The sequence below is a fragment of the Sphingobacterium sp. BS-2 genome, assembly GCF_046161205.1.
Taxonomy (GTDB): domain Bacteria; phylum Bacteroidota; class Bacteroidia; order Sphingobacteriales; family Sphingobacteriaceae; genus Sphingobacterium; species Sphingobacterium mizutaii.
Map to the genome: position 1 here is coordinate 115,343 of NZ_JBIXGO010000010.1, position 57,671 is coordinate 173,013.

50 protein-coding genes and 1 other RNA gene (2 of these 51 running past the window's edge) are annotated in these 57,671 nt (G+C 39.4%); 18 read left to right on the forward strand and 33 right to left on the reverse strand.

Annotated elements, in window-relative coordinates; all coding sequences use genetic code 11:
* Positions 1-173 carry the start of a DUF4783 domain-containing protein gene (locus ACK2WI_RS03590; RefSeq protein ID WP_175486280.1) on the reverse strand. It extends 232 nt beyond the left edge of the window, so only the first 173 of its 405 coding nucleotides appear in the window; its start codon is at positions 171-173; its stop codon lies off the left edge, out of view.
* Between the two features lie 200 nt (positions 174-373).
* Here ACK2WI_RS03590 and gpmI point away from each other — a divergent pair, with 200 nt between their 5' ends.
* Both gpmI and ACK2WI_RS03600 read left to right on the forward strand, forming a co-directional pair.
* Positions 374-1,909, forward strand: a complete 1,536-nt coding sequence (gene gpmI / locus ACK2WI_RS03595; protein WP_313367396.1) for a 2,3-bisphosphoglycerate-independent phosphoglycerate mutase — start codon at positions 374-376, stop codon at positions 1,907-1,909.
* Between the two features lie 19 nt (positions 1,910-1,928).
* Entirely contained in the window at positions 1,929-2,453 is a 525-nt protein-coding gene (locus ACK2WI_RS03600) for a hypothetical protein (RefSeq protein WP_409149797.1), read from the forward strand.
* Between the two features lie 104 nt (positions 2,454-2,557).
* On the opposite strand, the gene ACK2WI_RS03605 is transcribed toward ACK2WI_RS03600, so the two are convergent.
* Entirely contained in the window at positions 2,558-3,091 is a 534-nt protein-coding gene (locus ACK2WI_RS03605; protein ID WP_409149798.1) for an adenine phosphoribosyltransferase, read from the reverse strand.
* A 5-nt stretch (positions 3,092-3,096) separates the two neighbouring features.
* Positions 3,097-4,002, reverse strand: a complete 906-nt coding sequence (locus ACK2WI_RS03610) for a ComEA family DNA-binding protein (protein ID WP_409149799.1) — start codon at positions 4,000-4,002, stop codon at positions 3,097-3,099.
* A 68-nt stretch (positions 4,003-4,070) separates the two neighbouring features.
* Here ACK2WI_RS03610 and ACK2WI_RS03615 point away from each other — a divergent pair, with 68 nt between their 5' ends.
* Positions 4,071-4,685 carry a polysaccharide deacetylase family protein gene (locus tag ACK2WI_RS03615; protein WP_409149800.1) on the forward strand — a complete coding sequence of 205 codons (615 nt, stop codon included), beginning with the start codon at positions 4,071-4,073 and terminating at the stop codon, positions 4,683-4,685.
* Here ACK2WI_RS03615 and ACK2WI_RS03620 read toward each other — a convergent pair.
* The 6 genes from ACK2WI_RS03620 to ACK2WI_RS03645 all read right to left on the reverse strand — a co-directional run bounded on the left by ACK2WI_RS03620 (position 4,674) and on the right by ACK2WI_RS03645 (position 13,333).
* Complete coding sequence (locus tag ACK2WI_RS03620) at positions 4,674-5,480, reverse strand: DUF4249 domain-containing protein (protein ID WP_409149801.1); 807 nt, start codon at positions 5,478-5,480, stop codon at positions 4,674-4,676. The genes ACK2WI_RS03615 and ACK2WI_RS03620 overlap by 12 nt on opposite strands.
* 1 nt (position 5,481) lies before the next feature.
* The gene (locus ACK2WI_RS03625; RefSeq protein WP_409149802.1) at positions 5,482-7,818 is read right to left on the reverse strand and encodes a TonB-dependent receptor; all 2,337 of its coding nucleotides are present in this window, start codon (positions 7,816-7,818) and stop codon (positions 5,482-5,484) included.
* 146 nt (positions 7,819-7,964) lie between these two features.
* Positions 7,965-8,774 carry an alpha/beta hydrolase gene (locus ACK2WI_RS03630; protein ID WP_409149803.1) on the reverse strand — a complete coding sequence of 270 codons (810 nt, stop codon included), beginning with the start codon at positions 8,772-8,774 and terminating at the stop codon, positions 7,965-7,967.
* A 5-nt stretch (positions 8,775-8,779) separates the two neighbouring features.
* On the reverse strand, positions 8,780-9,730 hold the full coding sequence (locus ACK2WI_RS03635; protein WP_409149804.1) for a hypothetical protein: 951 nt from the start codon (positions 9,728-9,730) through the stop codon (positions 8,780-8,782).
* Complete coding sequence (locus ACK2WI_RS03640; protein WP_409149805.1) at positions 9,717-10,361, reverse strand: hypothetical protein; 645 nt, start codon at positions 10,359-10,361, stop codon at positions 9,717-9,719. Before ACK2WI_RS03640 ends, ACK2WI_RS03635 begins: the two co-directional genes overlap by 14 nt.
* Before the next feature lie 47 nt (positions 10,362-10,408).
* Positions 10,409-13,333 (reverse strand): FAD-binding and (Fe-S)-binding domain-containing protein, encoded by a 2,925-nt coding sequence (locus ACK2WI_RS03645; RefSeq protein ID WP_409149806.1) that lies wholly within the window; start codon positions 13,331-13,333, stop codon positions 10,409-10,411.
* Between the two features lie 248 nt (positions 13,334-13,581).
* Between ACK2WI_RS03645 and ACK2WI_RS03650 the strand changes: the two genes are divergently transcribed.
* The 6 genes from ACK2WI_RS03650 to hisD all read left to right on the forward strand — a co-directional run bounded on the left by ACK2WI_RS03650 (position 13,582) and on the right by hisD (position 21,224).
* The gene (locus tag ACK2WI_RS03650) at positions 13,582-14,061 is read left to right on the forward strand and encodes an Lrp/AsnC family transcriptional regulator (protein WP_093095838.1); all 480 of its coding nucleotides are present in this window, start codon (positions 13,582-13,584) and stop codon (positions 14,059-14,061) included.
* Positions 14,062-14,069: 8 nt separating this feature from the next.
* A complete protein-coding gene (locus ACK2WI_RS03655) occupies positions 14,070-15,260 on the forward strand; it encodes an EamA family transporter (RefSeq protein WP_093095836.1) in 1,191 nt (396 codons plus the stop codon).
* Positions 15,261-15,714: 454 nt separating this feature from the next.
* On the forward strand, positions 15,715-18,294 hold the full coding sequence (locus ACK2WI_RS03660) for a DUF5686 family protein (RefSeq protein WP_409149807.1): 2,580 nt from the start codon (positions 15,715-15,717) through the stop codon (positions 18,292-18,294).
* Positions 18,295-18,533: 239 nt separating this feature from the next.
* Positions 18,534-18,830, forward strand: coding sequence for a hypothetical protein (locus ACK2WI_RS03665; RefSeq protein WP_093095829.1), 297 nt, complete (start codon positions 18,534-18,536; stop codon positions 18,828-18,830).
* A gap of 254 nt (positions 18,831-19,084) precedes the next feature.
* Positions 19,085-19,936 carry an ATP phosphoribosyltransferase gene (gene hisG / locus ACK2WI_RS03670; RefSeq protein ID WP_093095827.1) on the forward strand — a complete coding sequence of 284 codons (852 nt, stop codon included), beginning with the start codon at positions 19,085-19,087 and terminating at the stop codon, positions 19,934-19,936.
* A gap of 1 nt (position 19,937) precedes the next feature.
* Complete coding sequence (gene hisD, locus ACK2WI_RS03675; protein ID WP_409149808.1) at positions 19,938-21,224, forward strand: histidinol dehydrogenase; 1,287 nt, start codon at positions 19,938-19,940, stop codon at positions 21,222-21,224.
* Between the two features lie 60 nt (positions 21,225-21,284).
* Here hisD and ACK2WI_RS03680 read toward each other — a convergent pair whose 3' ends face one another.
* The gene (locus ACK2WI_RS03680; RefSeq protein WP_409149809.1) at positions 21,285-22,151 is read right to left on the reverse strand and encodes a hypothetical protein; all 867 of its coding nucleotides are present in this window, start codon (positions 22,149-22,151) and stop codon (positions 21,285-21,287) included.
* A 327-nt stretch (positions 22,152-22,478) separates the two neighbouring features.
* On the opposite strand from ACK2WI_RS03680, the gene ssrA reads away from it, so the two are divergent.
* Positions 22,479-22,847: a transfer-messenger RNA gene (gene ssrA / locus ACK2WI_RS03685) on the forward strand.
* Between the two features lie 304 nt (positions 22,848-23,151).
* On the opposite strand, the gene ACK2WI_RS03690 is transcribed toward ssrA, so the two are convergent.
* Complete coding sequence (locus ACK2WI_RS03690) at positions 23,152-23,991, reverse strand: tyrosine-type recombinase/integrase (RefSeq protein WP_409149810.1); 840 nt, start codon at positions 23,989-23,991, stop codon at positions 23,152-23,154.
* A gap of 235 nt (positions 23,992-24,226) precedes the next feature.
* Between ACK2WI_RS03690 and ACK2WI_RS03695 the strand changes: the two genes are divergently transcribed.
* The 8 genes from ACK2WI_RS03695 to ACK2WI_RS03730 all read left to right on the forward strand — a co-directional run bounded on the left by ACK2WI_RS03695 (position 24,227) and on the right by ACK2WI_RS03730 (position 36,958).
* Positions 24,227-25,396, forward strand: a complete 1,170-nt coding sequence (locus ACK2WI_RS03695) for an IS4 family transposase (protein WP_409149811.1) — start codon at positions 24,227-24,229, stop codon at positions 25,394-25,396.
* 169 nt (positions 25,397-25,565) lie between these two features.
* Entirely contained in the window at positions 25,566-26,537 is a 972-nt protein-coding gene (locus ACK2WI_RS03700; protein ID WP_409149812.1) for a DGQHR domain-containing protein, read from the forward strand.
* 1 nt (position 26,538) lies between these two features.
* A complete protein-coding gene (locus ACK2WI_RS03705) occupies positions 26,539-27,498 on the forward strand; it encodes a hypothetical protein (protein ID WP_409149813.1) in 960 nt (319 codons plus the stop codon).
* Between the two features lie 382 nt (positions 27,499-27,880).
* Positions 27,881-28,081 (forward strand): helix-turn-helix domain-containing protein, encoded by a 201-nt coding sequence (locus tag ACK2WI_RS03710; protein ID WP_024283876.1) that lies wholly within the window; start codon positions 27,881-27,883, stop codon positions 28,079-28,081.
* 3 nt (positions 28,082-28,084) lie between these two features.
* Positions 28,085-32,311 (forward strand): DUF6079 family protein, encoded by a 4,227-nt coding sequence (locus ACK2WI_RS03715; RefSeq protein WP_409149814.1) that lies wholly within the window; start codon positions 28,085-28,087, stop codon positions 32,309-32,311.
* An 8-nt stretch (positions 32,312-32,319) separates the two neighbouring features.
* Positions 32,320-34,809: a DNA methyltransferase gene (locus ACK2WI_RS03720; RefSeq protein ID WP_409149815.1), complete on the forward strand. Its 2,490-nt coding sequence runs from the start codon at positions 32,320-32,322 to the stop codon at positions 34,807-34,809.
* A 5-nt stretch (positions 34,810-34,814) separates the two neighbouring features.
* Complete coding sequence (locus ACK2WI_RS03725; protein WP_409149816.1) at positions 34,815-36,254, forward strand: PglZ domain-containing protein; 1,440 nt, start codon at positions 34,815-34,817, stop codon at positions 36,252-36,254.
* Positions 36,254-36,958 (forward strand): hypothetical protein, encoded by a 705-nt coding sequence (locus ACK2WI_RS03730; protein ID WP_409149817.1) that lies wholly within the window; start codon positions 36,254-36,256, stop codon positions 36,956-36,958. Before ACK2WI_RS03725 ends, ACK2WI_RS03730 begins: the two co-directional genes overlap by 1 nt.
* 183 nt (positions 36,959-37,141) lie before the next feature.
* On the opposite strand, the gene ACK2WI_RS03735 is transcribed toward ACK2WI_RS03730, so the two are convergent.
* From ACK2WI_RS03735 to ACK2WI_RS03840, 22 genes are all read right to left on the reverse strand, one after another.
* Positions 37,142-37,816: a hypothetical protein gene (locus ACK2WI_RS03735; protein ID WP_313513682.1), complete on the reverse strand. Its 675-nt coding sequence runs from the start codon at positions 37,814-37,816 to the stop codon at positions 37,142-37,144.
* Positions 37,817-37,820: 4 nt separating this feature from the next.
* Positions 37,821-38,732 carry a relaxase/mobilization nuclease domain-containing protein gene (locus ACK2WI_RS03740; RefSeq protein WP_409149818.1) on the reverse strand — a complete coding sequence of 304 codons (912 nt, stop codon included), beginning with the start codon at positions 38,730-38,732 and terminating at the stop codon, positions 37,821-37,823.
* On the reverse strand, positions 38,713-39,075 hold the full coding sequence (locus tag ACK2WI_RS03745) for a plasmid mobilization protein (protein WP_409149819.1): 363 nt from the start codon (positions 39,073-39,075) through the stop codon (positions 38,713-38,715). Before ACK2WI_RS03745 ends, ACK2WI_RS03740 begins: the two co-directional genes overlap by 20 nt.
* 70 nt (positions 39,076-39,145) lie before the next feature.
* The gene (locus ACK2WI_RS03750; protein ID WP_409149820.1) at positions 39,146-39,718 is read right to left on the reverse strand and encodes a toprim domain-containing protein; all 573 of its coding nucleotides are present in this window, start codon (positions 39,716-39,718) and stop codon (positions 39,146-39,148) included.
* A gap of 452 nt (positions 39,719-40,170) precedes the next feature.
* Positions 40,171-41,217, reverse strand: a complete 1,047-nt coding sequence (locus tag ACK2WI_RS03755; protein WP_409149821.1) for an AAA family ATPase — start codon at positions 41,215-41,217, stop codon at positions 40,171-40,173.
* Positions 41,214-41,525: a DUF3853 family protein gene (locus ACK2WI_RS03760; RefSeq protein WP_409149822.1), complete on the reverse strand. Its 312-nt coding sequence runs from the start codon at positions 41,523-41,525 to the stop codon at positions 41,214-41,216. The genes ACK2WI_RS03755 and ACK2WI_RS03760 overlap by 4 nt, the downstream gene beginning before the upstream one ends.
* A 225-nt stretch (positions 41,526-41,750) precedes the next feature.
* The gene (locus tag ACK2WI_RS03765) at positions 41,751-42,737 is read right to left on the reverse strand and encodes a hypothetical protein (RefSeq protein ID WP_409149823.1); all 987 of its coding nucleotides are present in this window, start codon (positions 42,735-42,737) and stop codon (positions 41,751-41,753) included.
* 5 nt (positions 42,738-42,742) lie between these two features.
* Positions 42,743-44,029, reverse strand: a complete 1,287-nt coding sequence (locus ACK2WI_RS03770) for a phage integrase SAM-like domain-containing protein (RefSeq protein ID WP_409149824.1) — start codon at positions 44,027-44,029, stop codon at positions 42,743-42,745.
* Between the two features lie 138 nt (positions 44,030-44,167).
* Complete coding sequence (locus ACK2WI_RS03775; protein ID WP_409149825.1) at positions 44,168-45,724, reverse strand: recombinase family protein; 1,557 nt, start codon at positions 45,722-45,724, stop codon at positions 44,168-44,170.
* A gap of 96 nt (positions 45,725-45,820) precedes the next feature.
* The gene (locus tag ACK2WI_RS03780) at positions 45,821-46,675 is read right to left on the reverse strand and encodes a nucleotidyl transferase AbiEii/AbiGii toxin family protein (protein WP_313258226.1); all 855 of its coding nucleotides are present in this window, start codon (positions 46,673-46,675) and stop codon (positions 45,821-45,823) included.
* Between the two features lie 2 nt (positions 46,676-46,677).
* A complete protein-coding gene (locus ACK2WI_RS03785; RefSeq protein ID WP_409149826.1) occupies positions 46,678-47,316 on the reverse strand; it encodes a hypothetical protein in 639 nt (212 codons plus the stop codon).
* A 57-nt stretch (positions 47,317-47,373) separates the two neighbouring features.
* Positions 47,374-47,565, reverse strand: a complete 192-nt coding sequence (locus ACK2WI_RS03790) for a hypothetical protein (protein ID WP_313258231.1) — start codon at positions 47,563-47,565, stop codon at positions 47,374-47,376.
* Between the two features lie 384 nt (positions 47,566-47,949).
* A complete protein-coding gene (locus ACK2WI_RS03795; RefSeq protein WP_409149827.1) occupies positions 47,950-48,738 on the reverse strand; it encodes a hypothetical protein in 789 nt (262 codons plus the stop codon).
* A gap of 11 nt (positions 48,739-48,749) precedes the next feature.
* Positions 48,750-49,556, reverse strand: coding sequence for a conjugative transposon protein TraN (gene traN / locus ACK2WI_RS03800; protein WP_313258235.1), 807 nt, complete (start codon positions 49,554-49,556; stop codon positions 48,750-48,752).
* Between the two features lie 35 nt (positions 49,557-49,591).
* Entirely contained in the window at positions 49,592-50,824 is a 1,233-nt protein-coding gene (gene traM / locus ACK2WI_RS03805; protein ID WP_409149828.1) for a conjugative transposon protein TraM, read from the reverse strand.
* Between the two features lie 383 nt (positions 50,825-51,207).
* Positions 51,208-51,831 carry a conjugative transposon protein TraK gene (traK, locus tag ACK2WI_RS03810; RefSeq protein WP_409149829.1) on the reverse strand — a complete coding sequence of 208 codons (624 nt, stop codon included), beginning with the start codon at positions 51,829-51,831 and terminating at the stop codon, positions 51,208-51,210.
* Positions 51,832-51,872: 41 nt separating this feature from the next.
* Positions 51,873-53,102, reverse strand: a complete 1,230-nt coding sequence (traJ, locus tag ACK2WI_RS03815; RefSeq protein ID WP_409149830.1) for a conjugative transposon protein TraJ — start codon at positions 53,100-53,102, stop codon at positions 51,873-51,875.
* 8 nt (positions 53,103-53,110) lie between these two features.
* Positions 53,111-53,746, reverse strand: coding sequence for a TerB family tellurite resistance protein (locus tag ACK2WI_RS03820; RefSeq protein ID WP_409149831.1), 636 nt, complete (start codon positions 53,744-53,746; stop codon positions 53,111-53,113).
* 5 nt (positions 53,747-53,751) lie between these two features.
* Positions 53,752-54,390 carry a hypothetical protein gene (locus ACK2WI_RS03825; RefSeq protein WP_409149832.1) on the reverse strand — a complete coding sequence of 213 codons (639 nt, stop codon included), beginning with the start codon at positions 54,388-54,390 and terminating at the stop codon, positions 53,752-53,754.
* Complete coding sequence (locus ACK2WI_RS03830) at positions 54,387-55,088, reverse strand: conjugal transfer protein TraI (RefSeq protein WP_409149833.1); 702 nt, start codon at positions 55,086-55,088, stop codon at positions 54,387-54,389. Before ACK2WI_RS03830 ends, ACK2WI_RS03825 begins: the two co-directional genes overlap by 4 nt.
* A 45-nt stretch (positions 55,089-55,133) precedes the next feature.
* A complete protein-coding gene (locus ACK2WI_RS03835; RefSeq protein ID WP_409149834.1) occupies positions 55,134-57,602 on the reverse strand; it encodes a TraG family conjugative transposon ATPase in 2,469 nt (822 codons plus the stop codon).
* Positions 57,603-57,646: 44 nt separating this feature from the next.
* Positions 57,647-57,671 carry the final stretch of a DUF4133 domain-containing protein gene (locus ACK2WI_RS03840; RefSeq protein ID WP_409149835.1) on the reverse strand. It continues 305 nt past the right edge of the window, so the window shows 25 of its 330 coding nt (coding positions 306-330); its start codon lies off the right edge, out of view; it ends in the stop codon at positions 57,647-57,649.

Sequence of the window (57,671 nt, forward strand, 5' to 3'; positions counted from 1 at the left end):
GAAAGAGAAACATTTTGCCCAAAAAAGTTTGCCACGTTCTTGGCGTTGTTCGCCTTTAGAGCACCTAAAAGCTCTAAAGCTACGTCAGATTGAAAACTAGTGAGCAATAGAAACGGCAAAAGCAGCATTGCAAGAGCAATCTGCCTTATTTTTTTCCAATAACCATTCCACATTCCTAACATAATTGACTTGGTGTCAAAAGCAGCTCATTATATTTCATAACAGCCACTAAACATTAAATTCATTTTCCGAGGAACAATAAGCGAAAATTATGCCAATCCTTGTTAAAAACACATATTCACTAATTTGTTGCAATACAAACTATACCCTGCCATTCCTTAACATTTTTATGAATTATGAGTATATTTGTGTAATGAGTTCTGAAAATAAAAAAGTAGCACTATTGATCCTGGATGGATTAGGCTACGGAAAAAATGATAATTCAAACGCTGTAATAGCCGCTAACACTCCTTTTTTAGACTATTTGCTTTCAACCTATCCTAACTCCAAACTTGAAGCATCTGGCGAAGCCGTAGGATTACCTGCTGGTCAAATGGGCAACTCTGAGGTTGGCCATATGAACCTAGGTGCTGGTAGAATTGTTTACCAAGAATTAGGTCGTATCAATAAAGCTGCCCAAGAAGGTGTCTTCAAAGTAGACCCGACTATACAAGGTGCTTTTGAATACGCTAAAACAAATAACAAAAAGGTACATTTCATTGGTTTGCTTTCTGATGGAGGTGTACACGCACATATTGAACATCTTAAAGCCTTGACGGATGCAGCGCAGGTTGCTAACCTTACAAATGATCAAGTGTTTATCCATGCCTTCTTGGATGGTCGTGATACTGACCCTAATGGGGGTGCTGGTTATATTACTGATTTAGAAAATCACTTGAAACATTCTGTAGGCACAATTGCTTCGGCAATTGGTAGATACTACGCCATGGACCGTGACAACCGTTGGGAAAGGGTAAAACAAGCTTATGACCTATTAACTAAGGGTATCGGTATCCCTTCCAATAACCTTGTCGCTTCGGTCGAACAATCCTATGGCGAAGGTGTAACGGATGAATTCCTAAAACCAATCGTAATGGTTGATGCCAATGGCCTTCCTAAAGCTACCATTCAAGAAGGTGATGTGGTTATCTGTTATAATTTCCGTACAGACCGTGGTCGTGAGATCACTGTTGCCCTTACGCAACAAGCATTTCCGGAATATGATATGCATCCATTGAAGTTGTACTATGTGACAATGACTTCGTATGATGATACGTTTAAAGATGTGAAAGTAATCTTCCAAAAAGATAACCTTACCCAGACTTTGGGTGAAACCTTATCCCTTCAACATAAATCACAGGTTAGGATTGCTGAAACTGAGAAATATCCTCACGTTACTTTCTTCTTTTCTGGTGGTCGTGAAAACGAATTCGAAGGTGAAAGAAGATTATTGATTCCTTCACCGAAAGTTGCTACCTATGATTTACAACCAGAGATGAGCGCAAATATCATTGCCGACTCTATCTGTAAGGATATGGAAGATAATGGTCCAGATTTCATCTGTTTAAACTTTGCAAACCCTGATATGGTTGGTCATACTGGAGTATTTGAAGCAGTTGTTAGAGCAGTGGAAACAGTGGATGCTTGCACCAAGCGTGTGGTTGAAACAGGAATAAACAATGGCTATTCCTTTATAATTTTGGCTGACCATGGTAACTCCGAGTTCATGATCAACGAGGATGGTTCAGTGAATACTGCCCATACGACCAATTTGGTTCCTTGTATCTTGATCGATAATCAATATAAAAACATTAAAGACGGTAAATTGGGTGATGTTGCTCCTACAGTATTGGCGCTGTTGAATTTACCTATCCCTACCGAAATGACAGGAGATGTCCTTGTATATTAATATAAAAAACATTCAAATCGTGGCAGCAGTGATCCTTACTGCTGCTTTTTATAGTTGCGGTAACAGCAGCCAAGGGAAAAAGCAACAGGCGGGTCAAGAGAAATATTTTGACATCCCTGCTTTTTTCCAAAAGGAAATAGACTCCTTAGCAGCGTTAAATCCTGAAATCAATAAAACGGTAAAAAAGGACGAGCAAGAAGAAACCAAAAAACTAAAGATCAAAGATTGGCAGGTAGAGCTATCCAGCTTTCAGGCTATTGACTTGAATAAACCAGCCTATGCCGGTTTTGTTAAAGTTGATGCGACAGATTCATTGATTCAATATAGTTTTACTAATCCGGAATTAGATTTGTCCTGCGTACGGATTAAAATGGACAAAGCTGGACAGCTTGAAATGATTTCCATTGAGAAGGAAGTTCGGAACACACTTTACAAAACCTCTGAATTTCTGGTTTATGAGAAGAATAATTTTTATTTGGTAGAAAAGAACCAGCAGGTAAAAGTAATGGGTGCAAATTATTACAAAGTCCAAGGCGAGTTTTAAAACCGTCCAAAAATATAAAGGCTCGAAACAATACTGTTTCGAGCCTTTTTTATTAATAAGCGTCGTCTAACTCAATAAACCACCTTTTAATAAGATTGTTTTAATTAATCTTCATAGTGGACTAATGAAATAATATTTTCACTGAATCGTGTCAACCTTCCAGCGCTTTGCAGGAAATCTAAGCTTATCACAAAGGAGTAACCTGTAATGACACCGCCAAGCTTTTCTACCAATTTACTCGCAGCCACAACCGTTCCTCCTGTCGCCAATAGATCATCATGCATCAATACCTTCGTTCCTTCTTGTATTGCATCTTCATGCATTTCTATGGTCGCTTGACCATATTCAAGTTTATAGGATTCGGAAATGGTATGGAATGGCAATTTCCCTTGCTTACGGATCGGCACAAATGGTTTGTTGAGTTCCTGTGCTAAAAGGAATCCGAATAAGAAACCTCTGCTCTCAATTCCGGCAATGACATCAATCTCTATTCCCTCCAGTTTTCTAACAAACTCCTTTACTGCCAATTTTACCAATTCAGGTTGTTGCAATAAGGGGGTAATGTCTTTGAATACTATCCCTGGTTGTGGAAAATCAGGAATATCACGAATATAGGCCTTCAGTTGTTCTTCAATCATCGATGTTATTTAAAATCCAAATAAAGTTCAATTTTACGGAAAAAATCTTCATCCAACGAAAGAACTTTCCTTAAATCGGCCATGGATTTAAATGCACCGTGCTGTTTCCTATAATTGATGATGGTCTGTGCTCTTTTGTACTTTACATAAGGGTGTTTACCTAAATCACTCTGATTGACATGATTGATCTCAAGCCTTTTGACCAAACTTGTATCGATGCTTAGATAAGGTAAAATGTTCTGAAATGTTTCTTCGGGCAAGCCATATACCTCTGCAATCTGCTCAACTTTTACAAAACCTCCTAAAGCTTCCCGAAAACGAACAATACGTCTTGAAAATGCTGGACCAATGCCATGCAATTCCATGAATGCTAAGCTATCTGAACTGTTGATTTCTACAACCCGATTCCTCTTTTTAGCAAATTCCTTTCTTTCAAAGTTAGGTTTTGCTGCAACGAAATCGCTTTTCTCCAGCTCGGCTATCTCCGCATAAGGAAGGATTTCTTGCAGTTTTTCCTCATGTAGCGAATATATTTTCTTTAGGTCCTCATTCTTGTAAAACCTTCCTCCCTTATTTCTATAATTGATGATTACCTGTGCCTGTTTGCTACTTAATCCCAGTCTTTGCCAACCTTCTTTGTCCAAGGTATTCGGATCAAACCTGAAGAGTTCAGTCTTAGGCTTTCCTCTATAAATTGGTTTATTAGCTGAATATGCCTTCACCTTTGAATCAGGGTCAGCAGTTTCAGTTACCGGAAAATGTTCTATTCTGATTTGGATTTCTTTTTTTGGGAAAAATAGCGGGAGGAATACATGGGCTAAAAAGAGCAGGAATAAGATACAGATCAAAAGCAACATACCCCTTTGCTCCTTTTGGGTCAGTTGAAAGTACTCGGCAAGCTTCCGCATCATCAAAAAACTTATGCTAATCCATTGTTAAAACTTTGATTAAATTTGTAAAAATATCTGATTGATACAATATGCATTTTGTCCGCCCTTTTTTTATCCTCAATTATGTGTATCCACAGGCGATTTGGAGAAAAGAAAAAGATAGAAATAATATATACTTAACATTTGATGACGGTCCTATTCCAGAAATCACACCCTGGATCTTGGATTGTTTAAAGGATAAAAACATCAAGGCTACCTTTTTCTGTGTCGGAGAAAATGTCCAGAAACATCCTGCTATTTTCCAAAGGATCCTTGATGAAGGACATGCCGTCGGAAACCACACCTTCAATCATCTGAAAGGCTGGGCCACCGAAGACGAAAAGTATCTGGATAATATTGCCAAATGCAATGCATTAACTAAAACAACCTTATTCCGCCCACCTTATGGCAGAGCCAAAAAATCCCAGATGAAGATCTTGTCCAAAGACTACAAAATCATCATGTGGGATGTATTAACGGGCGATTACGATCATAAGATCAGCCCAGAACAATGTTATAGAAACTGTGTTGACTACACTCGAAACGGCAGTATCATTGTCTTTCACGACAATATCAAGGCTATTGATAATGTGAAATATGCTTTACCGAAAAGCATTGATACCCTGTTGGAAAGAGGGTATCAATTTAAAACCTTATTCGTCTGAGGGTTTAGCGATATCAACGGTATAATCCCTTGCACTGCTTACGCTGAAATAACCCAATGCACCATTACTGATGTTGGATGTTGGGTTACCTGGAGAAGCACTTCCTGGATTAGTTGACATATATTCAGACCAATAATTATACGATTCTTTACTGATCACATACCTTCTAACTAACAATTGGTCGCCTGGCTTGATTTCATTGCCATATTCCCTACCCAATTGGTGAGTTACCTCATTGCCATTATTGTATTTATCCGAGAAAACAGCATTTGATTTAAAAGGTCCATCATTGATCTTGATGCTGTACCTATAGTAGTTATCCTCGCCTTCCGGATCATAGAACTTAAAGTTCAGGAAGTAATAGGTATTATTAAATATCGTCTCCTGATTGACACCAATGGATTCCACCTCGATATAAGGCAGCATCCTGGTGATAGATTTATATTCCTTGCCATCAACCGTAACGGTTAAAGTATAGGTTTCTCCTACTGAAATAGGCATATTGGAATTAGCGTACCTGCCCTCGCCGATGGAATTAAACCTAAAGGTCCTTCCATTGCCCAATTGAATGAACACAGATGCGTCCAAAATAGGCTCATAAGGTCTCGGCTCATCAAAATCAACCGTCCTCGTCACAAGAACTTCATGGCTACTCTCCTCATTGTTCATATCCCCAACAATCACGACCTGTGGATTGACCTTGTTAAGGTCCACATCAATCAACTCTTCACAACTACTAAATAAGAGTATACAGGAAAAAATGAACAAACTATATATCGATCTCTTTTGCATCATTTTAAAATTTAAAGTTCCAGGTTACTGAAGGAATAGCTCCAAACAAGGCTATTTTATAAGCTTCAGTGATATTAGCATTCTCTTTATTCTCTCTAAAATCAATTACATAAGCATTTTTACGGTTATAGGCATTGTAGACGCCAAATACCCAGCTAGAATGGAATTTCTTACGTTCATTCTTAGGCTCATAGGTTAACGACAGATCCAAACGATGATAATCAGGCATCCTATAACCATTACGTTCCTCATAGTAGAACATGGTCCTTCCATCGATTAGGTATTTACCACTTGGGAAGGTAATGGCATTCCCTGTATAATATACAAAGGTAGCTCCCAAGGTCCATTTCTTGGACATCTGGTAGATTCCCACCAAAGAAACATCATGCGTACGGTCTTGCCTTGCATTAAACCAAGTACCATCATTGATCTGGTCAAACTGCCTTTCACTCTTCGAAAGCGTGTAGCTAATCCAACCGTTCAATTTTCCTTTTTTCTTTCTCATCAGGAATTCTGCCCCGTAAGAACGACCTATACCATACAATAGCTCACCTTCCAGTTGTTTATTGGCCTGCAGGTCTGCGCCATTGCGGAAGTCAATTTGGTTGTCCATAAACTTGTAATAGGTTTCGATGGAAAACTCATAGGTATTATCCCTAAAATTACGGAAGTAGCCCAAAGCAGCTTGATCTGAAATTTGAGGCTTGACGTTCATGCTACTCACCATATATTGATCGGTTGGCAAACTCGCCGTGGTATTGGTCAACTGGTGCAGGTTCTGGGTCATCCTATTGAAGCTCGCTTTGATACTGTTGCTTGAATTGAAGGCATAAGAAAGTGACAGTCTTGGTTCAATATTGAAATAATGCTTCGCGATCCCTGATTCATAATAAGATTCAGAAGTCGCATCTCCCTCTTCATTAAATTCGTAGAAGGTACCAGGTCCCATCACCATGAAATCACTTAATCTAAGTCCATAGATCAAGGAAAGCTTCTCAAAAGGCTTCCAATCATGGGATATATAGGCCGAAGCCTCCACACCTTGTCTACTTTCGATCGTGATGCTATTGATATCCGATTCGTCGACTGCACTGATGCTGGCAGGACGGATTTCTTGACGCAATAGATTGACACCAAATCGGATGGTACTATTATCGTTGGAATAATAGGAGAAGTCTTGTTTCAGGTTTAAGTTCCTGATCTTCGAGGCAATCCTAAACTTTGAATCATCACTGTTTACATTAACGTGATAGGCAAAATCACTATAGATAAGGGAAGTATTGCTAAACAATTGCGGATTGATGATGGAGTTCCAACGTACTGTCGCCGTTGAATTACCCCAATCAAATGCAAATAGATCTGAATAGCCTAAATCGTCCTTTCCAAAGTAACCCGATAAGTAAATGGTATTCCGATCATTCAGTTTATAGTTGAATTTGGCGTTCAAGTCATAGAAATACAGTTTACTTCGCTTGGCCCTATCATCCGAAGAAAACTTCAAGAACAGATCCGCATAGGTACGGCGACCACTGATCATAAAGGAACTTTTATCCTTTACAATTGGTCCTTCAAGCTTCAATCTGGAGGCAATCAAACCGATCCCACCTTCGGCACTGAACTTCTTATTATTACCATCCAGCATGCTGATATCCATTACCGAAGATATACGGCCACCATATTGCGCCGGAATACCACCTTTGTACAGATTGGCATCCTTGATGGCATCAGAGTTGAAAGTAGAGAAAAAGCCCATTAAATGGGATGCATTATAAACGGTAGCCTCATCCAATAAGATTAAATTTTGGTCTCCGCCACCCCCACGCACATAGAAATTTGCACTACCTTCACCCCCGGAAGAAACACCAGGAAGTAATTGAATGCTTTTCAACACATCCTTTTCACCAAAAAGGACCGGTATATTCTTCAATTCCTCCATGCTGAACTTCAGGTTACCCATTTGCGCAGAAGTGACATGGTCGTCCTCCTTTTTGCCGGTAACAACGATTTCCTCGATAACACTCGAATTGGAAACCAATTCAAAATTATGACGCTTAGAGGCATTGACTTCAATTTGCTCTTCTTTAGTGGCATAACCTACATAGGAGATTTCGATCTCATGCTTTCCTTCCGGCAACGAGATAGAATAAAACCCATAGTTATTGGAATAAGTGCTTAAATTAAGCGCTCTTACTCGAATTACAGCCGCAATTAAATTTTCACCAGAATTGGCATCACGAACATAACCACTTAAGGTTAATTTTTCTTGGGCAGATGCAAAATCACATACAAAAACTAACAGCATTATGAGACTGATGCTCATGCATTGAGATAGCGATTTCATTCGCTTTAGGTTAAAAATCATGGTCAAAAGTAAAAAAGCCATTCTGAACAACAAAATGGCTTTTACAGGTTTATAATCTCGTATAAAGTCCAAATTTATTAATATTATTCAATGTAGCAAATAATTTATCCAAAATAGTCATAATCCTATGCTCTAGAAAAGAACTCTTGAAAGAATATTAGTTGATATTGAATTGATTTACCCCAATAATCCCAATTGTGAGCCCCTGGCATGCTTAAATATCGATGTGGGATATTTAAGTAGGCTAATTTTTCATGAAATTTATGATTTACCGCATAAAAAAAATCATCCGTGCCACAATCGATAAAAATTTCTAATGATTTTGGTTTAATCAAGTGTGTTAATTCCATCGCTGTATGGCTATCCCAAACTTGTGGATGTTGGTCGTACGCTCCTATCCTTTTCGCCATATCCCAATTATTAGGAAACGGACGGATGTCCAAACCACCAGCGGTGCTACCTACAGCTGCAAAAACATCTTGATGGCGGATTGCTAAATAAAGCGCTCCATGCCCGCCCATGCTCAACCCAGTGATGCCACGCTTCTTGCGGTCTTTGATGACCGGATATTTCCCATCAATATAATCCACCAATTCTTTGGCAACAAAAGTCTCGTATTTAAAATTTTGATCAATTTCTGAATCCCAATACCAACTACCAAAACCTCCATCCGGACAAACGATCAATATTCCATATTGGTCTGCCAAATCCTTGATTACAGGTGCCTTGTTTACCCAATCAGCATAATTTCCAGAGTAGCCATGTAAAAGATATAAGGTGGGCAGATCTTTCTTTTTTGACCCTTCCGGTTGAATAACAACCGTCTTGATCGATTTATTCATGCCCGCACTATGCACGGCAATGGTATCCACCTTGGCCGCTCGGACAAATCCCGAACTTAGGAACAAGAACAGTAAGGATATAATTATTCTCATAGGATTTAGTGTTTTGATATATGATAATAATAAAGATACGAGTCAAGGCCAAAAGGACGCTCACTTATTGTAAAAAACCCATCAGATTTTCGATCAAAAGTGATTGCCTCACCTTGTGGCTCCGGTTCATAGGGAATTGGCAAAGGTTGCTTCTTCAATGCTTCAAGCAAAGAATCATTTCTACCTATAGACCAATAAAATATGCTAGTTAAGTTTTTCATGATGACAGCATCCCTTTTAGGGGAAATATCTGCCGCTGTAATAAAAGTAAAAGGAAAACTAAATCTGGGATTGAGCAGATAAATCTGCTTCTTTTCCTTGAAGATATCCGCAGAATACAATGAAGACCTAAATTCTCTTTTCGATATCAAATAGAATTGCTTATCCAAAGGGTCAATAAAAACGGCCTCAGCATCTCTTGCTTTTCCTGGATATTTCAATTGCTTGATGGAAATGCTAGCCTTTGCAATCGAATCCTGCTTCACTCCCTTTTTCAAAACCGGTTCAGGAAAGACGTAAAGGGACAGATTGGACCGTTCCGCCAAATTATCACCAATATCCGCTAAAACTACATAAGATTGCCCCTCTAGTTCTACCCAGGCAATATCTTCGATATCTTTAGCTTCTACGCCCTCCAATTGAAAGCTGCACATAAGCCTAGCAGCCGAATCAATCAAATAAACTTTGGCCTCATCCCCACTATCATTATGTACCCAAAACATTCCCGGATTATTAATAGAAGCAATTATGCCGGATATCTCATCCAGTGCAGGATCGCTAACCTTTCCCTTGGATACACGTTCAGAATGAAGAACCTCTTGAGCAAGCAATTCATTGTAGCCCAGGACTAGAAAAAATAGACAAAATATTAACCTGATGTAGTGTAATTGCATAAAAAAGGACCAGCTTTTAACTGGTCCTCTAAAATACACTAAATAAATTTTATTTACCTTCAAATGCAGAAATTAATGCTGCTCGATTGGTTGAATCTTTTTCACCAAGTTCGAAGGATTGTTTGTAGGTATCAACATAACCAAAAATCTCAGCTTCCTTGCCAGAACTGTTATCAAAGAAATACTTAAAACTATAGGTTCCAGGCTTTGAAAGATCAACTTTCTCTTTGTTCGATGAAAATACCAAAGGAACCAAAGTGTTGGTAGTCATCTTACCATCTGTAGGCAAATTGAACAAAGTACCCAATGATTTCACGAAATTATCAGAAGGAGCTCCATTGGAGGTAATCCGCACTGATCCTTTCCTAAATCCTAATTCCTCATCTGGTTGCCCTTGCGCATTAATACCTGCATCAATGGTCTTCAGCACCTCCACTTTAAAGCCCACAGGCTCATTATTGTATTCTGCTTTTGCATCATAAACGATAGAAGAATCAGTCTGGCTAGGATTTGTTAAATCAAAGTACAGGTGCAGCAAACTCCCATCTGCTGTGTTGGTCATCGGTTTCAAAGCAGTAGAAGCCGTTGTCGCCGTGGAATCACCTGAACCACCCTCGGTTTTGTTTGAATTACCACATGAACCCATCCAAACCGCTGTAGAAACTAGCAAAGCTAAAGTTGTTATCTTTTTCATAATCTCTTTCGTTTATTTTTAATACAATAAATTACAAAATTTGTTTATTATTTCTTGATCAAAGCGTCATATATAATCTCAACTGGATGGAATGACTTACGCTGAAGCCCATCCTTGATCTGATGCCTACAACTTGTTCCGGCTGCTGCAATAAGGTATTCTTGGCCAGTTTTGCGCAATGTAGGATATAAAACCAGTTCAGCTACTTTTTGGGAAACCTCAAAATGCTCCTTCTCGTAGCCAAATGATCCAGCCATACCACAGCAACCTGAAGGTATAACTTCTACTTCATAATTCGAAGGGAAGGATAAAAACTCTTTGGTAGCATCCACCAATTTGAAAGCTTTCTGATAACAGTGACCATGTAGCTTGATCTTTTGAGGTTCTGCCGTGAATTGTTCAGGATGTATCCTACCCGCTTTCATTTCACGGACCAAAAACTCATCGATCATCAAGGCATTCTTCGCCAATATATTAGCTTGCTCACGTTTTGACTCATCCACTAAATCTGGATATTCATCGCGAAATGTAATAATTGCTGAAGGCTCAATACCCAATAATGGACTCTCCGAAGTGACTTCCTGCGAGGTTAAATCTACGTTCTGATTTGCCAATTCTTTTGCCTTCTTTACAAAACCTTTCGACAAATAAGTCCTACCACTTTCCTTTAGCTTAGGAACGATAACTTCATATCCCAGAGCAGTTAATAATTTATGGGCAGTGATCCCTACTTCGGTATCATTGTAATTTGTAAACTCATCACTAAATAGAAAAACCTTGCGTTTATTATTACTAAGAGGTTGTTTGGAAGCCCACTTACTAAATGTCGTTCCATGCACTTTTGGCAATGACCTCCCAGGAGCAAAACCCACTACTGATTTTATGATGCTAGAGGTAAAACCATTTGTTGCAAAGAAATTATAGATTGGAGCAACTAAAGAACCCAATTTTTGAGATTCCGTAAAATTGGCAATCAACTTCGCTCTAAACGGACTACCATTGGCATCATAATAATGCTGCAGGAATTCGGCCTTCATCTTCGCGATATCGACGCTAGACGGACATTCCGTTTTACAGCCCTTACAACTCAAGCAAAGATCCATTACCTCCTTGATCTCCTCATGATTGAATCGATTACTCTGGGTCGAGTTGGTCAGAAATTGACGCAACATATTCGCCCTTGCCCGGGTTGTATCTTTCTCGTCCCGAGTTGCCATAAAAGATGGACACATCGTACCACCGGTTATTTCTGTTTTCCTACAGTCCCCAGAACCCGAGCATTTCTCCGCCAAACGAAGGATGCTTTCATTCTTCGTAAAATCAAAATAGGTCTTGATTTGCTTCGCATCCGTAACATGGTCATAACGCAAATGGGTATCCATTGGAGGTGTATCGACTATCTTTTTTGCATTAAATATATTGTTTGGGTCAAATATGTTTTTTACCTCTAACAGAAGTTGATATACTTGATCACCTAAGACTTTACCAATAAACTCTCCTCGCAATCGACCATCACCATGCTCACCACTTAATGAACCATTATACTTCAAGACCAAATCCGTGGTTTTCTCTAAAATCCGGCGGAACTGCTTTTTCCCTTCAGCTGTCTTGAGGTTTATGAAGGGTTCGATATGCAGCTCACCTGCGCCGGCATGGGCATAATACGAAGCATGTACCTGCTCTTCCTTCAACAGCTCTTGTATATCGGATATATAGGCCGGCAGATCCTCAGGAGAAACGGCACAATCCTCAATAAGGTTGACCGGTTGAGAATCGCCAGGCAGGTTCCGGATCAATCCTAATCCGGCCTTTCTCACATCCCAAACCAGGTTGGTTTTTTCAACACCGGTAATCCAAGGATAGGCATAACCCAATCCCGCGGCTTTTAGTTCATGGACCAAGCGCTCGGCTTTATGCGTAATCTCTTCTTGGCTATTGCCCCTAAATTCAACGATCAATAAGGCTTCAGGATCACCCTCGATAAAAAATCGGTTGTATTGATAGGTCGGGTGACCAACCGTAAAGTCCAAAATATACTTATCGACCAATTCGGAAGCTTCAGGTTTATTGTTCAAAGCGATGACATTCCCGCGCATACATTCTACCATATCGTTGAAGTGAACACATAGAAGGCCAATTTCCTTTGCAGGAAGGGGCATCAACTTTATTTTTGCTTCCGTAATAATACCAATTGTCCCTTCCGATCCTGCCAATAGTCGACATAGATTGAATGGTTGGCTGGTATCTGATAACATATCCAAGGCATAACCTGTATTCCGACGGGTAATTTCAGACTTAGGATACCCCGCATGGATGGCATCTTGGTTTTCTTTATTGGTCAATAGAGCGTTCAGGTTTCTATAAATATCACCTTCACGAGATTTTAAGGACAGCTTTTCAAAGTAAGCAGCTTCATTCAGTTCTTTAAACTGCACTTCAGACTCATCATCCAATATCACATTAGCTTCCAATAGATTATGACGCGTATCTCCCCAAACGATTGAATGTAGACCGGATGAATTGTTTCCTATCATCCCGCCGATCATGGCCCTACTGGCTGTAGAAGTTTCCGGCCCAAACATCAACCCATATGGTTTCAAATAGGCATTCAGGTCATCCCGGATCACTCCCGGTTGAACCCTCGCCCATTGCTCTTCTTGATTGACTTCCAATATCTGATTGAAGAACCTAGAGATGTCGATCACAATCCCGGCACCCACCACTTGACCCGCCAATGATGTTCCGGCAGTACGTGGAATCAAGGTAACCTGGTTTTCATTTGCAAACCGAATTAAGGTCTTTAGATCTTCTATTTCTTGGGGAATACAGACTGCCAATGGTAACTCCTGATACACCGAAGCATCAGTAGAATAGGCTAAACGCATCGTCTGATGAGATGCTATATTTTCATCATAAAAGAAATCTCCCTTTAGGGATTCTGCTAAGGCAGCTAATTTTAACTGTACTGACACGATAAGATAGATTGAATAACAAAACTACACATTGTTTCACTAATTATAAGGATAAACATATATTTCCATATCTAGCTCGAATTGACTATATTCGTATAAACCTCAGCAACAATAATTTGAGAAAAAATTACAATTGCTTGCTCAAAAAAATCTTTCCTATCCTAATAAAGTCATAATTCACTGAATAAAATTCTTTTTTTACCTATTTTCTTTGAATTTAATTCGGCTTTACCGATATTTGCGCCATTATGGCGAAACTAGAAATTTCATTGGATCAAATTGATCTTCAGATTATCAGAATCATGCAGGACAATGCCCGCACGAATAATGCTGATATTGCTCGCGAACTAGGCATGGCCCCTTCAGCAATTTTGGAAAGGGTCAAAAAACTGGAACAGAAGGAGGTAATCCTACAATATAATGCCCGGATCAACCCTGCTGCTCTAGATCAAAAAATGCTTTCTTTCATCTTTATCAAAACCCAGGATATCATCGGTGTCCAGAAAGTAGGTTTACTTTTGGCCGAAATACCTGAAGTATTGGAAGTCCATGATATTGCTGGAGAAGATGGATACCTGATTAAAGTGAGAACCAATGACTCTGCAGGACTTGTTGACCTTATGCGCAACACCCTGAGCAAGATAGAAGGTATCATATCAACAAGAACTACTATCGTTCTAGAGACAGTAAAAGAAGATAATAAATTAGTAATTCCGTCAAAGGATTAATATAAAACATGGTAAAATCATCAAATCCATCAGGCAGCATCATCATCTTTGCCTACTTGGTGGTGTACATCGTTTGGGGATCTACCTTTTTCTTTATTGAGAAAGCCTTGCACGCTTTCCCTCCTTTTGTATTGGGGTCTATCAGATTCATCATTGCAGGATCACTGCTGATGTTTTACTGTTGGGTAAAAGGATATAAAATTTATATTAAGAGTGCTGTAAAAGACGCCGCATTGGTCGGTTTCCTTTTACTTTTTATTGATATGGCGGCCATTATCTGGTCAGAGCAGTATATCTCTAGCGCCATCGTATCTATTCTTTCTGCAGCTACCGCTATTTGGTTCATTATCCTGGATAAACCAAAATGGAAGGAAAACTTCTCCAGCATACCGACCTTATTAGGCCTTATCCTTGGTTTCCTCGGTGTTGTCATGTTATTTGCAGAGCAGATTTTTGGAGCTTCAGCAAATGAGGGTGACAATGACAAAAAACTTACCGCCATGATCGTCATGACTGTAGGAACCATTGGCTGGACCGTAGGTTCACTTATTTCAAAGTACAATAAGAAATCGGACAACAAGAAGTCTGCTGATCCAAACACTGCTAAAGAGCCAGAAGAAGACCTAAATGTAATGGTCAAGACTGCTTGGCAAATGGTCGTGGCGGGTGTGGCCTTTACCACTGTTGCTTTGTTGAATGGAGAATATAAAAGTTTCGAATTTGGATCAGTTCCATTAGAATATTGGGGAGCCATGGTTTATCTAGCTTTAATGGGATCCATCTTGGCCTTCAGCTGTTATATTTTCTTATTGCAGTATCGTCCAGCCACAGAGGTCAGTACCTATGCTTATGTCAACCCAATTGTTGCCCTAATCCTGGTGCACTTCTTTACTGATCATTTGGTCAGCCGCATGCAGATCATCGGACTTGCTGTCGTGCTGTTCAGTGTATTGCTGATGAATTGGAACCTATATCGAGATAGCTCCATTATCAAAAACTATAAACGCAGGCGTAAAATCCGCAAACTGCGCCATATGGCACCCAAAAGTAGTATCCCAAGGATCGTGGAGGTGGCCGAATTTGGACAGAAGAAAACTAAAAAACCGAAGGATAACCCAGAAAAAGGGAATTCTAATCCGCAGAATGATGCTACTGATAAAAGCAAAGGAAAAAACTTTGATCAGGAATTCTACGATTAGAAAAATAGAACCATATTATTTTAAAAGCGGCTGCAAATACAGCCGCTTTTTTTATTAGATTCGATTATTCTTCAATGACTGATGAGCCATCTGAGTCTTCTGCCAAACTCTCCTTCCCAGCTATTCAAATTTTAACAGTAAAATAGATTCAAAATTTACGTTGTCAACTTGGGTTTTATTCGAGACACATTCGGAATTTACCGAATGTGTCTCGAATGAGGTCAAAGCAAGGTCCGAAAAAAACACCCCAATGTTACAAATCAAGAAGACTATTACACCGATTTTATTTGCAGCAGAATCCTCCTGTAAACAAATTGTCATAACAACAAATAATTATTGACTAATTATCATAAAAAAGTCAAATCGTCAATAGGACTATTTAATAAATCATCAATATTATCTTTATTTGCAATACTTTTTGAACACAAAGCATAAAAAGTCAAAAAGTCATAGCATGAAAACGAGATTATTTTACTTTGCCATACTAATCGGAATGATTTTTTCGTTCCAAGGCCTATCTGCCCAGAGTTTCATCACCATCAAGGGGAAGGTAATGAACGCTGATAACTATGAGGCTATCCCTTATGCATCCATTAAAGTAATGGGCGCCAATAAGGATATTGGGACAAGTTCCAATGAAAATGGAGAGTATACCCTGACCATTCCAGCAGAGTATAAGAAAATCAAAATCAGTTCGGTAGGATTTGATCCTGAAGAGTACCCTGTAAGTGCTGAAAGAGAACAAACTATCCGCGTGATGTTGTTCCCTGCCAACTCGATTGAGGAAATTGTAGTCAGAGCTCCTAAAAGAGGCAAATATTCCAACAAAAACAATCCTGCAGTAGAATTGATCAGAAAGGTGGTCCAACATCGTGATCAAAACCGCTTGACAGGCCAGGCTTATGCTGAATACGATCAATACGAAAAGATCAGTTTGGGATTGAGCAATTTGGATGAAAAGTTCAAGAACAAAAAGGTATTCAAGAAATATCAGTTCCTATTTGAAAAGGACGATACTGCACAGACAGCATCAAACTATGTATTGCCGGCTTATATGGAAGAGAAATTTTCAAAGGTTTACTTTAGAAAAGACCCTAACGCCAAAAAGCAATATATCATAGCAGACCGTAAGGCTGAGTTTGACCCAAAATTTATTGATAATGATGGTCTAAGTAAATACTTCAACCGACTTTATGATGAGGTGGAGATCTATGACAACAATATCACCATCTTGACGAATCAATTTTTGAGTCCAATCGCCAATTCGGCACCTACCTTCTATCGTTTCTACATTACAGACACGATAAAGAATGAAAATGAATCTTTGGTAGAGTTAAGCTTCTTCCCTAGAAATAAAAACGATCTTTTGTTTAAAGGAAAGCTTTATGTGACACTGGATGGAAATTATGCTGTAAAAGGCGCTGAAATGACCGTCAGTGATGAGATCAACTTGAACTTTGTTCGGGATTTGAACATTGAACTTGGTTTCAATAAAACCAATGACAATAAGTATTACTTGACAAAATCAAGTTTAGGCATCGATTTCTCCATTACCAATAAAGGTAAGGGGATCAAAGGTAAACGCGTTGTCTTGATCAATGATTACGTCAATGGCAATGTCCGTCCTGATAGCATCTATGCGGTACCAGATAAATATGTAGTTATCCCGGAGGAGAAGCAAGAGGTAGCAGAAACAAAATCCGAAAGCTATTGGGCTACCTTACGGCCTGAGCCGCTTTCCAAATCGGAACGCTCTATCTATACGAATATTGACTCTTTACAGAGCATGCCATCTTTCCGAACCTTTATGGATATCTCTGCATTGGTCTTGTCAGGATATAAACAAGCAGGTCCAGTTGAAATCGGTCCTGTGAACACATTTTATTCCTATAATCCTGTAGAAGGCTTCCGTTTACGTGTTGGTGGTCGTACCACAGAGCAATTGAGCAAGCGTTTCTATGCGGAAGGATATGGTGCTTACGGATTTGAGGACCAAAAATGGAAATATTTCTTAGCAGGAACTTATTCCTTGAACAATAAGTCGATCTATAAATTTCCACAGCATTATTTGCGGGTGTCTGCTTCATACGACACTAAAATCCCTGGACAGAACTTAGAGTTCGTTCAAGAGGATAATGTATTGCTATCGTTTAAACGTGGTGAGAACAAGAGTTATCTGTACAATGAGGTTTATCGATTGGATTATAAGGTAGAGTTCAGCAATAACTTCTCGATGAATGCAGGTTTGGGAACTTGGAAACAAACGCCAGCCGGTGTTCTTTCCTATACCCTACCAATGGCGGATGGTTCACATAAGATCGTGAACAACTTGCAGAGCACTGAATTCAACGTTGGATTCCGTTATGCTCCAAAAGAAGAATTCTATCAGGGAAAATTATACAGGACTCCAATTTTCAATAAATACCCGATCATGACCTTCAACTATACAGCGGGCGTGAAAGGAGTATTTGGTGGGGAATACAATTACCATAACTTCTCTGCTGGAATTTTCAAGAGATTCTACCTATCGCAATTGGGTTATGCTGACATTAACGTAGATGGAACTTACATTGCTGGTAATAACTTGCCTTTCCCAGTATTGAACATACATCGTGCAAACCAGACGTACGCTTATCAATTACAGTCGTATAACTTGATGAACTTTATGGAATTCATTTCCGATCATCACGCTTCATGGAATGTGCAGTATTATATGAATGGTTTTATTTTCAATAAAGTTCCATTATTGAAAAAACTGAAGTTGAGAGAGGTCTTTAGTTTCAAAGGCGTCTATGGTGGATTGCGTGACAGTAACAACCCGAGCCTGAACAATCAAGTTTATGATTGGCAGACCAATGGATCGGGTGAACAGATGTCCTTTACCTTTGGAAATAAACCCTACATGGAGGCAAGTGCCGGTGTAGCCAATATATTTAAAGTATTACGAGTTGATGTGGTAAAGAGATTAAACTATTTAGATCATCCAGATGCTCCAGAATGGGGAATCCGTGCACGAGTGAAGTTTGATTTTTAAAGAGCGAAGGAGATTTTAGAGGGTTAGTAAATGTGGAAATAGTTTAAATAATGTGAAGAGGGTCAGTGATAGAAAATGTGTGTTTGGAATGTGTAGAAGTTGTATCAGCTGACTAAGAAAAGCGGGCCTAGTGTCCGCTTTTTTTTTGTATTAGGTACCTATCAATGAAACACTTGTAATAGGTAGTTAATAGGAAATATGCGAATGAATGATTAAATTTAAGAATCTAAAATTTGATCATGGATCCAAAAACTTGGAATATCATCAAAACGGTAGCAGCATATTTCTCCTTGTTGCTGAATGTGTTCTATATTTCCACTTGGATTTATTTTACTGAAAACTCCAATGGTTTTGAAGATGCACAACAGCGATTTGGTAACCTCTGGAAAATCGACCATACCCTACTAATCGCCTCAGCGATCATCCTCAGCATTTTCTCCATCATCTATTTTGCCCGGACCCCTGGTTTCTTGTCGAAGTTATTTTTATTCGTCCAGATTATTTTCGCGGGTTGGTTTATTTGGTCGATGTTGTAAAATAATAGGCTCCCCCTGCTGGTTTGAGGCACAAAATACCTAGTCTATTCTTTTTTGATAATTTCCTTGCATAGAAAGTTGATATCCATTACTTTTGTTGCGTTATTAAAATGAAGAACGCTTGTACACATCAATACGTAATGCATCATCGCCATTGTGGCGATAGATATTAGTATTGGCTTCTACGTGGAGCGCAAGTAACCCCCAGATTCTTTATTGTTAATAATTTTTTCACTCAACATAAACTCTACATTTTGAAAAATCTCAAAATTGCTATCCAAAAATCAGGTAGATTAAACGAAAAATCAGTTCAATTACTTAAAAATTGCGGATTGGACTTCGAAAACTATAAAAGCTCATTAATTACAACTGTATCCAACTTTCCACTTGAAATATTATTCTTAAGAGACGATGATATCCCAGGCTATGTAGAACAGGGAATTGCTGACCTCGGCATCGTTGGAGAGAACGTGATCGAGGAAACCTTATCGAATGTTCAATATTTGCAGCGTTTGGGTTTTGGCAAATGTACCTTGAAACTGGCCATACCGAAAGACTCCAGCATCGACCGCCTTGAAGACCTGAACGGCAAATCCATCGCAACCTCCTACCCTAATATCCTACAACAGTTTTTAGATGAATATAAGATCAACGCTGATATCCAGATGATTTCTGGATCTGTGGAGATTGCTCCGGGTTTGGGCCTGAGTGATGCCATCTGTGATATTGTATCGACCGGAGGAACCCTAAAAAGCAATGGTTTGAAACCTTTTGTGGATGTAAGAAATTCAGAAGCGATATTGATCGGTAGAGATGGTCTTGAAGAGAACCCCATCATCTGTGAGCTCTTGCAAAGAATCCAATCGGTTCTGCGCGCAAAAGAAACGAAATATGTGGTATTGAACGTGGAGAAAAAGAACTTGTCCCAAATTACCGAGCTCTTGCACGGTGTAAAGAGCCCAACGGTTGTTCCATTAGCTGAAGAAGGTTGGGTAGCGGTACATACCGTAATTTCTGAGGATGACTTTTGGGAAAAGATCAACAAACTAAAAGCGGCAGGTGCACAGGGAATCGTGGTGATGCCGATCGAAAAAATCATAATGTAACATGCTAAAAACCTATTTATATAAAGACTTAAGTAAGGAGCAGATCCAGGAATTGGTGAATAGAAACACCGATCCGAACCATGCGATCCAAGATACGGTCCTCAATATCATTGAGGAAGTGAAGGCGCATGGCGATCAAGCTCTAAAATCTTATGCAAAGCAATTTGACAAGGTAGATCTGGAGCAGCTTTATTTGGGGCAGGATGATATCGATGCCTTGGCATCGACCATCTCTAGGGACCAGATGCGAGCTTTGGAAATCGCCTTCCAGAATATCCATAAATTTCACCAGACCCAGCTGAAACGCGAACGTACGGTGGAAACCATGCCCGGTGTAAAATGCTGGCGCGAGGTAAGACCGATCGAAAAAGTAGGTCTATATATTCCCGGCGGATCAGCGGTACTGCCAAGCACGCTGTTGATGCTAGGTGTTCCGGCAAGAATTGCGGGATGCAAGGAGATCGTAGTCTGTTCACCTCCGCAAAACAATGGCAAGATCAATGGATTTGTGGCCTACTGCTTAAAATTATTGCAGATCAATAAGATTTATCTGGTTGGCGGAGCCCAAGCGATTGCCGCAATGGCTTATGGTACGGAAACCATTCCTAAGGTCAATAAGATCTTTGGACCTGGAAACCAATTTGTGACCAAGGCAAAAAGTTTGATCCAAGGATTGACCGACGTCAGCATCGATATGCCGGCTGGACCTTCGGAAGTACTGGTGATTGCAGACGAAAGCTGCAATCCTGCCTATGTAGCAGCTGATTTATTGGCACAGGCAGAACATGGGATCGATAGCCAAGCGATTTTGGTGGCAACATCTACCACCATAACCGAAGCGGTGCAGGCAGAGCTGAAGAAACAATTGGAAGTTTTGCCAAGAAAAGAATTGGCTGAGAAAGCGATGCAAAATTCATATATGCTTGTTGCGGATACCCTTCAAGAAGCGATGGATTTTTCGAATCAATATGCTCCAGAGCATTTGATCCTGGAGACCAATGAATGGAAAACCCTAATCAATAGGGTATTGAATGCAGGCTCTGTATTCTTGGGCCACCTAACGCCAGAGAGTGCTGGCGATTATGCTTCAGGTACAAACCATACCTTACCTACATCTGGCTTTGCCAGATCGTACTCCGGTGTATCGGTGGATTCCTTTGTCAAGAAAATTACCTTTCAACATATTTCAGAAGAAGGCTTGCAACAGATCGGTTCAACCGTCGAGATATTGGCCGAACTGGAAGGCTTACATGCCCATAAGAATGCTGTGAGCATCCGAAAAAAATAAAGAAACAGAAAAAGGGATCTCCGAGCGGAGATCCCTTTTCAATTTCGATTGATTCCTCAATTATTTCTTTTTCTTCTTCTTTTTGCCTTTATCTTCACCTACGATCTTATGGTAGATTTCAGCGAAAGCAGTTTTTAGTTTCTTTAAGGTCTTACCCTCGTTCTTTTTAGCTTTTTTAGAAGATTTTTCATCTTTTGCTTTAGCGGAATCCTTTTTAGCTTTTTTCTTAGGGGCTTTTTTAGCTTTTGGCTTTTCCTCTTTTACTTTAGCTTCCTCTTTCTTCTTCTTGCTGTCTTTAGATTTCTTATCATCTTTTGCTTTCACAGTTTTCACAGCTTTCTTGTCAGCTTTTTTATCCTTTGCTTTTTTCTCAGGGTTTTCCTTAACGGTTTTATTGTTTGGAACCTCTTCTTTGTAAGATGCTTCTTTTTCAATTTTCACCTCTTCAGCTTTTGTCGGAACTGTAGCTTTAGCTTCTGCCTTTGCAGCAGGTTTAGCCTCTGGCTTAGTTGCTGTAGATTTCGCTACCGGAGCTTTTGCCGTACTTGCTGCTGCTGGTTTAGCAGGGCTCGCAGGTTTAGCAGCTGGAGTTGATGATTTGGCTGCAGGTTTTGCTGCAGCAGATTTTGCAGTAGTAGTTTTAGCTGTTGCTGTTTTCTTGCTGGCAGTTTTTGCAGAAGTATCAGCAATCACAGGACTAACTTTAACATTAGGGATTGACGTCTTACGAGCGCGAGTTCCTGCTCCTTCGCCACCAGAATTCCCAGAAGTCGGGTTCGGTTTCGGGGTTGGGGTTTTCGCAGCTGGTTTATTTGCTGGAGTTGTCTTTGCAGGAGCTCTTCTAGTAGTGGCTCTTACAGGTTTAACGGGACTGTTATTTTCTGCAGTTTCCGTAGCTGTTGTTTTCGCGTTGTTTTCCTCAGCCATTGTTTATAGTTTTTGTATAGTTCAGTAATCTGTTCCTTTGAGGTTTTGATGATCAAAATCTCATTATTTTATTCATAGAGGCTTATTTTGCCTTCAGTATTGTTCAATTTTACAGGAAATAAGTTTCGGTATTGTTGTATAATATGTACTGTTGTTAAAAACAAAAATCATAAAGTCAGAGCATATTAATTCAATCAGGACAATATTTTAACTTATCATCTTTTAAAACAGTAATATAGCAAATATGTTTATAAAATCCTATCCAATTAAACTTAATTGGGTTTTTGAAGTCATATAAAATGATTACATTTGTTGCCCATACATAACGGGGTCGACCGGAATTGACAGGATAGCGATGGTTATGTAAGCATGCAGTGCATTGTTAGTCTAGCACTTTAATCTGAACTTTCAACTTTTCAAATGGCGAAGAAAACTACGCCTTAGCTGCTTAATTTAGAATTAAGATTTAGCTTTTGTCTCGTCAAGCATTGTTCTACCGCTTGACATCCGAGGCACCGAATCGTAGAACTGGTCCTTGCGACGTTGCTAAGTAAGGACGAGAAACAGCAACTACGGAGTACGGTATAGGTAAGCGACTCACCTTCCCTCTCCCGACAATCAAAGAGAAGCTAAGCATGTAGAAAGCGTAAATCATACTATGTTTGGACGAGGGTTCGAATCCCTCCGGCTCCACAAAACGACTTGTAAAACAGTTAATTACAAGTTTTACACCCAAAATTACACCCGATATTTTTGGGTGTTTTTGTTTTAATACATTTAAGAAATTTGATTGATCAGTTCATTTAATAATCGTCTAATTCTGAAATTTCTGAAGATATAGTAAATAGTTCGAATCCTGCCACCCCGACAAAATCCACTGATAATCAGTGGATTTTGCTATTTTCGGACTTATTTCGGACAAAATATATTTGTTTCTCAGCTCAATATTAAGATAGAATAGGTTGTATAAAATCATGTGTGTCAAGCTTTTTTGGAGAATTTATAAAAAATCAAGTGGACTAGGGGTGCGCTTTTTATCAATATCGGTAATGTGTGTATAGATCATGGTTGTTTTTATGTTTTCATGACCGAGCAGTTCCTGAACAATTCGGACATCAATACCAGATTGAATTAAATGTGTAGCGTACGAATGACGTAATGTATGTACTGTGCCTTCGGTTTTTATTTTCGCGTTAGCTAATGATTTTTTCAATACAAGTTGCACGCTACGTTCGCTGTATCGATTTCCTTTTTCTCCTTCAAAAAGGTAGTTTGTAGGCTTATAAACCAAATAATAATCTCTTAAAATATCCAGTAATTTATCTGGTAAGGATACAATCCGGTCTTTGTTACCTTTGCTTTGGTTGATTCGGATAATCTTTTCAGAAGATCGTATATCTTCTATCTTGAGGTTCAGCAATTCGCTTAGGCGTAAGCCACAGCTATAAATGGTCATTAATATCGCTCTATGCTTAATATTGTTGGTGCTATCTAATAATTGTCGAATTTCTTCTTTGGAAAAGAATTTGGGCAGTTTAGAAAACGATCTTTTGGGATATAAGTAATCGAGCGGAACCTTTTGGTTAAGTGTCAATTCGTATAGCTTCTTAATAGCCCCAACTAAACCTTTCTGATAGGAAACACTGATCTGCTCTTTTTGAACTTTTTCATTGATGAAAGATTCTATAGCTTTCACAGGCACATCTTTTAAGGATGGATATTCATTGAGATGCTTCAAAAATAGGCTAGCATAGTCCATATATGACTTAATAGTATTCTTGGCATATCTCTGTGTATTCAATTTTGTTTGAAATGTTTTCAATATAACTTCGCTTTCCATATTTACAATAACTATGAAATAATAAGATTTGTTTCGCTATTCATGATTTTTAAATTAATTAAACGGTTAAATAATAGCGTATTGTATTATATTTAATGCTTGTGACACGCAATTCGTCTATAGAGATGGATTAGCGAATATTTTTGTACAGAAGCGTCCTAAATAAGAAAAAAATGGCGGTGGTTTAATATAGCAGGGATTGCTATATTTAATTCGCTAAAATCATACTACCGCCATGGTAAATATAAACGTATTTTCTCAGATATTAGGTCTAGTAGACCGTGACATTTTTAATAAATTAGTTCAAAAGTACCAATGCGACAAACATCATAAAGGAATTAACAGTTGGACACACTTTGTTAGTATGCTTTTCTGCCATCTTTCATCTGCGGATTCCGTTCGTGATATTTCTAATGGTCTGCGTAGTACTACAGGTAACATGAGCCACATGGGCATCTCTCGGACACCCAGCAAGTCCAATTTATCCTACATCAACAAACATCGCGATCATCGCCTATTTCGAGACCTTTATTACAAACTTTTGGAACATTTGTGGAACAGAAATTCTCCTAGAGGAGCTGAGCTTAATAGACTTAAGCGGAAAGTATTTCTCATGGATGCAACTATTATTCCTTTATGCTTAAGTGTATTCGACTGGGCTAAATTCCGCAGTGCTAAGGGAGCTGTTAAACTCCATACTATACTTGATTATGATGGCTGTATGCCGAGCTTTGTACATATCACCGATGGCAAACAACATGAATCTAAGATAGCCAAGACCATCTCATTTCCTAAGGGATGTGTGGTTGTTGTGGATAGAGGCTACGTTGATTATGCTTGGATGAATGTTTTGGACAGCAATCAGTGCTTTTTTGTCACACGCAGTAAAAGCAACATGAAATATACAGTGGTTCGATCATTTCAAAGTGAAGCCCTCAAGGAAAATAACATCATTATGGATCAGCTCATTGAGCTTGATGGGGATGCTAAGAAACACTATCAAGGAAAGAAGATGCGTCTAGTTCGTTTTTGGGACAGCATAAATAATGCTGAATATGAGTTCTTAACAAACAATTTTACTTGGAAAGCATCAACAGTAGCGGCCTTATATAAGGAAAGATGGGAGATTGAAACTTTCTTCAAACATCTAAAACAGCGTCTGAAAGTCACCAGTTTTGTAGGAACATCAGAAAACGCCGTCTACATCCAAATTTGGACTGCATTAATAGGAATACTACTCTTTAAATACATCCAGAAGAAAGCTAAATATCAATGGAACTTATCCAATCTGGTGAACTTTATTCGTTTAAATATATTTGTTAAAATTGATCTTTGGAAATGGGCTAATGATCCATTCTTTTCTGGCAAACCTCCTGATAAAATTGGGCAATTCAAACTCTTCTAAAGATAATAGTGAGGATATAATTTGAATTTTCACAAATAGCTTTCCTAATTCATAGAAGAAGGTAGATTTTTTTACAACCTAAATTTATTTAGGACAGCTGTGATTTTTGTATATTAGTTTCGTGAAAAAGAAATGTTAGGCGATATTATATTACAAACAATATAAAATAATGAATCAAGAAGAACAATTTCATAGTTATTCAATAAGTTTAGTAACCCAAGGTGAACATAAATTCTACACACTAACAATGCCATCTGAAGTTTTGGCAAAAACATGTTTTATTTCTTCAAGAGAAGAGGATCCTAAGGAAGGATTTCAAAGATTATTAGATGAAAAAAGAGCTCAGCAAATTGCTGATTATATAGACAATGGACTTGGAACGATTCCAACAGCTGTAATTTTATCAGCTCAACCTGAAGCTGAATTAGAAATTACAGGAAAAGGTAAAACTGTTAGATTTAAAGAACATCCAAAAGCATTTTTAATATTAGATGGGCAACATAGAGTTTTTGGGTTCAACCTAGCTAAAACTTCAGTCAGGATTCCTGTAGTTATTTATAACAATTTGACTAGACGAGATGAATCAAGAATTTTCATTGATATTAATACAAGACAAAAACCTGTCCCAAATGAATTACTATTTGATATAAAAAATCTTGCAGAGTATGAAAATGATAATGAAACTTTTTTAAGAGAGATTTTTGATCTCTTTCATGAAAGCCCTGATAGTATTTTATTAGGACTTACAAGTCCTGCTGACAAATCAAGATTAAAATTATCTCGTGTTGCCTTTAATTCAGCCTTTACACTAATAACTAAATATTTTGGTGATAAAGAAGCTCAAGAAGTTTATGAAATTTGTAATAACTATTTAATTTCAATTTATAATGGATTTAGAAAACTTGGTTTAGAAAAAGCTATTACTAATTCAACAGTTTTTAAAGCTATTATTTCAATATTTCCTCATATCGCACAAAGAACAAAAGATAAATATTCAAATTATTTATCAGAAAGTTTTGCTGAAATTTTATCGCCATTATTTTCAAAATTAAAGCCAACTAGAATTTCAAAACCAGGTGGTTCTTATAAGGAATTATCAAATTATCTATTAGACTGCTTAAAAACAGATTTTACGTTATAGGATGAATTTCGATGATATATTTAGACAATATTGGGCTATAGGTATAAACAACATTACGGTTAATAAATCAATGTCTTTTAATGAATGGATTAAAGCTAAAAATGATTTTCAAATAAATTCACAAGTATTAAAAGATGAATTTATTATTTCAAGTTACGATCGTTCTTGTTTTTTAAAACCACTTTCAAAAGATTGTAATCGATTTGCATCAGCTTCATTAGAAAGTATAATAAAAATAGACAATTTAGACATTTTACCTAAAAACGTTAGTTGGTTACTAATAAAACAATATTATGCAGCTTATTATGCTGCTCACGTTATACTTCGTTTTTTAGGTTTTTCATTATCCCAATTTGATTCTGAAGCTATTAAAGCTATCAAACAAGTCGCTGATTTATTTTCCAATCTAAATGGAATTAACGTAGAATCAGGATATTATTTGGTAAACTTTAGCAATAACTCTTTAGACATTAATTGTAAAAAAATTGACATTAAAAAAGACGGAGGCTCTCATGTAGCACTTTGGAAACTTTTCGGCGAAAAAATAAAACATATTTCAACAGATATTTTAACAAAAATAACATCACCAGAAATACAACCATTAACTGTTAAACTTGACCAATTATTAAAAAATCTATCTTATGTAGGTTCATCCGATTACAGCTGGCTTTCAAGAATTAGAAATGAACTAAATTACAAACATTTACATGGAGCGTGGCATCCATATGACACAAATTTAAGTTGTAGCACAGAAATAATAAAAAACTTAGAAAGTTGGAAAAATGACCCATTTAAAATTGAATTAGCAAATCTTACTGGTAAAGAACTTTTGAGATTCTCAAATACTTGTATGTTTATAATAGGACTTGCTCATACAATTAGTCAAGATATGACAAAAAGATGCAGTAATGGTAAATCTTTTTTAGATATTGGTTATTCAAAAATTTATAACATCGCCTAACATGGGTTTGGCGCAATGGCGGGTTAAGGCTAAATTTAAAATTTCAGCTTTCTATTACGCAAAAAGCCAATTACATTGACTTTTTTCTTAAATTTATTCAATTAATTGGCTTTTGCTTACTATGTCGCTAAATTGAAACTTTTCGTTTCAATTTCCGCCACTGACGCCAAGCCCCGAAACGTTGTGCAACATGCTGAAAAAGCCAACGTGCAAATAGGCACATTTGGTTTTTTCCGACCCACAAGCCAAACGTAAAAAACCAAAAGAGCCTATTTTTTTGCCCTCGCTCAAACAGAACGACAATGAAACGAACGAAAAGTATATTGAAAAATGAGATAAACGGAAAATTTGAGCTATTTTAGCGACTTAAATTTATACGGAAATGAACCGAATAAAGGAAGTACTTGAAGAAAAAGGAATTAAGCAAACTTGGTTGGCTGAGAAACTTGGAAAAAGTTACAACATGGTTAATGGATACGTGCAGAACCGACAACAACCAAGATTAGAAGTACTCTATGAAATAGCAAAGATTCTCGAAGTTGAAGTACGAGAATTATTGATTGAACAGAAAGACATTAAATAGGCAATGAAAGAATCTAAACACATTGACACATACCTATCTCTCGCAAACAGCCTACGATTCAAATTGTGGGCTGTTGTTGGTAATAACGGTGCGAAACGCGAAAAAATTATCAATTACTTAGACTCCATTGGCTACACCAAGGTAGATGTGGGAGCAGAATTGCAACCAATCTTTGCGGAGCTTGAAGCCAAGGATGAACCCAGTCACGATGTTGGACAACACATCAAAGAATGGTTTTCCAACAAGCCTGACAAACTCATTCTGCTAAATGCCAGCATCCTTTACCATGATGCCTTTACCAAAATCTCTCCCGTTGGTGCATTTAAGTACAATTCACGGAACAAAAGCAGTGTATTGTTTTTAGAAGATGAGAAGGTAATCAGCAATAGAATTTCCTATGGTAAGGTTGGTAGCGATGAGTACTACGATAAGGATGTCAACGATATTCTGATAACTAAGATTGAAGATGTTGAAGACAACTATGTAAGCATCGTTTCTGAACCGGATGGTGGATACAAACCACAGGATAAACTACCTGATGGAGCCATAGGAAAGCTATTCAACTACACCGAAATTAAGGATGTGGTTGATATTGATACCGACTTAAAGCATGATGACCTGCAAAAGGAACTCATCTCTAGCTACATCATTTCAGAAGGACTTGAAACCCAAATCAAGGATTTCATTGATAACATCAAAAAGCCCAATCACAAGGCAGTTAAAATCATTGGTAACTACGGTAGTGGTAAATCGCACTTGATTGCCTTCTTGGTAAGTATTATCAACAATCCTTCGCTTCGCTCACTCATTAAAAACAATGCTGTTCGTAAAGAAGCTGAGACCATTTCCCGCCAATTCTTTACGGTCCAGTTTGAGCTTCAACCTGTTAATGTTGACCTGCAATATTTCTTTTTCAGAGAGCTTGAAAAACAAATTAAGCGAGAGTATGATGTTGAAACCCCAAAATATATTGATGGCGAAACCTTAAACCTTAAAGACCATTTATCTGAGATAATTGGCGTTTTAAAAGAGAAAGACCCAAGCAAAGGACTTTTGGTAGTAGTGGATGAAGTTTCAGACTTCTTACAGGCCAAGGAAGAATACAAAATCAAGAGAGACTTCCAGTTCCTACGAGTAGTAGCACAAGTTTGCCAGGATGAAGACATTGTATTGGCTATCTCCATGCAGGAAGACATCTATTCCAGTCCAAGATTAGCCAATATCGCTGCTGATGAAGCTCGAATCAGTCAGCGTTTCCAAAATATCATCATTCGTAGAGAAGCCGTAAAGAAAGTTATCTCTCAAAGGATTGTACCAAAGAGCAAAGAGCAGAAACTCAAAATTGAAACGGAGCTAAAACCTTTCATAACGAAGATTGAAACGGTGGCGAATAATCAGGAAGAGTACATTGATTTATTTCCTTTTACACCTGATTTATTAGACCTATTTCATGAGCTGCCTTACTTCGAGAAAAGGGGGATTATCCAATTTGCTCAAAGTGAATTGAAGCATGTAGTTTCAAAACCTTTCCCCTACTTCTTCACCTTCGACCGCATCTATGACATCCTAGCCAATAACCCGAATAATAGAAACCTTGAAGGAGTCTATGACTTGGTAAAGGTGGTGAACATCGTAAAGGAGAAGATTGTAGCCAACTTGGAGCGCAAATTCCATGATGATGCCTTCAAAATCATCAAAGGGCTTGCAGTCTATTCTCTTTGGAGCAAAGGTGAAAACGGTGCTACGGCCAAAGAATTGGCACAAAAGCTCATGATTATTCACCCTAACGACACTTTTGAAGCGCATGTTCGTGTTGCTCAAATTGTGAAGAAGGTGCGTGAAGCCACCGATGGCTTTTACTTGAAAGTGGTGAAGGATGAACAAACAGGAAACGATTACTTCAAGTTTGACCCTGCCATTGATGGTCAAGACCCGGAAGAACGAATCGACAATGAAATTAATGCTGTTGGTGGAAATGAAGATAAGCAAGAAGATGTAGTATTTGACCAACTCAAAGAGATATTAGACCTTGTCAACTACAAGAACATGCCTAACATCTTTGAAGATGAAACCACTTGGCAATCAGTTAAGTCATTCCGTAAAGGTTTCATCATTTTCAACCGCAAAGGTGAAGAAGTGGAAGAAGTAGATTCGGCTGATTATGTAATTGTATTCCAATCACCATTCAGCAAAAAGAAGATACAAACCTACGCACCCAACCAACTGAACATTGAAATACAGTTTGGAAGCCAGGAGAATATTGAACGCATCAAGCGGATAGTGGCTATTCGCTCATTAATGAGCAAGAATATCCTAACCAGTGTAATGTCAAGAAAGCTGACCGATAGCATCAATGGCTACCGAGATCCAAAAGGCATTACTGTACCAGGCGTAAAGTACCAACTCACCAAGCAGATTCAGAACTACGCAACCACCAGTATCAATGGTGATGTAATCAGCATCAAATCAACACTTGGAAAAGAGTACAACAACCTTTCAGAAGTTATCTCTGAACTCAAGAAGAAAGTATTTGATGAATGCTTCAACAAAGAATATCCTGAGCATCCTAAATATGCTGAAATCCTATCATCAGGCAACATCACACATTCACTTTCTCAGATAGCCGATGAAACCACCAATGGTAATTTTAGAAGCATTTCACAACGGGCTAAGAACTTCCTTTCAGCACTCAACTTGATAAACGCAAATGGCGACCCGGAACTGAACGGCAATAAGGTAGTCAGCCAAATTCAGTCCATCATCAATGCCAAAAAGGGCAAGGTGGTAGATATTGAAAAAGAGATTGTACAGCAGTTTACAGGCAAGCCTTATGGATTAGAACCACAAGTGGTTCATTTCTTCTTAGTAGTGCTCACTGCCTTAGGCAAGATTACATTGAAAGGTCGTGGTGGCGATGAGTTAGACATCTCCAACATCAAAGAGAAGTTCAGAAGTCTCAACATGTTTGAGAACATCATATATGCGACTAAGAAAGACGATCTATCCTATGACTTTGCCCAAAACCTACTCAATGCGCTTGGTCTAAATGGCAACATGATGCTTCAAGAGAAGCACCGCAACGATGCGTTTGCTGAGTATAAGAAAAAGGTGGCTGAGATTTCTAAGGATATTAAGGAAATTGATTTGCTCATTCAGCGATTGGAAGCCAAAAGCACCAGTTATCTGAATGTGGATAGCGTAAAAGCCAAGTTTGATGAAATAAAAGCGATTGATTGGGCAGGTTTGGAAATAAACAACCACGCCAAATTCAATACCCTCAGTAGCTACGAAACCAAGTTGGGTGATATTTCCAGCCTACTTGGTGAAATGACCAACTTGAAAGATGCTTTGCACGAGTATTTTGAAAGCACTCACAAAGGCATTGAATACATGGAGCAAGCCCTTGCCATAATTGAGAACAACAAAACCTATCTTGAAGACAAAGGGCTGCATGAGAAGCTCGAAACCTTACATGACGATACCAAAGCCATCGTTAAGGATTTCAAGAAGTTCAATAATCTGAGTGAACGATTCCCTATTAAAGGAAAGATCAGCAGCTTTAAGGACCAGTATGTAAAGGACTTCTACTATCCTGCCTTACGCAACACCATTGGCGATAAAGTAGATTGGAAACCTTTACTCACTTTCACGGCTGACCCGAACTTCAAGCGAGCGCAGATATTGGCAAGTGCACAATGTAACGTACCGCAGAAGTTAGATGGTAAGGTGCAGAAATGGACAGGCTTAACTTCTCTCAGAGCCAAAGATGTTGATGTAGAAAGTCTTTACGACATCCCATTTGATGTAAACTCCAACTTCCTGAAACAGGAACGAGACTATTCATCCATTAAAGAAGAAGCTGCGGGAGTTACCGCTGCGCTGAAAACTATTGCTGATGAATACGAAATGGCCATTGTGCAGGAAGTCATCAAAAAGAAAGAGCAACTTGATTTGGTCAAAATCCAACCCGATCACAAAAAGGCAATTGAGCAAATCATTGCCAAAGAAGAACTACCGGCAGACATCAATAGCAGTTTGATTGCTTCCATCAACAAGCTCTTTGTAGATATTGAAGTGGTAAGCCTTAAACAGCAAGACTTGGTAAACCGAGTATTCAAGAAAAACGAATTAATAACCCTTAGCCAAATACAGCAAGCCTTCTTTAACCTTTACCAGGAATTGGAAAAAGACCACAAAGGCAAAGAAGTACGCTTTAAAATTGAAGAGTAAGACGACCTATGGATTACACAGAAGAATTAAAAAAATCGCTTGCTGAACTAAGAGCAATAGATGGTTTCCCTATCGGTGATGACGAAGCAGTATTAAGTCTATCAAGACCTCCATACTACACCGCTTGCCCGAATCCTTTCATTTCTTCATTTATTAAAGAAAATGGAAAACCTTATGATCCAGATAATGACAATTACAGGAAAGAACCATTTATTGGTGATGTGAGTTTTGGACGAAATGACCCTTTACTCAACGCTCACTTTTATCATACAAAAGTACCACCTAAAGCGATTTGCCAATTCATTGAACATTACACAGAAGAGAATGATATAATCCTCGATGCTTTTGCAGGGACAGGCACTACAGGCATTGCAGCCACAAGGTCAAACCGCAAGGCTATAATTTCAGACCTATCACCTATTGCTTCTTTTATTTCAGCAAATCAAAACCTGCCTTCTAATATAGTTTCCTTGGTGGATGACATTAAGGCATTTACGAAAACCGTAGAAAGTTTAATTAGACCGCTATATAAGTTAAAAGTTGGGGCAACCAATCAATCGATAAATTATACTATTTGGAGTGACGCCTTTGAATGTCCCTTTTGTAAATCACAATACTTCTACTATGATCAATTTGTAGATTTTGAAAACAATAAAGTAAAGGAAAGTGCTAAATGCCCGTCATGTGATGGAGATATTAAAAAAGAGAATGACACCAAGGTTTTTGTAGAGTTTTACGATTCTGTTTTAAGACAGACAAGGCTTAAGCCGCTTCAAAAGCCTGTGAAAATTTCTTACAAGAAAGGAAATAGAAAATTCTATTTAGATCCAACTGAAGAAGATTTAGACCTTATTAAGGAGATTGAGAATAAAGAAATTCCACATTGGGTGCCCTCATCACCAATAATGTTTAAGGGTGACGAATTTGGTGACCTTTGGAGAGCAGGTTATCACAAAGGTTACTCTCACACCCATGATTTTTACACGAAACGTAATCTATTAGCTCTATCCATAATCTTTGATGAAATTCAGAAGCTCGGAAATAACCCTGACTTGAAAAGAATCCTGACGTTCATTTTCAGCTCGTTGTATTCTCGCTCTCACAGAATGAATCGTTATATACCACAGCACGGACGACATGTTGGTCCACTTTCAGGTACATTATACATGTCGAGCTTACAGGTAGAGATTAATGTTTTATCCCTTTTAAAGGAAAAAACAAAGAGTATTATCAGTGCATTAAGTGAACTGAAAAAGCGAAATGTGCTTATCTCAAACCAATCAATTACATCAATCAGTCAAAATATTCCCCAAAACTCCATAGACTACATCTATACCGACCCACCTTTCGGTGATAATCTTCCATATTCTGAGCTAAACTTTCTAATGGAAGATTGGATAAAACTCCATACCAACACAGAAACAGAAGCAATAATTAATGTCAAGCAAAACAAACAGTTAGATTCTTACAATTTGTTGATGCAAGAAGGCTTTAAAGAGTACTTCAAGGTACTCAAGCCAAATAGATGGATTACGGTGGTGTTTCACAATTCACAATCAAAGGTTTGGACTTCTATTCAAGATGCAATAACAAAGGCAGGCTTTATTATCTCAAGCATTTCAGTTCTTGACAAGAAAAAAGGAACAACCAAACAATTGTCATATGGTGGGGCGGTAAAAAACGATTTGATTATTTCGGCTTTTAAACCCAAGGTATCGTTCATTGATGGATTCGAGAAAACTGCAGGAGTTAATTACGAGAAAGATTTTCTAGAGACATATCTAATAAATCTACCATTAAAGCCTGTTATCGAACGCACGAAACAAATGCTCTACTCGAAAATGATTGCGTACTACCTCCAACGTAATTACCAAATAAATCAAGACGCTAAATCATTTTACTCTCTACTACAAAATAACTTCATAGAAGAAGATGGTTTTTGGTTTACATCAGATCAAATCAATTCCTACATCGAGTATAAAAAGTACGCCAAGCTCAATGAGATTGAAGAAATCAAAACAGGTGGTTTATTCCTTTTTGTAACGGATGAGAAGTCGGCATTAGTTTGGTTGCATAACTTCTTAAACCAGCCCAAGAGTTTTTCAGATGTATCGGTAGCATTTAACCAATTGGCTAATATCCAAGATGATCAGGTGCCTGAGCTTCGTGATTTATTAGAAGAAAACTTTGTGTTTGAAGGTGGCTTGTACCGCAGACCCAAGTCAGAAGAAGAACACAATCAAATAACCGAGAAGCGTCAGAAGCACCTTTGGAAAGAGTTTGAAACCATTCTCATTCAGGCACAAACCGAGCGTAAGAAAATCAAAGAAGTACGGAAAGAAGCCCTTACCTATGGTTTTGAGCGTTGCTATAAAGACAAGCGATTTAAGGATATTCTCACCATTGCATCCAAGCTGCATCCATCCATTTTAGAAAACAATGGAGAGTTGGCAGACTTTGTTGAAGCAGCAGAAATTCAGGTAGACGGTTTAGCCTAAGTACTATGTTGTGGCAAGATGCAATCCATACCGCTTTAAGCCTTGACAATGGTCAACCAAAGGTAATATCAGACCATACAGGCGTATTACTGCACAATAGCTTTACAAGCTATCTGCAAACGCATGGCATCAGCTTTCAGCTTTGCCATACCGTAGCGGATATGTTGCCATTGAGCAATCAATCTGAGCCTCAAATCATACTTACCACGGTTGAGAAAGTACCTGCATTTATTTGCAACGACAGGGAATGTAAAACCTTTCATTACAGAGACCTGCCCATCAATGGAGATGCATACAAAGCATTAAGTCAGTATAAAACGGAGCAGGTCATTGAACTATTGGAAGTGGTTTATCTCACCGATAGGCATACACCCGTCAATCAAAATGATATTGATGCGATCCTGGCTAAAGCCAATCGCTTACAGTCAGAAAAACAATTCAATGCTATCTTAGAGCAGCTCAGCCAACTTACTGCACAGGAACCTGGCATCAATAATCTAACAGATGCCAGCATTTTAATCGGTCAACTAAACTACCTGAGCTATACCAATGTCAAAGCCATTGCAATGGAAGTTTATGAGAAGGTGGACCAATGGTGCAAACCGTTTTTTGTTCAAAATGGTATGGAGCAGGTATTCTATGCTTCAACCACAAAACGACCTTTGTCCGTAGATAAAATCATCCCGTACCTAAAAGCCAATAAACATGAGAAGGTTGCCCTTCTCTGTTTAGACTGCATGGGCTTTACAGAATGGAACCTACTAAAAGCGCATTTGGAATTAGATGAAGCAGACTTAGACCAAAAAGCTGTTTTTGCCATGTTGCCTTCGGTAACCAGCATTTCACGCATGGCTATCTATGAAGGCAAACGAGAAGTGTACAACCACAAAGCACCGGGCAGACCTGCAGAAGCCAAAGCATTGGCTGAAAACTTCGCTCCACAGCACACCACCTATTTAACCGAGAGCGATACCATCACCGCAGACAAGCTGCTTGGTTATAATGTGGTTTCCATACTCTACAACTTTTTTGATGAATTGGCACATGCAGTTCAGTTTCCACCAGGCGTAGAAGACAAAACACCATACCTGAATGCAGCCAAAGATTACTTGCAAAAAAGCAGTATCAAGCGAGACATCCAGTTGCTCAAAGAAGAAGGTTACACCGTTTATCTCTGCTCAGATCATGGCTCCATAGTCGCCAAAGGCAATGGCAAACGAATAGAGAAATACCTGGTAGATGGTTTTGCCAAAAGAGCTGTCATCATCCAGACGAACAATTCTGAATTGTTAGATATGGAACAAATAAACATTCCATTTGAGAACGACAAAAAAGTGGTCCTACCGGAAGGCAGAACCATGTTTACATACAAAGACAAAATTGAAGTGAATCACGGGGGCATCACCTTAGAAGAGATGATAGTTCCCTTTATAAAATTGAATTGATGTTAGGATACGACAGACCACTGAAACCAGAGTGGATATACAAATCACTACGCATGGTAGAACCGGGAAGAAAACCCGAAGAGTTCTATGATGCCTACAATGATATTGCTACTGAATTAACAGGAAAAGACGGCAGAAGAAAGACAAGAACAGTTCTGTTCAGAACCTTTATTTACAGCATTCAGGAAAGCAAGTCCACCATTGAAAACAACATACTTATCCAACTGAGTAAGGAGAATGATTTTCAGTACATGAAGCCCATTTACATGGCTATGTTCATGATGCACTATGATATTTTGAAGTCCTTTACCAAAACCTACTTCCAAATCTTTGATGCTTCGCAAGAAATCAGCTCAACGGCACTCACCAAAAAGATGACAGAATCCTTTGGAGACTCAGAAATTGTGAAACGTTCTACAAGGGCATTTCTCAAAACACTTTCAGACTTCCACATCATTGAACCAATCACAAAAACAAGCTACGAGCAATTAAATAAAGCCACAATCTCAAAAGAACAAGTGGCAGACATTCTAAAGCTCTACGCTGTGGTAAACCACACCAAACAAATCAATATTGGAGAGTTTGACAAGACAATACTTGCTTACTATAACGCACCGACACTTTCAGAAGTAGCCCACTCTTTTCACGCAAAAGATTGGGAATACATCAAAGGACATAACCGAGAACTTTTAATGATGAACTAATGCCAACGCTTCAAAGCCACACACATTGCCAAGCCGTACAATCCAGCCGCACTAGCCAAAGCTTGTCAAAGCTTGTCAAAGAGTGTGTCTTTCCCTACGCACACGGAAGACAGAAAAGATAAAATTTTGTGTTGGCGGACAAGTAATCGCCTTGAAATCCGCTACAGCTCTTATACTTGACCGTTATTCAGAATTGCTTAAGTTCTCAATCTCTTTACGTTTTCGTTCGATGCTGTTTAATAATTTGTTTTCCTCTTCCCTTTTAATCACCAAAGCATGGAATTTATCGGGGTCAAGAGAGTAGGTGGAATCGATATGCGATGTAATATTTGGCAACTCTAATTCCATCATGCGATAACGTATCTCGTATGATTTTCTATCAGCCAGTTGTCTGTTTTTCTCGTATAGAGTACCTAAACCCAACGAAATAATTACTGACAATACTATCATGACAATAATCACAGGCGTGGATTTCATGTCAATCCCGTAATGATGTTTGATATTGACCTGATCAGGAATTTCAGCGAGTTTTGAAACGATCTCTTTTTCCTTGTCAACTAATTTGTTCAGTTCCTCTCCTGTAGCATCTGCAATCTGAATAGCCAAATTCTGCAGTGAATCGTAATCCTTGACTATTTTAGACAGAACATCATTCTCACTCTTCATAAAAATCTGTATCTGGCGTAACAGTTCTTGATCCTTTGCTCGTATCTCATGAAGATCCTTCATGTTTTTTTCATTATCAGAAAGCAGGGATATTATGGTCGGCATGATCCGTACGATGTCCTGCGTGATCAGTTCTGTGTTTTCTTCTAAAGTGTTTACCTGCTGTTGCAAGTTTTCTAGTTCTGTGCGCATATTTTTAACGTTTTAACCTGTAATTTTCTTTCTTTTTTCTTTTCTTGATCAATGGGTCTTCCTGCTCTGGTACAATGTCAGGGATCGAAAACAAAGCGGATGCAACTTCACCGATAGCTTTTCCGATGCTATTATCAGCAGATAAACTTGCAGGTGAGTCAGTGAAAGGAGTGTAATAAAGTTCTTTCAAATTATCTATACCGTTTAGGGCTTTATCGATCTGACCGAAACTCAACGAGCGGTCGATAGCCGATCCACGGAAGACCTGTCCATCTTTTGAAAATGAAATGCCCTGAACCCCATCTGACCCTGATCTGTACTTGAACTGCATTTCGACCCCCTTATATCTGATGTAATTCTTTAATTCCGTCCAGTTTCTGCTGTTGCGAATGCCTGACTTTACAGTGTCATATATCTGATATTTTGTTTTGTCGCTGCCTTTTAGTCTACCTCTGTTTACATTTTGTTTGCCCTCAGACTGCTTAAAGCCATACATTGCGTTTAGTTCCTTGCAGGCCTTAAAACTCTTATATCGTCCATTGCTGTTTGAAATGGTTTTTCCATGATCGTTCACCCGATTAAAAATAATATGGATATGATCGTGTTTGCGGTCGTGATGTCTGACCATCAGGCACTGGGTATCCCTGATACCCATTTTGGAAAGGTAGCGTTTAGCGGAAGAGACCATGATGTCGTTGTTCAACCTGTTTTTATCTTCGGTATTCCACGATAGGATAATGTGACCAACTGCTTTTCCCAACCTAGGGTTCAGCATCCGCTGAAAATTGAAATCCTGCACAATGGTCTTCTCCGAATCCGTACGCAATCCATTTGCATGGATAATTTCACTATCTTTCTTTAATACATATCCCACGCATCCCCCAAATGACCGCCCCTCAATTATCTTCGCTATCATGGTGCAATAGTTTATCGATACAGTGGTTGATATGGCCGATCGTATTCTGGCATTCCTGTGCCACTTCAACTAGTCCTGTCTGGTGTGCTTTTTTTGTTAGCTGGTTAAGGTTGTTCGAAGCGCCGGTAATCGCCCTGAATGCTTTCAGCTGTTCCTCGGTAAACCTCGGGACGATCTTTCGCATAATGGCACTTTTGCGTACCCATTCCGATTTGCTCATACCTGCGGTCTGTGCGTTCTGCAGAACCCTTTTATGTTCCGTTTCATCGAAGCGGACGTTGATCCTGAACTTCTTTTTATTTTCCAGTGCGGGTCTGCCGCCTTTCTTCTTTGTGTGTTTCATGACATTCTTTTTTAGCTGTGACCATCGGGAGCCAATCGGTTTTGGGGTCACCAAAACACAACCTTGCTCCCTACCTATTCGATAGTTTTCTGCCAGTTGGACGATTTTCGATTTTGGTGTCGAATAGACCATGCACCAGATAATCATTCACGTCTTTTATCGTACTGTTTCTGTGCTGTAGCTCCTGTATTCCATTTTTGAGACTATGGGTTTTTCCAAAGCGGATTTCCAAGTCTCTGTATGCTTTTGTTCCCGACTCGTCCGTGTCCAGATAGCTGACGATAGTTTTGTGCCGTTCCAAAAAAGGGAATGACCTTTTCAGGTGGGCGGTAGTGTTCAGTATGCAATAATCTGTACTTGGAAACGGTCGGTCTGCAATCTTCCTTAGTGTCAAAAAAGAAAGCCAGTCTATAAATCCCTCGAACAACATAACCCCGTTGCTTCTGTTGTCTACGGTCGTAATGTCTTTTGTCATTAACGACCGTTTGTCATAGGGGTTGCGCAGTTCAAATCCTCCCGAATCATTGACAGAGCATACGGCAAAATATGTCTGCCCGTTTGCTGTCCGGTAGTAGATTTCCTTGCAGAAAGCCTTGGCAATATCGGGGTCGATCTTACGCTCATTAGACAGATAGTCGAGCAATGCTTTGTTTTTAAGCGGTTTTACGGACAGTATGGTGTAGCCTGTCTCTTTTTCTGTCTGTACGGCGTGCCGACTATTCGAGACGGTCTGCTGTTGAAAAGAAAAAAAATTTTTTCTCTCATCAGCCCACTCCAAGACTTTTGCGAGTTCGGATGTGCCTAAGAACTTCATCAGGAAATCAATATTGTTCCCTCCGATACCCTCGGAATGGGAGTACCATATATTTTGGTGTACATCCACCTTTGTCGATGCCGTCCGTTCATCTCCTCCGTTAAAGGGGTTCTTGAACCATGCTTCCCTGCTGTTCATCTTTGCACAGGGAATCTGTAAATGCTGTAAAATGGATATGAGCGGTATTCGCTTTAAGTCTTCACATGTCATATTCTTAATTTTTAAAAGGGGATTAGTTTAGTCTATCTATATATAGGGGCAGACTAAACTAAACCTGTTTTTCAGTAATAGAATTCGGGGTTGAACCGATAGGTCTTATCGTTCTTGATAATCATCCTTTTGTTTTCAAGGAACGTCTTTAGCTGTTTTGCTTTGTTCGTTCCGAAATTGAAACCTTTTGCTAGATAAGCTTCCTTCAATCTTCGGACAAAGTCATCATATGTACAGGTAATTTCACTGTCGTTGAACATTTCCTGTAACACTTCTCGATGATTCTCTTTAGAAAGTTCTTGATAATCGAAGCCTTTTCTGGATACTGTGCCTGACAGATCAAAATTTTCGTCCAAAACTGGTAAACCATCATCAATAAAAAAGGTAAATGGCTCGAATTCAACATCTCTAATAAACTTTGGGGCAACAGTGCTGTAGTTTGCATCCATATCGCTTTTAGTAACCTGTAAGATAGATTCCGCCTTATTGTTCAACTCTGTTCCCAAATGCCCCCGTGTGTTGTCATCTCCTTTGTTCAGGTGTAGCACGGTGTGGATATGGATATTCAGCTCTTGTGACCATTTCATCAACTTACCTGTAATCTCCGTTGCTTCTGTCGCATTATTAATATCGTAAACTAGGTCCCTGATGCCGTCAATTATGACCAGACCGACCCTGTCTGCATATTTGAACAAAGCATATTCGATGATATTAAGACGTTCTTTCGTAGGATACTCTCTTAGAGAAATCAATTTTAAGTTCCCGTGTACTTCTGTCGGTGGATAATCAATAAGCTTATATACCCGTGAAAGAAGCCTGTGACAATGGTATTTACTCTGCTCGGTATCAAAATACAATACTAAGGGACGGTTTTCGGGAACTTTAACTTTGTACTCTAATATTTGCCTACCGCTCAATGCCGCCGCAACCAATGAAATCACATTGAATGTTTTCCGGCTCTTTGCTTTCCCTGTAGATGCGCTAAAATTGCCAAGCGTTCCAATGACGGAATCCGAATTGCTGATCGTTATCATGATAGGAGGTTCTTTAAATTCATCTATTATTTTAACAGTAGATTTTTCAAGAGCTTCGACAATATTCTGATTAAATGGAATCATACGAACCTCCTTTTCTTTTGATTGGTATACTCCTTAAACAATTTTAAAGCAAGCCGAGTATCAACAATAATTGTCCGTTGATCCTGTTGAATCGCACCAGTAATTACACCACTGTTTTTTATTTTCTGTGCTTTCGATTTGCTACAATTAAACAATTGCATAATACCCGAAATACCATATACGAATTCAGGTAATGTGCTTGTTACTTCTTCTTTAGGTATTTCTGCGATTGCTTCTCGTTGAATAGCCAGTAATTCCTCGCCAGTCATCATAGCGACAGGCTTTGATAGTAATTCACGAATGTCCATGTTCTTTTATTTTGAATTAAACCATTGCCGTGCGCATCGGCATTTAATGTTCGAACATGAGCTAAGGTAGGAGGTTAATATCGTGGTAAATATGTGGTAGAATCAAATACAACGATATTTATTTGACTCGTTATCAGTTGGTTAAACAAGGACGGGTGATTTTCTTTGTGGTACGATTGTAAACTAAATCTTAAAAAGCATTCAAAAACTCATTTAAGCGGATTGTTATTTGTTTGAATTGTTGAATAAGTCTTCTAAGTGTTTATATAGCTTCTTCCATTTTCTACTACTTTGGATTTGTCGATAGTGTGCTTTATACGATGATAGTTTGATATTCTGCATATTATGGATTTTTTCTACCCATTTATTTCTGGCACTGTCATCAAGACGTTTAGAAAAGGAATCTACAAGAAAGTACAATATAAAATCTGGTGAAATTTTCAGATTGGTTTCTTTATTCAGGTTGATTACCCCGTGAAAAGTTTGAGCATCTACTTCGATAATCTTATTCTCTATTAAAGCTTCATAAACAGCACCTACCAAAGACATTGGAAAATATTCATGATATACGTCGTTTTGGGAATTTTCCCTGTATATATCAAAGAGTGGCTTTATCCTAACCTTCAACACATTAGTTACCTTTTCAAGGATAGATTTTGTTAATTGAAAATCATTCTCAAAAAATTGATTCGATTCAAGGATTTTGGCTTCATAGTCCTGTAATTTAGACTGAAAGATTGGTTCAATCCGGTCAATTTCCAATTCGGTCTTTATCCTACGGGTATCATCACCTCCGTAGAAATAACTATCCAACGACCTTTCAAGTGCTTCTTTTTTCTTTCTAACTTCTGTAAATTTCTTTGTATATTCTTTGACTTCAAGTTCAAAAAGTTCATGTTCCCGACGAAATAATTCTGTGGATGAATTGGTCTCAATCTCAAAATTTCTAGTATCAACTAGTCCAGCTAGTCCATTATAAACGGCATCAAAATTTCTCGTTAGTCCTATGATTTTTTCACGACTAGAATTGACAAGAAGATAATTTATAACTTCTTCGACGGATGGGGAATCCAAACGCTCTAATAAAGCTCGCTTTACTTCGGCTAACTTATTCCAGTCAAGATCCTGATTGTTTATCTGTTGGCGTAGAACCTCTTCATACCGACGTAATAATGTTAGAAAAGATATTAACTCATTTTCTTCTTTTTGCATACTCCTTACATTTTATTAAACATTTCCATAGCTTCGCTACGCATTTCGTCCACGGTATCGATATAGGGTTGCATAGATTTATAATCTGAGTGTCCAGTCCATTTCATCATAATATGGACAGGTATTCCAAGAAACAAACCGTTGCATATAAAAGAACGTCTTCCAATGTGAGAAGTTAATAACGTGTACTTCGGAACAACCTCTTCTATACGCTTGTTTCCTTTATAATAGGTTGTCATAATCGATTCATCAAGTCCAACTAATTCGCCAAGTTCCTTGAGGTATTCATTATATTTCTGGTTAGAAATTACCGGTAGAGCCTTGTTGTTCGGAAATCTTTCGTCCTTATATTTGTTTAAGATCTCTTTTGTGTGGTTATTAAGGTCGATGATGAGTTTATCATCTGTTTTGATCGTCACTACTTCTATAAATTTCTCTTTCACAGCATCTTTTGTTAAAGCATATACATCTGAGTGTCTCAATCCTGAATAACACGTGAAAATCAGTATATCACGAACACGGTGTAAGTATGATTTTTCTTTCGGAATATCGAAAGCCTTAATATGATCAATCTCTTGCCCTGTAAGAAAAACGACTTTTTTTTCTATTTTCTTAATTTTTGGGCGGTACGACAGGAATGCTGAATTCGTAACCGTTCCGTTTCTGTATCCCCAACGAAGAAACCATTTTAAGAACTTTAAATGTTTTTCCAGTGTCGAGTTTTTAAATCCTCGCCTCTTCAAAAGAAAATCCATATACTTATCAAGCGTAGTATTATCAAAATCGTTAACACCGATGTTTGGTTTAAATTCGTAGAGGTGATTTCTGACCGTTCGAAGTTTTTTTAGTGTGCCTTCAGTCCAATTGTTAAGTTTACGGTTCTCTCGAATAAATTGATCGTAGTAATCAAAGAATTTACTTTGTATTGTTGCTTTCGAAGAAGTTTCATTTTTTGGTTTTATCTTATCATTTATCTCATTCCGTAGTGTTGATTTTAAAGGGACTGACCCTTCAATTTCATAACTTTTGAAGATATCCTGAATGACGCTCTCGATTTTTAGGAGTGATGCATTTATTTCGCTTGCAGACTGTTTAATTTTATTTGTTGTGCCATTTTTTACACGTTGCTTTTTATCATCCCATTTAGAAACGTCAACTCGAAAGCCACTGGATAAATCCAGCCTGTCACCGTCATAGTTGATTCGGACTCTGATAGGAACATTTTCTATGACCTCTAAACCGTCCTTTTTACGCTTTTCAAGTGAAAAAATAATATTTCTTTTGATGTTCATTTTTGGGTGCATGTAAAATATCTACACCCAAATTTACACCCAATTTTTCAGAATACCTAAAAATTCACAAAACCCTTAAATAACATTATAATATTGAATTACAGCTATTTATATATTCAATTAAGTGTATAAAAATCTTTAAAAACCTATAAAAAAAGAGCCTCCGGCTCCACCCGAGGGGATTGAAGACATTTCAATCCCTTTTTTTGTCACTTTTAACAAGTTTAACTCACTCATTTTCTGCAAGTTACGATTGAACAAAGGATTGATTTCGAGAGTTCGATAGCTCCCATTATCTATGATGAGCCCCAAATTGAACACCCTTGAAAGTAGCGTACGCTTATCTATGACATTGGATGATTCATAAAGTTTCGATAGATCCGAGAGCTTATTCAACTCCGAATTCAGTATCTTTTTCAGCCTTTCTTTATCTTTTCCAAGATCAAATTTATTCAGTTTTAGCGATTGTATTTTTTGCGTTAGATCGCTATGCCATCTGGAATAGGTCTCCTGATTAATACTATTATTGATCCATTTCTCCTCGACCGATCGCAAGGATTTTTCAGCTGCCGCAAGCTCCTTGTTTCTAATTTCCTTGCGCTGATTTTCTTCTTTAACTTGGTGGTTTAAGAGTTCCGTGGCCAGTGTGCGAACATCTTGAATGAGATCCTCTGGCAGACTAATTAATTTCAGAATATCGATGAGTTTTTCGTGTGCCTTGATAGCACTGATATTGTTATGCTTCGAGGTCAGTCGGCACCGATAGTAGTAATAATATTGTCCTGTCTTTCCACGGGAGGCGGCACCAGTCATATAACGTCCACAATGACATTGTAACAACCCTCGAAGTGGGATATCCTCATGCAAAGTAACAACTGTCCGTTCTTCTTTCCGGAATTTCTCTTGAGCTCGGTTCCAAGAATATTGATCGATAATAGGTTCTGCATTTTTTACCGGAAACATTCCACCAGGATTGTTTTTCCATGCTTTTACTTTTTGGAAACCACTGTACAGCGGATTCTTTAAAATACGATGGATGCTAGAATTGCCTGTATGCGAGAAACCCTGAGATATGGCAATTTCCTGAATCTTATAGATGGGGACATCCTTTAAAAATAAATCATAGATGTTCCGGATTATTTGCGCTTCCTCCTCCTCGATCACCAACTTCATTTCGCGTTCACTTCTCACCTTTACATAACCGTAAGGCGCTGCACCACCATGAATGTATTTCCCTTTGATAGCCTTAGCAGAATAGATTCCCCAATTGATATCGTTCTGCCGCTTGATGTTTTCCGAATCACCCAATAGAAATTCCAGTCCCATCATAAAGTAAGAACTGTGATCGGTAACATCGTAGACCATGCCCCGGCCTGCACTGACGATTTTTATGCCGTATTCCTTTTGGATTTTCATGACCATGTTGATCGCATCTCCCGTAATCCGGCTAAAGCGTGTCAGTTCAGAAACAATCAGGTAATCAATTTCCCGATGGTTCTTTTTGATAAATGAAAATAGAGCTTTTACATCCGGTCGATCGAATGTCTTGGCACTATAACCCTCGTCCCGGAAAGTATCGATTATTTCAACATCTGCACTAGTTGTCCATTGCGAGGTAATAAAATCTTGTCGTTCGATGCTGTGACGACTTTGGTCATAATTACTGAACCTTAAATATCGAATCCCTTTTTTCATAATTTTAACAGGATAGATTTGTTAAATAAACAACATTAAATCGGAAAAATTCCGATTATATATGAAATTATTGACATTTCTTATCGGGTATGGAGCTTATTCAAACTTAAGTTGTTCGATCAGTTCCAAAAAATACTTTTTTGACCAGATTTCAAGTTTTTGGTTATCTGGAATAAACTTGACAATATCCTCCTTCACCGCCTCCAAGGATACAGAGTCAATACGTTTCTTCAAAAGATCCAGTAATTCTTCTTTCTCGATGGTTGAATTCGTCCAGTCGCCTGTATCTTGCGCTCTGGCTAGGAAATGATCCAGATTCAATGGTACTCCTTTTCTGATGTACCACTCTAAGTCATACCAATCCCTACCCTTCACCCTATTTTGCCATTTACGAAATAGTAAAGCATGCATTTTTCCTGCAAATAGATTGGATTTGGTAAAGCATTTGACATAAAAAGAGTAAGGTTTGAGCAGAAGCTTCTCCTCGGTTTCAAAACGCAGTGGTGGTTGTCTATCCACCTCCAATTTAATCTTGAGACCAACCATTGCACCCAAGCCCGCCTCTAGCACCATTCCTTCTAGGATCAGTTCTCTCCAGACTGTTTCCGGTTTTAAGAAGGCAGAATCGATCGAAGTTCCTTTAGTCTTTTTCTTTTCTTTGATACTAACTTGCAACCCAACATGAGCAAACTCCTCCACCAGCCCTTTAAAATAGGGTTCTAACGAAAACTCAGGATCACTCGATAGCAATGAAAAATCCAAGTCTTCTGAAAATCGATCCAGTCCGTAAAATATACGCAAGGCAGTACCTCCATAAAATGCCGCTTTCTCAAAAAATCCAGATCGTTGAAGACCAGCCAAGGCTACTTCTTGCATAATCTCGCGAAGGGCAGAGAATGCCTGTTCTTGATTCTTTGGTCCATAGGATGCCAGCCATTCTTTTATCATCATAATCAATTGTTTTTAATGACCCTAATTAACCATTCAAGGCTTTTCTTTTTAGGTGATAACTTCAACCATTCCTCCATCATTTGCACGTCCAACAAGGAAAGTTGATCTGCATCCATTCGTAGATCTTCAAATAAAAATGATTCAGTTTGTAATTTACTTCTCAATAAAATGCCCGAAGTGAGGATGATCCGATCAAAGAGTGCTTTTTCGGGGCTCGCCATCAGTACGCTCTGCCTTTCCGTTACCTTGATGCTTTTAATTCCCAAAGAGTAGTAGCTTTCTTCAACATGGTAATACCGAAAACGGCCGATAGGCGTTTGATAATACTTGGCCAATTTAGTGGTACAGGATAACACCTCAAAAACCTTTTCTGGAATCATCCCCCAATATGAAAGTGCAGAATCCAAAGATACATAACTTGGCCCCCAAAGATGGTTGGCAATTAATTTATGACTAGGTGGATCCATATGCAAATTCGGTCCCGGAATATAAAGGCCATTCTTTAATGGAATCAATTTCCCCTGTTTGATCATTTCGCTGATCTTGTCATTGGGACGTTGATAGTCATTCAGCAAACTCAGGAGAATTTGGCGTGTAAGCACCTGCTCACGGTATTTCAATAAGACATCTTCGACTTTCATGTTAAATATTTACATAAAAATCGGAATAAATCCGATTTAAGCAAAATTATTTAACATTTATTTTCTTCGAGAGGGTCTTTTATATCCCCATACTCCAAAATCAGTTTCTAGGTACCTTCTCCGCACGTTCTGAAGGATGATTTCTGCCAATAGTTTAACGATCTTTTGGCGTTCTATATCCAAAGCCTCAGCAGACTGAGCCTTCCGGTCCATGTTCATTGGTGTTCCTTTCCCCTGTTCATTCATCATCTATCTCCTCATAAAAAATGCTGCCTTTTCATAATCGACAAGGCAGCACCATTTTTTAATTTCACATTATTTCAAAATCCCGTCTCTATTTTATATAGGCTTATACGACTCGGTTTATTTCGGTTGTATGAGGGTTCATAATGCAAGTAACCAAAATCATTCAAGTCGGATAAACACCCATAATAAGTACTTGATGCCCGAATTTTAGCCATCGGCATGATCTGCCGACAATAGGCCTGAATGTAGGCTGGCCGATCACATTCCATCCAATATATCCAAATGGCAGTATATATCGCAATATGGGTCGAACCGATGCGACCGTCGCTTACAATTCCGTTCATAAACTTGCTGATCAGCTCCAATTCATTTCCTGAATGCATGATATTATCCTAAGGATTGTTTTACTTTCCGCTTGGAAGGCTTTTCGGCGGATTCTCCCTCAGCTGCTGTTCCCTTTTTCACCTTCGCAGACTTTTTTTCTTCTCGTGCTTTTTCCTTTCGTTGATGTTGAGGTATGGATTGGCTAATTTTCTTATTATTGGTATCATAGATATTGATGGTTTTGTATTGCGGATTTGCCTCCACAAAGATCTTGATTGTCTCTTCACCTCGCAGCATGTTCGCAGCTTGTAGGTTTCCCTTTTTCAGTGAATCAAGAAATTCATCTCGGTATTGCTGGTTCTTGAATGATTCAATACCGATCCCTTCCAATTCTTTGGATAGATCAAATCCGTAGTTGTCGTGATATTGATTCATTTTGTAATTCCCAAACGAGTCTGTCTGCCTAAAATCCAATTGCAGCCAAGCTTTATAGTCCTCCCCGTTTTGGTTGGTTAACTCTTTATAGACCGAACGGCCACTGAGCAGGTTATAGGCTTCCTTCATCGTGATGTTCTTTCCCTTATGGATATAGAATTGCTGGCTAAGTTCTTGGCTAGCGCCCTTCTTCTGAAGTTCCATTTTGTACGAATTGAAAAAATAGAAATCCGTTTCCTTGGATTTGCTGAAATTGAGACTTGCCTGCAGGTAATCCTCTTGGTATTGGGCATGAAAGTCTAATGTGAAAGCTGGCTTTCCTTGAGTCAGCGCTTCACATAATTCATTTTCTAATCCTTCTCCGAAACCGGTGAACTTGACCTGTTCACGTAGGTATTCAAAATTTTTGCTGTTCATGATTGGTATATTTAATCGTTTATCCATTTCGCTTTCATCAAGTCTTTGTTTTTCAGCCGTATTTCAAAATTTCTTCCGCCCTCTTTCTCCTTGATTTCTATCAGCAGGTGTTTTTGATCGGCCAGCGTAAATTTGGGGAGCACATAGACGATTTTTTGTTTTGCAGAACCTGCCACGGATACGTTGTTTTTAGGTGTAGGGATCGGGCTGATTTCTAGTTCTTGGGATGCTGTCCTTTTGACCTGTTTATTATCCCGGACAAAGAACCTCAGGTTTTCCATGTCATAATCGATAGCCGATTTATTGCTGATCTGGAATACGAAATAAAACAGGTTATCTTGCACGAATAATCCCTGAAGCGCACATTCCATACCGAATGCTTTGCTACTTTTAATCAGCTTATCGGTAGGTAGCTGTTTTAATAATCTGATATTTGATTCCAAGCGCTCCTCATTGGCATCTGGCCCCGGAATCTGTCTGCTACTGATTTTAGGAACAACATACTCGAGCTCCTTTGGTGATTTTGCATAGCTTAATATAAAGCTGTGCAGACGTCCATCTCCGGTAATAACCGAGAGGTTTGTGGTGTCAAAATCGGCTATGGAAGATTTTACCTGCAGGATGTGTGCGACACCTTGGGCTTTCTGCACCAAAATATCCGGACTTCCGCGATCAACACCGACAATGGAAAAAGGAAAGACAATATTGGTGGTTTTGTTATGGCTTATGGCGAGTTTCGTCGGCTTCCTCTGCTGAGCCGCGGCATTCCAAGGATACCAGATCCCAAGGATTGCCAAGTACATAATGATGTTTTTCATGATCTATCTATTGATTAAATGTTGTTGACTCTTTATTATTTCTGCTTAAGCAAGACCCGATAACCATCCTTAATGGTCACCTTGATTAGCTTCGCTTTTCTGGTAAGCAGATCCTTTGCCGCATCGATTCCCACATCGATCGCCTTCCCACTCAGCGATTCATTCAATTCACTGAATCGCATGGCTTGTATCCCTTGATCTAAAGCGTTCTTGGCACCTTCGCGGGTGATGGATCCCGGAATATAGATGCCCGCAATCCCGTCCAAGTCAAAGAGCGCTAGTTCCACGGGCAATAAAGACTGATCCATACGAATTCCACTGATCTTGACCTGAAGTCGATCGCCTTGCAGGCCGACCACACCGAATAGCATGCTGCCTTTCCTTAGCTTTGAACCAGCAAGTTGAACATCCTCTCTCAAGCTTATCCTTATGGTGGATCCATTGACAACCGTTTGTTCTCCGTAGATTTCAGCCTGAATGGCATTTTCCTTTTGCAGCTGCATTTCCCCCGAATCACCCAGTCCAAAAAATCCCTCTACTTCACCTTCAACAATGGTATCCAGCATCAAACTTCGCGGCACAAGATCCCGTTCAGAAGTCACTCCATAGATAGCAGGTTGTAGTGCCAAAGCTTCTTCCTGCATTTCCTGCTGCAGGCGTTCGGGATGCTGAATCGTAATGATTTTCTCGAGCATGCTCGAAAGCTGAGCGAGCTCTGGGTCTTCCGTATTCCCCGTTTCCATCTTTTCCATCAATAGCTCAAGCCTTTCGACATCTGAAGAAATGGGAGAAGTTAAGGGCCTTGGTATGTTTTCGTATCGATTTTCCTGCAAGGGAGGTCTCTGTTGGTTCAGCTGGGCCTGAAGCGCAAGCAAGCTTTTTTCCAGCATTGCCGCTTGTTGAGAACCTTCATTTGCTGTCTCGAGGTTCATAAAAGCATCGTCTGTTGACGAGAATGCTCCGTCTTGAATGCTGTCGCCCGTCTGCTGGTTCCAATTCTGGTTCAGAGGAACAGATGTTATAGGTTGACCATCCTCAAGGAATACGCTATTTGCATAAAGATCCATTTTGTCCGCTTCTCCTTTACTGGAAACTTGTGCCTGTGGAATATCCAACAAGGCCCCATTTTTTAAGCTGTCTAAGGACTCCTTTTTATGTTGCCCAAGGTTTCCTATACTCCAAAATCCCATAGCGGCGACAGGAAGGATCAATAGTGGGGCGGCAAAAAGCAGCTGCTGCTTCCGCCGGCTCCATCGAAATTGTTTCATTTTATTCATGCGATTTATTTTGGTGTTTATTTTTACTTAAAAAGTCGTGGGAATTCTATGGGTAATAGCAGGGATCCATTTGTAAAGTATCGTGTTTTAGAATGATGGGCTGTATAGGAGGAGGAAAATTCAGCTGGTTGCTTTGATGCAGGTGAAATTCATGCGGCACGCGATATACTGCCGGAACGATTTCTGTTAAACGTATTAGTAGATAGATGTGTACCAGCAACAGCACACTTGAGACCGTAATAAAGCAAAACACGGGATCCCAAGGCAACGCCACTGATCTCTTTTTTAGTGTGATTGCATGCCGATCTTTAAGAACCATATCTAACCTTTCCATCTTCCCCTCCTTCCAAGATTCTTACATTTTTAATATGGATTTATCGATTTCTTTGAGTGACTTCAATATCCTTGTTTTCCAGTGTCTTCCATTGTTCAATCAGTAGCCCATGCGGATTATGGTCCGATCGCTCGATTTCTCTTAGAGCCCCCTCTGTAATGAGCGAGCGAACGACGACTTGGCTACTTCTGGTGATGGTTTGCTTACCAAAAAAGCGAAAATGCATCTCCAGCTGACGTCCAAAAAGCTGGATACTATCAACTGCGATCTTCTGGCTGACATTTCCCGAAACCAAGTTGGTATAATATCCGCTTTCCAAGAGGTCCGAGAAGACGCGGTGGGCACGCTGGTCCGCCAAGTACAGCGCCATTCGGATATTCTTACGGTTAGCCTGCTCGTCGGGTACCAAATTGAAGAACAGCTGGTGAAAATTTGCGATATGACTTTTTGCCTCGGCGTTAAAATTTTCTCCGCGATTGCTGGCGTAAGCCTCCATGGCTTTTCCCTGTGCAAGGACATAGATTCGGTCCTGCATGCCGCGTACTGACCTGAAACTCTGATACAGTGCATAAAAGCTCAGTATAAGGCTCCCAGATACAGTCAATATACTGAATAGGCGTACTTGCTGAAATGCACGATCCAAGTTTCTTAATTTTCCAAACATATCTCCTCCTTTTTAATCATAACCTTAATCAAGCACCTTACTTATTTTGGATACTTCTTACCCATAGATTGCTGACCTTTCAATTTATCGTCCATAAAGGAATCCCCCTTTCTCTTATGGGGGAAATAAGGATCCGACTGGCTGCTTCCCGACAGATCTTGGGTCATTTTATTATGGGCTGAACCTAAGGCATCGATGACCATTCCCCCTGCAGCAGCGCCCCCACTGAGGACAACTTGACTGGATTTGGATATCAGGCTTCCAACTTTCTGACCCAGCACCGAACCACCTCCCGCATGCACGATATAGTTGGCTACCGAAGGCACGCTGAAATAGCCCACGATACCGATGATCAGGAAAACCAAATACGCCAGGTCCGTCCGGCTAAAGAAGGTATCTCCTTGATCGGCGAGTTGTGAGAGGTCAAGCTTGAGCATATTTTCCTGGATTTTGCCCAGAATACCACCAAAGATATTGGCAACAGGAAGCCAAAGGAAGATATTGATGTATCTGGCGATCCAAACGGTCAGGGTATGCTGAAAGCCGTCAAACACGGCAATGCCGAATACCAAGGGTCCTAAAATGGATAGCACCACCAACTGAAAGGTTCGCAGCGTATTGATGCATAGTGCGGCGGCCTCAAACAGGATCTGTAGGACCTCGCTGAGCCATTCCTTGACTGAATTGCGGAAATTATAGGATGCTTTAGCCATGGCAAACTTGATATCATTGCCAATTTCATCCAACATTCCCTCTGATGAAGGATCTTCACCGTGGGTATATTTATACCATTTATCACGATTTCCTTCTCCGGTATCCCCTACATACATTTGCCAGGAATCGCTTTGCCTGATGGCTTCTTCCTTTTTTTCAAGCAGCACTTCAATCGCGCGGTTTGAATCCTTCACCATTGCCGAACTAGCCGATACGACCGGATTCATCACGCCATTGATCAGCGAAATGACCGATGGAAACAGGGCAATGCAGAAGCCGATGACAAATGGTCGAAGCAAGGGATAAAAATCCACCGGTTCCGCATTGGCAATATGCCGCCAGACCCTAGAACCGATATACCACGTCGCAGCAAATCCGGCAATCCCTTGGGCTACACCGATCAGTGTGCTGCAAAGGGGCATCATCTCAGCGTATAGTTGCTCCAAGACAGTATGCATACTCTGCATTTCCTGGGCAATTCCCTGCCCCTTGGATACCAAGGGAATCATAGAAGCAAATAGAATCAAGCCCAAGTATATTAGTAAAGGTTTCATCATCCAGAATTTTAAGGTTGTTCAATTTGCTTTCGAATGGATCTTACATCATTCACTTCCTTCTTGCGCTGAAGCAGCAGCAATTTGGAATCATTGGAAAATTTTCTTAGAAAGATCGTCATCTCTTGCATTTCATCATGGATTCCATCGATCGCATGGAGCCGTTCGGAGTCGTTCATGCTGAGCGCTCGATCACTTAAGACCATCACCAGCTCCTCCAAGTTATTTAACGAGCGGTCTAACAGGCCTTGATAAATCTTTACCAGATAGCTCAGTTCCCCGTCTTGAAAAAGATTTTTCTTATTTAGTTGCCTGTTGAAAGTTCGGCAAGTTTCGAGGATATTCAGCTGCATTTGAATGATGTCGGCAACTTTATGGTATCGCCTCACCGTTGGACTTACGCGAAGCAGTGCATCCAAAAAGGTTTTGTGTAGGTTGAAATTACTCGCACTCAGACCCTTAACAGTACGGTAGCCGCCTTGAAGGATGTTATAGCCCTGTTTCATTTGCTTGAAAATGGTTTTAAACTGCGCCAGCTTCTCCACATTGAGCAGTAGCTGAACCACCTCAGCGGATTGTGACCTAACTGGCAGTGCCTGAACCAAGATCATCAATAATGCAAAAATTATCGGTTTTATCGCTTTCATTTTCTTTACTTTTGTTGATGAAGCCTTTGCATATCAGAAGATCGCTTCAGATGCTTAATCCTATTATTTTCCAAGTAATTCATCGTTATCTCCACTTCCCGGATCATTAGGAGATGCTCTTTCAAATGCTCATGAATTTGCTGCAAACGAATCAATCTTTGCTGATCTTCTAGGTGAAAGGATTCCTCCAGTAATTCCACAACCTGATCAAAACTCGTAAAGCTTTTCTTAAAGATACCTTCCAACATAGATCGCATATATTGCTTTTCTACTTGGGAAAGTTCACTTCCTGTTAGGCGTTTGCTCAGCCGGCGATGCATAGCGACAATTTCCATCAGGATGGCCGTACTCTCAGCAATTTTTCCGAATCGACGTACAGCAGGGCGAACTAGTCCAAGGGATCTAAAAAAAGTCTTGTGGAGCCTGAATTCATCTTGCTTCCATTCGGCTACGATGCCCATTCCGGTACGAAATACACGGTAACCCTTAGTCAAAAGATCTAGGTACATTTGGTTGGCAAGAATCTGGGTCAGCAGGTATTCTTGCTGAGTCTTCTTCTGCCGGATCCATTCTTTTAGTGTTTGCCCTTGAACTAGGCTTATGGTCAGCTGGATTGCACAAGCCAAGGCGATCCATTTTCTCATCGTTCTAAATTTTTATCAGGGATTCCATGGAGTTTTTTGATTCGCAGAACCTCTTTTAAGGATTTACTCCGTTGCAGGCTGAGCAAGCTATTCTGCCGGTTGAACCGTAAAAGGCTCTGGTAATTATCCTCGACTCGATCGCTTAGGACATTGATTAGTTTCATGCGTTCACCATCACTCATCTGAAAAGAACAGGAACTCACCAAACTGGTAAGCTCCTCGACATTACCTAGGCTTTCCGCTAAGATGCCGGCATACACTTTGGCCATATAGTGCAGTTCTTCTGCTGTAAAATGGTCTTTCTTTTTAAGGTCGTTCCAAGTTCGCTGATAGATTCCTACCATAGCGACTTGCTTTTGAATAATCTCCTTCACCTGATTAAATTGGAGTAGGACTGACTTTACCTTCATGAGCGATTCATAATAGGATGCAAATGTTTCCTTTTGACGGAAGCTCCAGGCAGCAATCTCGTCCAAACGAGTTTTGGAGAGTAGATTTTCTATTGTTTTTTGTGTTTGTTGAAGCCAGATTGTTTTGTTTTGCAGCCGCTGAACTTTCAAATCCATGGCCTTGACTACTTTTTTTATCGCCGCCTTGATGACTTCTGAAAGGACCAATTGTGCACTGGCCGTTGGCCGGTTTGGCACAATATGCATGAACAAAAAAAGCAACATAATTACGATAAAATGCTTTTTCATAACCCTATATATCGATTAATTAAAGTTTATATACTGATCAGTTATTTACTTGATGTTATCTTTAACCATAGCCTTTACAGCACTTTGAACATCCCCATGCTGAGCATCCATGTAACTTCGCAGGCGAAATTTTTCGCGTTCCTCGGTCGTGTAGACCAGATACTCCTCCATCGACACTTCCGTACGGTAAACTTTGCTAATGACACCTGCAAGGCTAATAAAGACTTCCTTATATTTCAGATTAGGATCATTCGCTCGGTTCAGTGAGAGCACTTGTGCCTTTTCTTTTTCGGTCAGACCAAGGAGTTCTTGGATCTGATCAAATCTGTTTTGATATTTACTTTGGTCGAGCAAAATCTTGCAATCGCTATTGTTGATGATGGCTTGCTTGACCACAGGCGAAGAGATGATGTCATCGACTTCCTGGGTAACCACGACCGCCTCACCGAAATACTTTCTGACCGTCTTGAAAAGGTATTTGATATATTCAGCAAAACCTTCCTTCATCAGGGCTTTCCACGCTTCTTCGATCAGGATCATCTTACGCACACCTTTCATTTTTCGAAGCTTGCTGATGAAAACTTCCATGATGATGATGGTAACAACGGGAAATAGAATCGGGTGGTCTTTAATGTTGTCCAGCTCAAAGACTATAAACCTTTCGTGGAGCATATCCAACTTGTCTTGGCCATTGAGAAGGTAGTCAAATTCACCTCCTGCATAGTAAGGACGCAGCACATAGAGAAAATTATCGATATCGAAATCCTGCCTCTTCACACGATCCCTAGCCACCGTTTGACGAAAAGTGCCATGGAGGTACTCATAGAAACTGTCGAAACAGGGGAAAATTCCGTCCTTTAGGGCAAGATATTCATAGAAACCGCTGATGGCGTTGGATAAGGCAACATATTCTGAACGGCGAAAAGCTTCGTCATCTTTTTTCCATAGCGCGAGCAGCAGTGTCTTAATACTTTCTTTTTTTTCGGTATCCAGCTGGTCCCCCTGTCCTAGGTAAAAAGGATTGAACCGGATTGGATTGTCTTCGGTATAGGTAAAGTAATAGCCTCCAACCAGCTCGCAAAGTCCTTGGTAGGAATGTCCAACGTCCACCAAAACCACATGGCAGCCTTGTTCAAAATAAGTTCGGACCATGTGGTTGGTAAAGAAGGATTTTCCACTTCCTGAAGGTCCCAAGATAAATTTATTCCGATTCGTACAGATCCCCATTTCCATAGGTTCATCACTGATGTCAACATGGAGTGGCTTTCCGCTAAGTCTGTCTCCAAGCCGGATACCAATAGGACTAATCGAACTTCGATAGCCTGTTTCCAGATTCAAAAAACAGCTGGCTTGGTTGGTAAAGGTATCGAAGCATTCGTTCATAGGAAAAGAACCTGCGTTTCCAGGTATCCCTGCCCAGAAAATTTGAGCTGCTCCTACCGTTTCTTCTTTGATCCGGCAGTCCATGCTCGCAAGGGAGGATGAAAGCAGTTGCTTTGCTTTTTTAATTTGTTGTTCCTCTTCTGACCAGATCAGAATATTAAAATGCGCTTTGACAGCTTGATGCTGCAGCGCAAAAGCTTCGTTTAAAAAAGCATTGGTCGCATCCCTAGCAATAAGGTTCTGCCGACTGTAAGCTGCAAGGGATTGTAGACGCAAACGCTTTCCTTCCATTTTTTTTAAGGTCTGCTCGGCATCTTCCAAAAAGATATACTGGTTATACAGGTGATTGCAGGGAAGCAGTTGTCCCAAATGCGAAGCAAAACCCACGCTGAACTTGCTCCTGTCTGTGCTGTATTTATCGTAGTTCATGCGGCTTGCGCACAGCGATGGAAGGGATTCCGCATCACCGAGGGTATAACAGCCTACCTCTTTTCCGCCAATTCGAATGCCATTGCTTAGATCAATGTCACGTAGCAAGAGTGGATCGTTGCCTGACGAAAGTGTACAGTACCGTTCCAGCAGTCCTGCCTGGTTCAATGTACTCTCTAGCTCGTCATGCCTCATATCTCGAATTCGGCAAAGTCCACTTTCTTGAAGGATGTTCACGAATTGCTGGCAACATTCCCGAAAACGTTCCGCATAGTCATCCTCCAAAATGTTTCGTGGAACAAGATTAGGCTTGATCAGGTTCGAAAAAAGCGAATTGACAATTCGTTTAGGTTCGACACATTTGCTGAGTAGCAAAAAGCATCGATGGTCAAGAAATGGACGTTCATGGAAATGTCGGTCTGAAGATTGGCTCATAAAACTGTTAGGATCGGGTCGAAATTCTGCTCGAAAGACACTTTCTAGAAACCAATCCTGCTTATGCAGGATGCTGTGCTTTGGTAGCAGCCGCAAAGCACGAACCCAAGCTTGATGAAAACCCTCAAAATCCTGTTCGCTTGAGGTAAATATTTCTGGAAGCACCAGTTCATAGGCCAACGTCAGATCGCCCATTTTACTTACCAATGCATTACCTTCGATTTCCAATATTGGAAACAACGCTTCCATCGACCTCTCCTTTGCCATATCTGTATCTTATATTTTAAGGACTTACTTAAGTGATTTGATTATTATCTTTTAAATCTCGCTTCCAAA

What these genes read in the sequence shown, in the direction of transcription:
- gpmI (WP_313367396.1), top strand. Translation starts at nt 374, where the DNA reads ATGAGTTCTGAAAATAAAAAAGTAGCACTATTGATCCTGGATGGATTA.
- ACK2WI_RS03605 (WP_409149798.1), bottom strand. Translation starts at nt 3,091, where the DNA reads ATGATTGAAGAACAACTGAAGGCCTATATTCGTGATATTCCTGATTTT.
- ACK2WI_RS03610 (WP_409149799.1), bottom strand. Translation starts at nt 4,002, where the DNA reads ATGATGCGGAAGCTTGCCGAGTACTTTCAACTGACCCAAAAGGAGCAA.
- ACK2WI_RS03615 (WP_409149800.1), top strand. Translation starts at nt 4,071, where the DNA reads ATGCATTTTGTCCGCCCTTTTTTTATCCTCAATTATGTGTATCCACAG.
- ACK2WI_RS03620 (WP_409149801.1), bottom strand. Translation starts at nt 5,480, where the DNA reads ATGATGCAAAAGAGATCGATATATAGTTTGTTCATTTTTTCCTGTATA.
- ACK2WI_RS03625 (WP_409149802.1), bottom strand. Translation starts at nt 7,818, where the DNA reads ATGAAATCGCTATCTCAATGCATGAGCATCAGTCTCATAATGCTGTTA.
- ACK2WI_RS03630 (WP_409149803.1), bottom strand. Translation starts at nt 8,774, where the DNA reads ATGAGAATAATTATATCCTTACTGTTCTTGTTCCTAAGTTCGGGATTT.
- ACK2WI_RS03640 (WP_409149805.1), bottom strand. Translation starts at nt 10,361, where the DNA reads ATGAAAAAGATAACAACTTTAGCTTTGCTAGTTTCTACAGCGGTTTGG.
- ACK2WI_RS03650 (WP_093095838.1), top strand. Translation starts at nt 13,582, where the DNA reads ATGGCGAAACTAGAAATTTCATTGGATCAAATTGATCTTCAGATTATC.
- ACK2WI_RS03655 (WP_093095836.1), top strand. Translation starts at nt 14,070, where the DNA reads ATGGTAAAATCATCAAATCCATCAGGCAGCATCATCATCTTTGCCTAC.
- ACK2WI_RS03660 (WP_409149807.1), top strand. Translation starts at nt 15,715, where the DNA reads ATGAAAACGAGATTATTTTACTTTGCCATACTAATCGGAATGATTTTT.
- ACK2WI_RS03665 (WP_093095829.1), top strand. Translation starts at nt 18,534, where the DNA reads ATGGATCCAAAAACTTGGAATATCATCAAAACGGTAGCAGCATATTTC.
- hisD (WP_409149808.1), top strand. Translation starts at nt 19,938, where the DNA reads ATGCTAAAAACCTATTTATATAAAGACTTAAGTAAGGAGCAGATCCAG.
- ACK2WI_RS03680 (WP_409149809.1), bottom strand. Translation starts at nt 22,151, where the DNA reads ATGGCTGAGGAAAACAACGCGAAAACAACAGCTACGGAAACTGCAGAA.
- ACK2WI_RS03690 (WP_409149810.1), bottom strand. Translation starts at nt 23,991, where the DNA reads ATGGAAAGCGAAGTTATATTGAAAACATTTCAAACAAAATTGAATACA.
- ACK2WI_RS03695 (WP_409149811.1), top strand. Translation starts at nt 24,227, where the DNA reads ATGGTAAATATAAACGTATTTTCTCAGATATTAGGTCTAGTAGACCGT.
- ACK2WI_RS03700 (WP_409149812.1), top strand. Translation starts at nt 25,566, where the DNA reads ATGAATCAAGAAGAACAATTTCATAGTTATTCAATAAGTTTAGTAACC.
- ACK2WI_RS03705 (WP_409149813.1), top strand. Translation starts at nt 26,539, where the DNA reads ATGAATTTCGATGATATATTTAGACAATATTGGGCTATAGGTATAAAC.
- ACK2WI_RS03710 (WP_024283876.1), top strand. Translation starts at nt 27,881, where the DNA reads ATGAACCGAATAAAGGAAGTACTTGAAGAAAAAGGAATTAAGCAAACT.
- ACK2WI_RS03715 (WP_409149814.1), top strand. Translation starts at nt 28,085, where the DNA reads ATGAAAGAATCTAAACACATTGACACATACCTATCTCTCGCAAACAGC.
- ACK2WI_RS03720 (WP_409149815.1), top strand. Translation starts at nt 32,320, where the DNA reads ATGGATTACACAGAAGAATTAAAAAAATCGCTTGCTGAACTAAGAGCA.
- ACK2WI_RS03725 (WP_409149816.1), top strand. Translation starts at nt 34,815, where the DNA reads ATGTTGTGGCAAGATGCAATCCATACCGCTTTAAGCCTTGACAATGGT.
- ACK2WI_RS03730 (WP_409149817.1), top strand. Translation starts at nt 36,254, where the DNA reads ATGTTAGGATACGACAGACCACTGAAACCAGAGTGGATATACAAATCA.
- ACK2WI_RS03735 (WP_313513682.1), bottom strand. Translation starts at nt 37,816, where the DNA reads ATGCGCACAGAACTAGAAAACTTGCAACAGCAGGTAAACACTTTAGAA.
- ACK2WI_RS03740 (WP_409149818.1), bottom strand. Translation starts at nt 38,732, where the DNA reads ATGATAGCGAAGATAATTGAGGGGCGGTCATTTGGGGGATGCGTGGGA.
- ACK2WI_RS03745 (WP_409149819.1), bottom strand. Translation starts at nt 39,075, where the DNA reads ATGAAACACACAAAGAAGAAAGGCGGCAGACCCGCACTGGAAAATAAA.
- ACK2WI_RS03755 (WP_409149821.1), bottom strand. Translation starts at nt 41,217, where the DNA reads ATGATTCCATTTAATCAGAATATTGTCGAAGCTCTTGAAAAATCTACT.
- ACK2WI_RS03760 (WP_409149822.1), bottom strand. Translation starts at nt 41,525, where the DNA reads ATGGACATTCGTGAATTACTATCAAAGCCTGTCGCTATGATGACTGGC.
- ACK2WI_RS03765 (WP_409149823.1), bottom strand. Translation starts at nt 42,737, where the DNA reads ATGCAAAAAGAAGAAAATGAGTTAATATCTTTTCTAACATTATTACGT.
- ACK2WI_RS03770 (WP_409149824.1), bottom strand. Translation starts at nt 44,029, where the DNA reads ATGAACATCAAAAGAAATATTATTTTTTCACTTGAAAAGCGTAAAAAG.
- ACK2WI_RS03775 (WP_409149825.1), bottom strand. Translation starts at nt 45,724, where the DNA reads ATGAAAAAAGGGATTCGATATTTAAGGTTCAGTAATTATGACCAAAGT.
- ACK2WI_RS03780 (WP_313258226.1), bottom strand. Translation starts at nt 46,675, where the DNA reads ATGATGATAAAAGAATGGCTGGCATCCTATGGACCAAAGAATCAAGAA.
- ACK2WI_RS03785 (WP_409149826.1), bottom strand. Translation starts at nt 47,316, where the DNA reads ATGAAAGTCGAAGATGTCTTATTGAAATACCGTGAGCAGGTGCTTACA.
- ACK2WI_RS03790 (WP_313258231.1), bottom strand. Translation starts at nt 47,565, where the DNA reads ATGATGAATGAACAGGGGAAAGGAACACCAATGAACATGGACCGGAAG.
- ACK2WI_RS03795 (WP_409149827.1), bottom strand. Translation starts at nt 48,738, where the DNA reads ATGAACAGCAAAAATTTTGAATACCTACGTGAACAGGTCAAGTTCACC.
- traN (WP_313258235.1), bottom strand. Translation starts at nt 49,556, where the DNA reads ATGAAAAACATCATTATGTACTTGGCAATCCTTGGGATCTGGTATCCT.
- traM (WP_409149828.1), bottom strand. Translation starts at nt 50,824, where the DNA reads ATGAAACAATTTCGATGGAGCCGGCGGAAGCAGCAGCTGCTTTTTGCC.
- traK (WP_409149829.1), bottom strand. Translation starts at nt 51,831, where the DNA reads ATGTTTGGAAAATTAAGAAACTTGGATCGTGCATTTCAGCAAGTACGC.
- traJ (WP_409149830.1), bottom strand. Translation starts at nt 53,102, where the DNA reads ATGATGAAACCTTTACTAATATACTTGGGCTTGATTCTATTTGCTTCT.
- ACK2WI_RS03820 (WP_409149831.1), bottom strand. Translation starts at nt 53,746, where the DNA reads ATGAAAGCGATAAAACCGATAATTTTTGCATTATTGATGATCTTGGTT.
- ACK2WI_RS03825 (WP_409149832.1), bottom strand. Translation starts at nt 54,390, where the DNA reads ATGAGAAAATGGATCGCCTTGGCTTGTGCAATCCAGCTGACCATAAGC.
- ACK2WI_RS03830 (WP_409149833.1), bottom strand. Translation starts at nt 55,088, where the DNA reads ATGAAAAAGCATTTTATCGTAATTATGTTGCTTTTTTTGTTCATGCAT.
- ACK2WI_RS03835 (WP_409149834.1), bottom strand. Translation starts at nt 57,602, where the DNA reads ATGGCAAAGGAGAGGTCGATGGAAGCGTTGTTTCCAATATTGGAAATC.